The 57,671-nt window shown below is 56.0% G+C and carries 43 protein-coding genes and 1 tRNA gene (2 of these 44 only partly in view); 24 read left to right on the forward strand and 20 right to left on the reverse strand.

Features of this window, described 5'->3' with window-relative positions; genetic code table 11:
• The 3 genes from ABD851_RS00645 to ABD851_RS00655 form a co-directional block, all read left to right on the forward strand.
• Positions 1 to 1,199, forward strand: the end of a protein-coding gene (locus ABD851_RS00645; protein ID WP_344973702.1) for an outer membrane beta-barrel protein. The gene continues 1,531 nt to the left of window position 1, outside the view; 1,199 of the gene's 2,730 nt are visible here — the last part of the coding sequence; the start codon falls outside the window, past its left edge; it ends in the stop codon at positions 1,197 to 1,199.
• 101 nt (positions 1,200 to 1,300) lie between these two features.
• Positions 1,301 to 3,124 (forward strand): translational GTPase TypA, encoded by a 1,824-nt coding sequence (gene typA, locus ABD851_RS00650; RefSeq protein WP_425549942.1) that lies wholly within the window; start codon positions 1,301 to 1,303, stop codon positions 3,122 to 3,124.
• Positions 3,125 to 3,143: 19 nt separating this feature from the next.
• Positions 3,144 to 5,132 (forward strand): S9 family peptidase, encoded by a 1,989-nt coding sequence (locus ABD851_RS00655; RefSeq protein WP_344973704.1) that lies wholly within the window; start codon positions 3,144 to 3,146, stop codon positions 5,130 to 5,132.
• Positions 5,133 to 5,253: 121 nt separating this feature from the next.
• Here ABD851_RS00655 and ABD851_RS00660 read toward each other — a convergent pair whose 3' ends face one another.
• Complete coding sequence (locus tag ABD851_RS00660) at positions 5,254 to 6,018, reverse strand: outer membrane beta-barrel protein (protein ID WP_344973707.1); 765 nt, start codon at positions 6,016 to 6,018, stop codon at positions 5,254 to 5,256.
• 130 nt (positions 6,019 to 6,148) lie between these two features.
• Positions 6,149 to 7,219, reverse strand: coding sequence for an aldose epimerase family protein (locus ABD851_RS00665; protein WP_344973709.1), 1,071 nt, complete (start codon positions 7,217 to 7,219; stop codon positions 6,149 to 6,151).
• Between the two features lie 139 nt (positions 7,220 to 7,358).
• Between ABD851_RS00665 and polA the strand changes: the two genes are divergently transcribed.
• Positions 7,359 to 10,187: a DNA polymerase I gene (polA, locus tag ABD851_RS00670; RefSeq protein ID WP_344973712.1), complete on the forward strand. Its 2,829-nt coding sequence runs from the start codon at positions 7,359 to 7,361 to the stop codon at positions 10,185 to 10,187.
• A 51-nt stretch (positions 10,188 to 10,238) separates the two neighbouring features.
• Positions 10,239 to 10,775 (forward strand): GNAT family N-acetyltransferase, encoded by a 537-nt coding sequence (locus ABD851_RS00675; RefSeq protein ID WP_344973715.1) that lies wholly within the window; start codon positions 10,239 to 10,241, stop codon positions 10,773 to 10,775.
• Between the two features lie 21 nt (positions 10,776 to 10,796).
• Here ABD851_RS00675 and ABD851_RS00680 read toward each other — a convergent pair whose 3' ends face one another.
• The 5 genes from ABD851_RS00680 to ABD851_RS00700 form a co-directional block, all read right to left on the reverse strand.
• Positions 10,797 to 12,233: an ATP-binding protein gene (locus tag ABD851_RS00680; protein WP_344973717.1), complete on the reverse strand. Its 1,437-nt coding sequence runs from the start codon at positions 12,231 to 12,233 to the stop codon at positions 10,797 to 10,799.
• Between the two features lie 127 nt (positions 12,234 to 12,360).
• Positions 12,361 to 12,981 (reverse strand): L-threonylcarbamoyladenylate synthase, encoded by a 621-nt coding sequence (locus tag ABD851_RS00685; RefSeq protein WP_344973720.1) that lies wholly within the window; start codon positions 12,979 to 12,981, stop codon positions 12,361 to 12,363.
• 82 nt (positions 12,982 to 13,063) lie between these two features.
• Positions 13,064 to 13,588, reverse strand: coding sequence for an AAA family ATPase (locus ABD851_RS00690; protein ID WP_344973723.1), 525 nt, complete (start codon positions 13,586 to 13,588; stop codon positions 13,064 to 13,066).
• On the reverse strand, positions 13,582 to 14,211 hold the full coding sequence (pnuC, locus tag ABD851_RS00695) for a nicotinamide riboside transporter PnuC (protein WP_344973726.1): 630 nt from the start codon (positions 14,209 to 14,211) through the stop codon (positions 13,582 to 13,584). Before pnuC ends, ABD851_RS00690 begins: the two co-directional genes overlap by 7 nt.
• 79 nt (positions 14,212 to 14,290) lie before the next feature.
• Positions 14,291 to 14,884 carry a NifU family protein gene (locus ABD851_RS00700; RefSeq protein WP_344973729.1) on the reverse strand — a complete coding sequence of 198 codons (594 nt, stop codon included), beginning with the start codon at positions 14,882 to 14,884 and terminating at the stop codon, positions 14,291 to 14,293.
• A gap of 168 nt (positions 14,885 to 15,052) precedes the next feature.
• Here ABD851_RS00700 and ABD851_RS00705 point away from each other — a divergent pair, with 168 nt between their 5' ends.
• Positions 15,053 to 15,514 (forward strand): methylglyoxal synthase, encoded by a 462-nt coding sequence (locus ABD851_RS00705; RefSeq protein ID WP_344973731.1) that lies wholly within the window; start codon positions 15,053 to 15,055, stop codon positions 15,512 to 15,514.
• A gap of 115 nt (positions 15,515 to 15,629) precedes the next feature.
• Here the strand turns inward: ABD851_RS00705 and ABD851_RS00710 are convergent, their stop codons facing one another.
• Complete coding sequence (locus ABD851_RS00710) at positions 15,630 to 16,382, reverse strand: hypothetical protein (protein ID WP_344973734.1); 753 nt, start codon at positions 16,380 to 16,382, stop codon at positions 15,630 to 15,632.
• Between the two features lie 82 nt (positions 16,383 to 16,464).
• On the opposite strand from ABD851_RS00710, the gene ABD851_RS00715 reads away from it, so the two are divergent.
• The 4 genes from ABD851_RS00715 to corA all read left to right on the forward strand — a co-directional run bounded on the left by ABD851_RS00715 (position 16,465) and on the right by corA (position 24,560).
• Positions 16,465 to 16,992, forward strand: a complete 528-nt coding sequence (locus ABD851_RS00715) for a ferritin (RefSeq protein WP_344973736.1) — start codon at positions 16,465 to 16,467, stop codon at positions 16,990 to 16,992.
• Positions 16,993 to 17,284: 292 nt separating this feature from the next.
• On the forward strand, positions 17,285 to 21,817 hold the full coding sequence (gltB, locus tag ABD851_RS00720) for a glutamate synthase large subunit (RefSeq protein ID WP_344973739.1): 4,533 nt from the start codon (positions 17,285 to 17,287) through the stop codon (positions 21,815 to 21,817).
• A gap of 45 nt (positions 21,818 to 21,862) precedes the next feature.
• Entirely contained in the window at positions 21,863 to 23,335 is a 1,473-nt protein-coding gene (locus ABD851_RS00725; RefSeq protein ID WP_344973742.1) for a glutamate synthase subunit beta, read from the forward strand.
• Between the two features lie 130 nt (positions 23,336 to 23,465).
• Complete coding sequence (gene corA, locus ABD851_RS00730; protein WP_344973746.1) at positions 23,466 to 24,560, forward strand: magnesium/cobalt transporter CorA; 1,095 nt, start codon at positions 23,466 to 23,468, stop codon at positions 24,558 to 24,560.
• A gap of 99 nt (positions 24,561 to 24,659) precedes the next feature.
• On the opposite strand, the gene ABD851_RS00735 is transcribed toward corA, so the two are convergent.
• From ABD851_RS00735 to ABD851_RS00765, 7 genes are all read right to left on the reverse strand, one after another.
• On the reverse strand, positions 24,660 to 26,144 hold the full coding sequence (locus ABD851_RS00735; protein ID WP_344973749.1) for a Gfo/Idh/MocA family protein: 1,485 nt from the start codon (positions 26,142 to 26,144) through the stop codon (positions 24,660 to 24,662).
• A gap of 82 nt (positions 26,145 to 26,226) precedes the next feature.
• Entirely contained in the window at positions 26,227 to 27,690 is a 1,464-nt protein-coding gene (locus ABD851_RS00740) for a Gfo/Idh/MocA family protein (protein ID WP_344973752.1), read from the reverse strand.
• Between the two features lie 59 nt (positions 27,691 to 27,749).
• The gene (locus ABD851_RS00745) at positions 27,750 to 28,469 is read right to left on the reverse strand and encodes a gluconate 2-dehydrogenase subunit 3 family protein (RefSeq protein ID WP_344973755.1); all 720 of its coding nucleotides are present in this window, start codon (positions 28,467 to 28,469) and stop codon (positions 27,750 to 27,752) included.
• Positions 28,470 to 28,506: 37 nt separating this feature from the next.
• Complete coding sequence (locus ABD851_RS00750; protein ID WP_344973758.1) at positions 28,507 to 30,246, reverse strand: GMC family oxidoreductase; 1,740 nt, start codon at positions 30,244 to 30,246, stop codon at positions 28,507 to 28,509.
• 100 nt (positions 30,247 to 30,346) lie between these two features.
• Positions 30,347 to 31,375: a hypothetical protein gene (locus ABD851_RS00755; protein ID WP_344973761.1), complete on the reverse strand. Its 1,029-nt coding sequence runs from the start codon at positions 31,373 to 31,375 to the stop codon at positions 30,347 to 30,349.
• Between the two features lie 41 nt (positions 31,376 to 31,416).
• Complete coding sequence (gene dnaN, locus ABD851_RS00760) at positions 31,417 to 32,532, reverse strand: DNA polymerase III subunit beta (RefSeq protein ID WP_344973764.1); 1,116 nt, start codon at positions 32,530 to 32,532, stop codon at positions 31,417 to 31,419.
• 124 nt (positions 32,533 to 32,656) lie between these two features.
• Complete coding sequence (locus tag ABD851_RS00765; RefSeq protein WP_344973767.1) at positions 32,657 to 33,223, reverse strand: hypothetical protein; 567 nt, start codon at positions 33,221 to 33,223, stop codon at positions 32,657 to 32,659.
• Between the two features lie 210 nt (positions 33,224 to 33,433).
• On the opposite strand from ABD851_RS00765, the gene ypfJ reads away from it, so the two are divergent.
• From ypfJ to ABD851_RS00790, 5 genes are all read left to right on the forward strand, one after another.
• On the forward strand, positions 33,434 to 34,279 hold the full coding sequence (ypfJ, locus tag ABD851_RS00770) for a KPN_02809 family neutral zinc metallopeptidase (protein WP_344973770.1): 846 nt from the start codon (positions 33,434 to 33,436) through the stop codon (positions 34,277 to 34,279).
• A 750-nt stretch (positions 34,280 to 35,029) separates the two neighbouring features.
• A complete protein-coding gene (locus ABD851_RS00775; protein WP_344973773.1) occupies positions 35,030 to 38,260 on the forward strand; it encodes a SusC/RagA family TonB-linked outer membrane protein in 3,231 nt (1,076 codons plus the stop codon).
• Positions 38,261 to 38,307: 47 nt separating this feature from the next.
• Complete coding sequence (locus ABD851_RS00780; protein WP_344973776.1) at positions 38,308 to 40,209, forward strand: RagB/SusD family nutrient uptake outer membrane protein; 1,902 nt, start codon at positions 38,308 to 38,310, stop codon at positions 40,207 to 40,209.
• Between the two features lie 81 nt (positions 40,210 to 40,290).
• A complete protein-coding gene (locus ABD851_RS00785) occupies positions 40,291 to 41,493 on the forward strand; it encodes a DUF5000 domain-containing lipoprotein (protein WP_344973779.1) in 1,203 nt (400 codons plus the stop codon).
• A gap of 11 nt (positions 41,494 to 41,504) precedes the next feature.
• Positions 41,505 to 42,623, forward strand: a complete 1,119-nt coding sequence (locus ABD851_RS00790) for a DUF4998 domain-containing protein (protein WP_344973782.1) — start codon at positions 41,505 to 41,507, stop codon at positions 42,621 to 42,623.
• A gap of 10 nt (positions 42,624 to 42,633) precedes the next feature.
• On the opposite strand, the gene ABD851_RS00795 is transcribed toward ABD851_RS00790, so the two are convergent.
• Positions 42,634 to 43,389: an SDR family oxidoreductase gene (locus ABD851_RS00795; RefSeq protein ID WP_344973785.1), complete on the reverse strand. Its 756-nt coding sequence runs from the start codon at positions 43,387 to 43,389 to the stop codon at positions 42,634 to 42,636.
• A gap of 246 nt (positions 43,390 to 43,635) precedes the next feature.
• Between ABD851_RS00795 and ABD851_RS00800 the strand changes: the two genes are divergently transcribed.
• Genes ABD851_RS00800 through ABD851_RS00815 form a run of 4 tightly spaced genes read left to right on the forward strand, consistent with a single transcriptional unit; the run spans position 43,636 to position 47,826 of the window.
• Positions 43,636 to 44,460, forward strand: a complete 825-nt coding sequence (locus tag ABD851_RS00800) for an OmpA family protein (protein WP_344973788.1) — start codon at positions 43,636 to 43,638, stop codon at positions 44,458 to 44,460.
• Between the two features lie 30 nt (positions 44,461 to 44,490).
• Positions 44,491 to 46,536 carry a T9SS type B sorting domain-containing protein gene (locus ABD851_RS00805; protein WP_344973791.1) on the forward strand — a complete coding sequence of 682 codons (2,046 nt, stop codon included), beginning with the start codon at positions 44,491 to 44,493 and terminating at the stop codon, positions 46,534 to 46,536.
• Between the two features lie 33 nt (positions 46,537 to 46,569).
• Positions 46,570 to 47,484: a transglutaminase-like domain-containing protein gene (locus ABD851_RS00810; RefSeq protein ID WP_344973794.1), complete on the forward strand. Its 915-nt coding sequence runs from the start codon at positions 46,570 to 46,572 to the stop codon at positions 47,482 to 47,484.
• A 39-nt stretch (positions 47,485 to 47,523) separates the two neighbouring features.
• Positions 47,524 to 47,826 (forward strand): YbaB/EbfC family nucleoid-associated protein, encoded by a 303-nt coding sequence (locus ABD851_RS00815; protein ID WP_344973797.1) that lies wholly within the window; start codon positions 47,524 to 47,526, stop codon positions 47,824 to 47,826.
• 90 nt (positions 47,827 to 47,916) lie between these two features.
• Here the strand turns inward: ABD851_RS00815 and ABD851_RS00820 are convergent, their stop codons facing one another.
• The gene (locus tag ABD851_RS00820; RefSeq protein ID WP_344973800.1) at positions 47,917 to 49,218 is read right to left on the reverse strand and encodes a PQQ-dependent sugar dehydrogenase; all 1,302 of its coding nucleotides are present in this window, start codon (positions 49,216 to 49,218) and stop codon (positions 47,917 to 47,919) included.
• 105 nt (positions 49,219 to 49,323) lie between these two features.
• On the opposite strand from ABD851_RS00820, the gene hflX reads away from it, so the two are divergent.
• From hflX to ABD851_RS00840, 4 genes are all read left to right on the forward strand, one after another.
• Positions 49,324 to 50,538 carry a GTPase HflX gene (gene hflX / locus ABD851_RS00825; RefSeq protein WP_344973803.1) on the forward strand — a complete coding sequence of 405 codons (1,215 nt, stop codon included), beginning with the start codon at positions 49,324 to 49,326 and terminating at the stop codon, positions 50,536 to 50,538.
• Positions 50,538 to 50,897, forward strand: coding sequence for a Rieske (2Fe-2S) protein (locus ABD851_RS00830; protein ID WP_344973806.1), 360 nt, complete (start codon positions 50,538 to 50,540; stop codon positions 50,895 to 50,897). Before hflX ends, ABD851_RS00830 begins: the two co-directional genes overlap by 1 nt.
• Before the next feature lie 115 nt (positions 50,898 to 51,012).
• Positions 51,013 to 51,086, forward strand: a tRNA-Asn gene (locus ABD851_RS00835).
• A 286-nt stretch (positions 51,087 to 51,372) separates the two neighbouring features.
• Positions 51,373 to 51,870, forward strand: a complete 498-nt coding sequence (locus tag ABD851_RS00840; protein WP_344973808.1) for a VOC family protein — start codon at positions 51,373 to 51,375, stop codon at positions 51,868 to 51,870.
• Positions 51,871 to 52,076: 206 nt separating this feature from the next.
• Here ABD851_RS00840 and ABD851_RS00845 read toward each other — a convergent pair whose 3' ends face one another.
• Positions 52,077 to 54,128, reverse strand: a complete 2,052-nt coding sequence (locus tag ABD851_RS00845) for a DUF2961 domain-containing protein (RefSeq protein ID WP_344973811.1) — start codon at positions 54,126 to 54,128, stop codon at positions 52,077 to 52,079.
• Between the two features lie 229 nt (positions 54,129 to 54,357).
• Between ABD851_RS00845 and gdhA the strand changes: the two genes are divergently transcribed.
• Positions 54,358 to 55,698: an NADP-specific glutamate dehydrogenase gene (gene gdhA, locus ABD851_RS00850; RefSeq protein WP_344973816.1), complete on the forward strand. Its 1,341-nt coding sequence runs from the start codon at positions 54,358 to 54,360 to the stop codon at positions 55,696 to 55,698.
• A gap of 258 nt (positions 55,699 to 55,956) precedes the next feature.
• Here gdhA and ABD851_RS00855 read toward each other — a convergent pair whose 3' ends face one another.
• Positions 55,957 to 56,310: a response regulator gene (locus ABD851_RS00855; protein ID WP_344973820.1), complete on the reverse strand. Its 354-nt coding sequence runs from the start codon at positions 56,308 to 56,310 to the stop codon at positions 55,957 to 55,959.
• Between the two features lie 249 nt (positions 56,311 to 56,559).
• Positions 56,560 to 57,671, reverse strand: the 3' portion of a protein-coding gene (locus ABD851_RS00860; RefSeq protein WP_344973823.1) for a sensor histidine kinase. The gene runs 562 nt beyond the window's last position; only the last 1,112 of its 1,674 coding nucleotides appear in the window; its start codon lies off the right edge, out of view; it ends in the stop codon at positions 56,560 to 56,562.

The following is a 57,671-nucleotide window of genomic DNA, read 5'->3' on the forward strand; positions in this document are numbered from 1 at the left end:
TCAACCCCGGCACCAAGCGATACGACGACTATGACTCGCTCTACAGCAATGCTTTCCGGAACAGCTTCATCCGTAACCGCGGAAGTCTCAACTTTATCGCCAACAAGGAAAAATACGACTATACCGTCGGCCTGAGCCTGCAGGACAACCGCCTCTCCAACGACTGGCTGATGTCTGACAGCACCCTCACCCAGCATACGCTGAATCTTTATCCCCTGTTCAACTTCCACTATAACTTTTCCAGGACCCGCCGGCTGCGGCTGGAATACAGGGGGAACACCCGTCCGCCGAGCATATCGGAGCTCCAGCCGGTGCCGGACAACAGCAACTCGCTTCGTATCCGGTTGGGGAATCCCGACCTCAAAACGGCCTTTACCAATAATGTCCGCCTCAGCTATAACAGCTTCAGCCCGCAAACCTATCGCAACCTGCAGGCTTCGCTGAATTTTACTACCGTCTCCAACCAGATCGTCAGCTCCAGCTATTACGACGAGCAGCGCCGGCAATATATCCAGCCGGTGAACGTCAACGGCACCTACAACCTGAACGGGGATGTCTCTTTTTCACTGCCGTGGGAGAAGATCGGCCTCAAGATCGATCCGGCCACCACCATACGCTATACGCACGACGTGGGTTTTGTGAACCGGGAGAAAAACCTCAGCCGGAACCTTTCGCTGGGTCAGCGGCTGCGGCTCACCTATGACATCGACGAGCTGCTCGACCTTAACGTAAACGGGCGTATTAATTATAACAAAGCGACCTACTCGCTGCTGCCGGACCGCAACCAATCGTTTTTTAACTATGGTCTTTCCTTCGACTTTGAGCTCCGCCTGCCGGCCGGATTCCTCGTCGGCAGCGATGTCCGTTACTCCGCCAATTCCGGTCTCGCCGCCGGATACAACCGCACCACCACCCTCCTCAACGCTTATATCGCCAAGCAGTGCTTTAAAAAGAAGCAGGGCACCTTCCGGCTGCAGGGCTTTGACCTGCTCAATCAGCGGCGGGATATCCGCCGCCGCCTCGGCGCCACTTATATTGAAGATTCGGAAAGCATGGGGCTGGCCCGCTATTTTATGCTCTCCTTTACGTACAACTTCAACCGTTTCGGCGGCCGCCGCGGCATGGGCGGCCGGGGTGGAGGGTTCCGGGGAAACAATGGGTTCCGCCATGAGGGCGGAGGCGGCTTCCGGGGCCGGTAAGGAGGCTGCCCGGTTCTTGCCGGGAATTTCGTACCTTTGCGCGCCCGTAAGGCTGCAGAACGGCCTGCCGGGAAAATCAGGAACATAAAAAAACCCCGACGGTGAACAAAGCAATGAATATCCGTAATATAGCCATTATCGCGCACGTAGACCACGGTAAGACTACGCTGGTGGACCGCATCCTGCACACCACCAAGGTGTTCCGGGACAACCAGGACACCGGCGACCTGATCATGGACAATAATGACCTGGAACGCGAGCGCGGGATCACTATCTTTAGTAAAAACGCCGCCGTTACCTATGAAGGGGTAAAAATAAATGTGATCGATACCCCGGGCCACTCCGATTTCGGCGGAGAGGTAGAGCGGGTGCTCAAGATGGCCGATGGCGTGATCCTGCTGGTGGACGCCTTTGAAGGCCCCATGCCCCAGACCCGCTTCGTGCTGCAGAAAGCGCTGCAGCTGAACCTGCACCCCATCGTGGTGATCAACAAGGTGGACAAGCCCAACTGCCGTCCCGAAGAGGTGCACGATGCCGTATTCGAGCTGTTCTTTAACCTGGACGCCACCGAGGAGCAGCTGAACTTCCCTACCTTTTACGGCAGCGGAAAGAACGGCTGGTTCAATGACAGCCTCACCCCGACAGACAATATCCTGCCGCTCATGGACGGCATCCTGAAATATGTTCCCGAGCCCCAGGTGGAGGAAGGAACCCTGCAGATGCAGATCACCTCGCTGGACTATTCTTCCTTCCTCGGCCGTATCGCCGTAGGGAAGGTGACCCGCGGCACCATCCGCGAAAACCAGCCCATCGCCCTGGTGCAGCGTGATGGCAGCATCCGGAAATCGCGGGTGAAGGAGCTGTATGTCTTTGAAGGCATGGGCAAGAAAAAGGTAGCCGAAGTGCTGGCCGGCGATCTCTGCGCGGTGGTCGGGTTGGAAGACTTCAACATCGGCGATACCATCGCCGACGCGGAGAACCCCGAAGGGCTGCCGGTGATCAGCGTGGACGAGCCGACCATGAGCATGCTGTTCAGCATCAACAACTCACCCTTCTTTGGCAAGGATGGCAAGTTCGTCACCTCCCGCCACCTGCGCGACCGCCTGATGAAGGAAACCGAGAAAAACCTGGCCCTCCGGGTGGAAGAGACCGACAGCGCAGACAGCTTCCTCGTCTACGGCCGCGGCATCCTGCACCTCGGGGTGCTGGTGGAGACCATGCGCCGCGAAGGTTTTGAAATGACCATCGGACAGCCGCAGGTGCTGGTAAAGCAGATCGACGGTAAGAAGTGCGAGCCTTACGAAACCCTGGTGGTGGATGTCCCCAGCGATTACAGCGGAAAGGTGATCGACCTCGTTACCCAGCGCAAAGGAGAGATGCAGGTGATGGAAAGCAAGGGCGAGATACACCACCTCGAATTTGATATTCCCTCCCGGGGTCTTATCGGGCTCCGCTCGCAGATGCTGACCAATACCGCCGGCGAGGCCGTGATGGCCCACCGTTTCCGGGAGTATAAGCCCTGGAAGGGCGTTATCCCGGGCCGCATCAACGGGGTGCTGATCTCCAAGAACCAGTCGCCCACCACGGCCTATTCCATCGACAAGCTGCAGGACCGGGGTGCCTTCTTTGTGGATCCCGGAGAAGAGGTTTATATCGGTCAGATCATTGCCGAACATATCAAACCCGGCGATCTGGTGGTAAACGCCACGGAAGGTAAAAAGCTGACCAACATGCGGGCCAGCGGCAGCGACGACTCGGTGCGCATCGTCCCCAAGATACAGATGACCCTCGAAGAATGCATGGAATACATCCAGCAGGATGAATGCATAGAGGTAACCCCCCGGCACATACGCCTCCGCAAAATATACCTGAACGAGGAAGACAGGAGAAAATACCAGAAGATGCAGAAGGTAGAAGGGGCGTAGGCTCTTAAATACCCGAAGAATGCAAAAACGGTTTTTTTCGTTTTGCGCAACGTTGTTTCTTTGCGGAACCATGTACGCCCAAAACAAAATGACCCCGGAGCAGCTCTGGCAGCTGGGCCGGGTGGATGCAGAAATCCTCACGCCCGAAGGCCAGGTCGTTTACGGGGTAACCCGCTACGACGCCACGCAGAACACCTCCTCCCGGAATCTTTACAGCATGGCCCTCTCCGGGGGCCTGCCCCGGCAGCTCACTACCGGCGGGGGCGCCAACGTACAGGCGCTGCCCGGCGGCCGCCTCGGCTTCGAGCAGGACGGGCAGTGGTGGGAAATGAATGCCGATGGCAGCGGCGCCCGCCAGCAGACCCATGAGCAGGCGCTCATGAGCGGCATCCGGATGTCGCCGGACGGGAAGCATATCCTGTTTACCCGCAGGGTGAAAGCCGAAAAGGTCAGCGGGGCCGATTTCTACCCCGACCTCCCCAAATCACGTGTGCAGATCTATACCGATCTGATGTACCGCCACTGGGATACCTGGAGCGACGGCACCGTGTCCCATCTTTTTTATGCCGCCTATGCCGACGGCAAGGTCAGCGACACCCTCGACCTCATGGAAGGAGAGCCGTGGAGCGTGGCGGATTACCGCTGGTCGCCGGACGGCGGCGCGGTGGTGTATGTAGCCAAAAAGAAAAAGGGCAAAGCCGCCGCGCTGAGCACCAATACCGATATCTACCGCTATAACCCCGTTACCGGAACCACAGAGAACCTCAGTGAAAAGATAAAAGGCGGAGACGGACAGCCGGCCTTCAGCCCCGACGGTCGTATGCTGGCCTGGACGAGCATGAAAACCGACGGGTATGAGTCCGATAAGAACGACCTGGTGGTGATGGATATGAAAAGCCGGGCCCTGCGCAATCTTACGGCTGCCTGGGACGGCACCGTGAGCAGCTTCCGCTGGAGCGAGGACGGGAAATCGCTTTTCTTCACCGCGCCGGTGGACGGTACCATGCAGCTTTTGCGGACGGGACTGCAGGGCGGGATCACCCCGGTGGCCAGCGGGGATTTCGACATCAACGGTATCCTGGGGCAGCAGGGCGATACCCTGGTGCTGAAAAGAGAAGACTTCAACCATGCCGCAGAGCTGTATGTCTTCAGCCTGAAGCATAAGCAGATGAGGCCGCTGACCACGGTAAACCGGGAGGTATACGAAAAGCTGCCGCCCAGCCGCACCGAAAAGCGGAGGGTAAAGACCAGCGACGGCAAGGAGGAGCTGGTATGGGTGATCTATCCTCCCGGTTTTGACGCCACGCGGAAATACCCTGCCCTGCTTTATTGCCAGGGCGGCCCGCAGGTGGCGCTGACCCAGTTTTACTCCTATCGCTGGAACCTGCAGCTCATGGCGGCGCAGGGCTATATCGTGATCGCCCCCAATCGCCGCGGCATGCCCGGCTACGGGGTGAAATGGAATGAAGCCATCAGCAAGGACTGGGGCGGACAGCCTATCCGGGATTATATTTCCGCGGTGGACGATTTGGCGCGGGAGCCCTATGTGGATAAAGACCGCATCGCCTGTGTAGGCGCCAGCTACGGGGGATATTCCACTTACCTGCTGGCGGGGCTGCATCCGGAGCGCTTCAGGACGTTTATCGCCCACGACGGCCTCTTTGACCTGAAAAGCTGGTACGGCACGACCGAAGAGATGTGGTTTGCCAATTATGATATCGGCGGCCCTTACTGGGAGAAAGACAACAAGGCGGCCCGGCGGAGCTACCAGCGCTACAGCCCCAGCGATTATGTTACAAAATGGAAAAAGCCGATCCTCATCATACAGGGCGGCATCGACTTCCGGGTGCCGGTGGAGCAGGGCTTACAGGCCTTCCAGGCCGCCCAGCTGCAGGGCATAAAAAGCAAGCTGCTTTATTTTCCCGAGGAAAACCATTGGGTGCTACATGCGCAGAATGCCCTGGTGTGGCAGCACGAATTTTTTAAATGGCTGGAGGAAACGCTTTAGGATCTGCTGCCCGGAGATATTCCGGATGCGCCTGGACGATACGGGAACGGGTTAATACCCGCTCGCCGGCACTGCTGAGGCCGGTATTGAGCATAAGGCAGGATAAAGCGCAGGGAAGGGCTCAGAGCCCGCTGATGCTTAACCCGATGGAGTAGGGATTGAGCGTGGGTCCCGCGCCCTGCTTCAGCAGCGAAGTAAAGGTGTACGACCCGTACAGGCCGAAATTACCCCAACCGATCCGCGCAGTAGCGGCAGCGCGCCAGCTGTTGAAGAACCGTTTGTCGTTGACCTTCACCACAGACTTGTCTCCGTTGCCGATGATCTTGCCGCGGGTATGCGCATTGGCGAGGGCGCCCAGCTTTGCGCCTATGGCGACTTTGAATCCCCGGTTGGCATTGTCCGGGAACTGCCGGTAACGGATCTCGATGGGGATTTCCAGAAAGGCGGTCCCCAGCTTGTAACGCTTATAGGAAGAGTCGGTAGGGAAATTGAGCGTCGGGGTCAGCTTGTTGAGATCGGCGCGCTGATCCTTGAAAAAAATATTGCTGGTGCTTACGCCCAGCCCCGCGGCGGCGCTCAGGTGCGAGCCCTTTTGCAGCGGAAAATCGTACATCATGGCAATGTTGAACCCTCTCGAAAAGCCCCCGGTACGGATGCTGTCCGGCGTACCCGACCAGCCGTCATAGGTGACCTGGATCATGAGAAAGTCGTGCGCATAGCGTCCGACAGAAGGTCGCATATGGGAAGAAGAGGTACGGGCGGGACTTGGTTCGTCCTGGGCGCGGGCGCAGAGACCGGCGGATAAAAACAGGGCCGCGAAAACCAGGAATTTAAACCCAAAACCGTGCTGCCGGTGAACCGGTGTACTGGAATAAGAATACGTCATCAGTATGAAATAATGTTTCTGTGGCTGTCCGCGGTCGCGCGTAAAAGGCCGAAGGTACACAATGGCGCAAATTTACGGGAAATGTGCACACAGACAACGTGTTAAATATTTCCTAAAAACCGTTGCGGCATTACCGCACGGAAAAACGGTAAACTGTGGTGCTGCGCCATTCCCTGCCCGGCGCCAGCACCGTGGACGGAAATTCCGGCCGGTTGGGCGAATCGGGGAAGTGCTGGGTTTCCAGGGCCAGTCCCGCATGAGGGCCGTACGACTCTCCCCGTTTGCCCCGCAGCGAGCCGTCCAGGAAGTTACCGGCGTATAGCTGTATACCGGGCTCGGTGGTGAATACTTCCAGCTGCCGCCCGCTGTGGGGATCATATACGGCCGCCGCCAGGCGGCTCAGGTCGCCCGGCACGTTGAGCGCCCAGCAATGGTCATAGCCATGGCCGAGACCGAGTTGCTCATCGGGCTCCAGCATCTGTGCGCCCAGCATGGCCGGCTGCCGCAGGTCCATGGGCGTACCGGCAACGGAGCGTATTTCCCCGGTGGGGATCTGGTCCGGCCGGATCGGCAGAAAACGGTCCGCGTCCACGGTCAGCATTTCATGCAGCACCGTATCCTCCCCGCCCGACAGGTTGAAATAAGCGTGGTTGGTGAGGTTAATGACGGTTTTTTGATCGGTGACGGCCCGGTAATCGATACGGAGGGCATTTTCATTGTTTAAGGTATAGGTCACCGTTACCTCCAGGTTGCCGGGATAGCCTTCCTCGCCGTCGGGGCTCAGATAGGAAAGCTCCAGCACCGCCTCGCGGTCGCTTTCCCGGGTAACGGCCTTCCATATTTTTTTGTCAAAGCCCACCTTTCCGCCGTGCAGGGCATTTCCCCCGTTGTTGATATACAGCGGATAGACCTTGCCGTCCAAGCTGAACTGTCCACCTGCGATGCGGTTGGCAAACCGCCCCACGATAGCCCCGAAATAGGGCCCGCCTTCGAGGTAGGCCTCCGTAAGATAGCCGTCCAGCTCCGGGAATCCCAGCACGACATCGGCCCAGCCACCGCTGCGGTCCGGGGCGGTGAGCGACTGTACGATGCCGCCGTAATCCAGGATACCGGCCTTCATGCCGTTTTTGTTCTCAAGCGTATACCGGGTTACCGGGGCTCCGGAACCCGTTTGTCCAAATGGTTGTTGGTCGATCTGCATACCTGTTTTTAGCAATGTTCGGAATCACAACAGCGGGCTGCGCCCCTGTCACCATGCAAGCCGGGCCGCCCGGAAATACGGAACGGGACCGCTTGAGCCCCTAAAGATACACATCGCCATTTATACTTACTTTTACAGCATGAGCAAAAAACTCTTTTTACTGGATGCCATGGCCCTGATCTACCGGGCTTATTATGCGCTGATCCGCAGTCCCCGCATTACCAGCACGGGCCGGAATACCAATGCCCAGTTCGGGTTCACCAATGCCCTGATAGAATTGCTGAACAAAGAGCAGCCTACCCATATCGCCGTAGCTTTCGACACCCATGCCCCGACCGAGCGGCATTCCGATTTTGCCGATTACAAAGCCAACCGGGAAGATACGCCCGAGGATATCCTGAGCGCCCTGCCGGATATCAAACGCATTATCGCCGGATTTTGTATTCCGGTGCTCGAATCCGACGGGTACGAGGCCGACGATATCATCGGTACGCTGGCGCTGGAGGCTGCCGAGCAGGGATATGAGGTATACATGGTTACCCCGGACAAGGATTACGGGCAGCTGGTAAGCGACCGCGTTTTTATTTATAAACCGGCCTACCAGGGCGGCAAGGTGGAGATCATGGGCCCGAAGGAGGTCTGCGAAAAATGGAACATCGGCCGCGTATCGCAGGTCGTGGACATCCTGGGGCTGATGGGAGATGCCGTGGACAACATCCCCGGTATTGCCGGGGTGGGCGAAAAAACGGCCGCCAAGCTGCTGCAGGAGTACGATACCCTCGAGAATGTGCTGGCCAATGCCGCGGTGATCAAAGGAAAGCTCGGGGAAAAGATACGGGCCGGCGCGGAGGATGCCCTGCTTTCCAAAAAGCTGGCCACCATCATCACCAATGTTCCGGTAAAGTTCCACGAAGAGGATTTCCGCAAATGCGAACCCGACCGTGCCCTGCTGAGCGAGGTGTTCACGGAACTTGAGTTCCGCACCCTCGGGAAGCGGGTACTGGGCGAAGATATTCTCCCGGCCCCGGCCCCTGCTGCGCCTGAGCCGGGCCGGCAGACCGATCTCTTCGAAGCGGTAACGGTGGTGACGGTAACGAAGACAACGGTGGAAACCGGGCCGGATGAGCCGGGATCGCAGGCCCTGCCTTTACGGGACATCGGCAATACCCCGCACACCTATCACCTGACGGATACGGCCGAAAGCCGCGCCGCGCTGATCGAGGCGCTGCTGCAGCAGAAGGCCTGCTGCTTCGATACGGAAACCACCGGCACCAATGCCAACCAGGTGGAGATCGTGGGCATGAGCTTTGCCTTTGCGCCGGGCACGGCGTATTACGTGCCGCTTCCCTCCGGACAGGAAGAGGCGCGGGAGATACTGGAAACCTTCCGCCCCGTATTTGAAAAGGAGGACCTCCTGTTTATCGGGCAGAACATCAAGTACGACCTGCTGGTGATCCGCTGGTACGGCCTGGATATCCGCGGCCCCCTGTTCGATACCATGCTGGCCCATTACCTTATCGAGCCGGAGGGCCGGCGGGGAATGGACGTGCTGGCCGCCCAGTATCTGGGCTATGCCCCGGTGTCCATAGAAACCCTTATCGGGAAAAAAGGAAAGCAGCAGGGCAATATGCGGGATGTGCCCCTGGAGCAGATCAAGGAATATGCAGCCGAAGATGCCGACATCACCCTGCAGCTGAAAGCGCAGTTCGAGCCGCTGCTGAAGGAAAAGGCGGTGGAAAAGGTTTTTTACGAGGTGGAGACCCCGCTGGTAAAAGTGCTGGCGGACATGGAATACGAGGGCGTGGCCATGGACGTCCGCGCGCTGGAAGAGTTTTCCCGGAAGCTGGAAACGGAGATCGCGGAGACGGAGGCCAGCGTTTACCGGCAGGCCGGCACCCGTTTTAACCTCTCCTCGCCGCGGCAGCTGGGCGTCGTGCTGTTTGAGCACCTGCAGCTGGAGCCCAGCGCGAAAAAAACGCGCACCGGCCAGTATGCCACCGGCGAGGATGTGCTGCTGAAGCTGTCCCACAAGCACGGTATTGTTGCCGATATCCTGACTTACCGGGAGCTCACCAAGCTAAAGTCCACTTACGTAGATGCGCTGCCCCAGATGATCAACCCGCGCACGGGCCGGGTACATACCTCGTTCAACCAGGCGGTGGCCGTTACCGGGCGGCTCAGCTCCAACAACCCCAACCTCCAGAATATACCCATCCGCACCGAGCGGGGCAGGGAGGTCCGGAAGGCCTTTGTGCCGCGGAGCGACGATTTTGTGCTGCTGTCGGCCGACTATTCGCAGATCGAGCTGCGGATCATTGCGGCCATCAGCGGGGATGCGGAGATGACAACGGCCTTTAAGCAAAAAACCGATATCCATGCCGCCACCGCGGCCCGGGTGTATGGTATTGCGCCGGAGGACGTAACCCGCGAGATGCGGAGCAATGCCAAAGCGGTGAACTTCGGCATCATCTACGGCGTGAGCGCATTCGGGCTGGCGGAAAACCTGGGCATATCGCGGGGAGAAGCCCGGACGCTGATCGACAATTATTTTTTACAGTATCCCGGTATCAAAACGTATATGGAAGACCGTGTCCGCTTTGCAAAAGAGCACGGCTATGCGGAAACCCTCATGGGGCGAAAGCGCTGGCTCCGGGATATCAACTCCACCAATGCCGTGGTGAGGGGATTTGCCGAACGCAATGCCATCAATATGCCTATCCAGGGCACGGCGGCGGATATGATCAAGCTGGCGATGATCCGTATCGCCCGGGAAATGAAAAAGGCGGGTCTTCGTTCGCGGATGGTGCTGCAGGTGCACGATGAGCTGGTATTTGATACGCACCGCGACGAGGTGCAGGTGCTGGAGGCCATCGTGCGGGAAGGCATGATACAGGCCCTGCCCCTCCCGCTGGGCGTGCCGGTTGAGGTGGAAGTGGGCACGGGAGGCAACTGGCTGGAGGCGCACTAAGGGATGAGAAAAGGGGTTGTATAATTAAAGTGCGTTTATTATTTTTCGGTTATGATTGTGACGCCCCGTTTGTTTTTATACGCATGTGAGCTAAAACATTATGAAGCCGTTCTGCAGGGCGGGGACGCGCTGTCCCGGTTGCTGAACACCGAGGTGCCCGAAAAATGGACGGAGACGCCGGAGCTGGTGCTGGTGGCTTTTGATAAAATGAAGTCGGACCCTTCCCTGCTGGGTTGGTTTTTTTATTTTATCGTGCACCAGCGGGATAACCGGCTTATCGGTACCGGCGGTTTCAAAGGCAAGCCTTCTGCCTCCGGAGCGGTGGAGATCGGCTACGAGATCGTTCCCGATTACCGGGACCAGGGCTATGCCACCGAAACGGCCTCTGCCCTGATCGACTTTGCCTTTTCCCACTCCGAGATCCGCAAGGTGGTAGGCCATACCCTTTCCGAGTTCGATGCTGCGGTGCGGGTGCTGCAAAAGGCCGGGCTGCAGTTTGTAAAAACCGAGGGAAGCGGCGACCTGTGCCGCTGGGAGATCACGCGGGCCGCCTATACCGGCGGGCGCACGGCCCCGGGCCGGAAATAGGACCGGCAGGAGAACAGTTGTTTAGCCGTTCTCATTTTGTGCTATCAACGTATTGGCCCCTACAGTATAAGCATAAGCTGCAGCAGGAATAAAATTAAGTTTCACATCATCGTAAACCTTTGTTTCCTGTACAGAGATCGTTGTAACAAGTGCCTCCTGTAAATGATTTTCTTTACAGAATTTTAATAAACTTTTTAATTCTTTCGGTTTTTCCACATATCGGTTGGTCCACTTTATTTCTAAAGCCCATACAGGCTGAAGATTTTTGTTGCTGATGCCGACCATATCCACCTCACCTTTACTCCACCTGGCATACCAGGGCCTGAAATTACTCCGGTGCAACCATTGAGCATAGATAGCTGTCTCTGCTAACGCCCCCATTGCATCGTCGCTGGACTGGATAGGAGAAAACAAAGCAGAACGAAGGGACGGATTTGTCAGGTAAATTTTAAAAAAGTTGTCTCGTTGAAAACGCCTCCCGGCCTGGTCAACTCGTCTTACAATTTTGATCAGAAAGGCAGCTTCCAGATATTCCAGATATTTTTTTATGACTTTTTTGGGCGTTCCGGATTGAATGCTCAGCGTTTCAATAGAAAACTCATTAGCTGAATTATACGCTATCGTAGTAAATAAAGAATTTAGTTCTTGTACATCGCTGATGCCATATATGCCCGGCAGATCCCGCAATAGTACTTTGTCTACTACGTCGTTTCTAATGAATCGTTCCGGGTTGTTTCTGACCGATTCCGAAAAAATGGCTTCAGGATAGCCACCAAAGTTAATGTAGTCGGTAAATAATTTGTTGAAATGGACTATATCCGGAGCCTGATAAAAAGTGGCATGATAAAGGCCAAAAGGAAATTTGGTTTCCTGGGTCAGGCTGCCCAGTTTCTGCATATTAATGAATTCATAGAAAGTAAGGGGGGGAAGCATAAAGTCGGTAAAACGCCCGGCCCCACTTTCCTGACTTTTATATTTTAAGGCGGCGGCGGCAGACCCGGATGCAATAAATCGTACCCCCCGATAACTTTCCACTAAAGATTTTAAATGAACATCCCAGTCTTTTAAATATTGGATTTCGTCAAATATCACATACCATCCGGTTGTTTTTTCCTTTTCTCCCAAAGCTTCCCGGCCATATTGAAACAATAGTTCTAATCCGAGATTATTGTAAATGGGATTTTCAACAGTAATAAACAAAATACGACGCGGACTGACATCCTGATTCAGTAACGTTTGAATAAGATGATGGAGCATTACTGTTTTTCCAATCCTTCGGGGACCCATCAGTACAACGGCCCGTTGAACAGATAAATCGGTACAAAGGGAGGAGAACTGTTCAAAATAAGCTCTGCGGGGCATATCCTGAAAAAAGGCATCAATGGAATTGCTGGTCCACCATGGATTTTCGAAGCGAATACGCTCAAGTATCTGAGAAATAGCAATACTTTTAAGCATAAAAAGGGCTTATTTTCCACAAAAATAACAAATAAGGGTAAAAAAAGGACCTTATTTCAACAAAAAGTGGAAAATAAGAGCATTTCCGGGGCAGGAAGAACTTACAGACCAACAGATTTAAAGCCGCTTATGCAAAGGCGCCCGGCAGCTGTCCCGCTCCTTCCCGGAGCACGGTCGCGCCGCCGTCTGTGCAATCCACTACCGTGGAGGGCACTGTGCCGCCGACGCCCCCGTCGACCACGATATCCACCAGATGCCCGAACTTTTCATGGATGATCTCCGGATCGGTGTAATCCTCCACATGAGGGTCTTCCGGCAGCGACGTGCTCATGATGGGATTGCCCAGCTCCCTGACGATGCTGCGGCAGATCAGGTTGTCCGGCACCCGGATGCCCACCGTGTTTTTCCGGGTTTTCAGCATTTTGGGGACCTGCTTGCTGGCCGGCAGGATGAAAGTAAATGGGCCCGGCAGCGCGCTTTTCAGCAGCCGGAAAAGGGGGGTGTCCACGCTTTTGGCAAAGTCCGCCAGATGGCTCAGATCGTGGCAGACAAAGGAAAACTGCGCCTTGGCGGGGTCGATATGCTTGATGCGGCAGATCCGCTCGACGGATTCGTGCTGAAAGATATCGCAACCGAGACCGTACACGGTATCGGTGGGATAGATGATGATGCCGCCGTCTCTCAGGCAGGAAACGATCTGCTGCAGGGGACGGGGATTCGGATTTTCGGGGTGCAGACGTAGTAACATACATTAAAGTTAAACATTTTCCGGCCTCAGGCAACAGCTCCGGTGCGATGCCGGATGTCTTAACAGGCGGCCGGCCGCAATGTTATCCCCGCAACCGTTCTACGGCTTTCAGGGCTTGTCTTACCCGCTGCCGGTGACTGCCCCGGATCCCGGCCCAGGGCGTCCCGCTGTTGATAACGATATCCCGGTAAACATGATGAAAATACCGGCGCATCTCCGGCTCCGGATGCTCGCGCTGGGGATCGTCCTGCCAGGGGATGTCGATATCGGTGAGCAGATAAAGGTCGTATTTCCTTTCGGCGATGCGGCGGAGGATACGGTAATCGCATTGGCCGTAGGCATGTTCGCTCCAGACTTTGATCACATAGAGGTCGGTATCGCAAAAAAGGAGTCCCCCTCCGGCCCGGGCGGCAGCTTCATCTTCTGTCTGCAGCTGTCCGGCCGCGATCTGCAGGAGATCCTCTTCTCCGTAAGGGCGCTGCAGGCGGTCGAGGTAGCCGCGGGCATATTCCGGCACCCAGGGTGTTTGGTAATGCTGCGCCAGCGCTTCGCTCAGCGTGCTTTTCCCGGTGGATTCCGGTCCGATGATGACCACCTTCTTTAACATACCGCCGCCATTTGTTTTTCCCGGATCTTTTTCCAGGCCAGGAATCCCAGCCAGGCGATCACGACATAAAAGATATTGAGCGCACAGAAGAGCATCAGCTTTTTGATAAAAAAGAGCGGGATGGCCACGGCGTCGGCGATCAGCAGGGCCAGCCAGTTCTCGATCTTGCGGCGCGCCAGCAGCCACATACCGCTGCAGCCCATGGCGGAGCAGAAGGAGTCCAGTCCCGGTACGTTGTTGATCTTATAGGTGCTGAGCCACCAGTAAAGAACGGCCCAGAGCACGGCAAAGATGAGCCCGGCCGTGAGCAGCTCCTTCCGCGAGCACCAGCTGACCGGCGTTTCATGCTGCTGCCGGTCTTTGCGCGTCCACACATACCAGCCGTAAACGCTCATGACCAGGTAATACAGGCTGAGTCCGATATCGGGGTACAGCCGGTACTCCTCCTGCACAAAGATGGAGATGCTGATCAGGATACCGGCTATGCCGGTGGGATAGACCCATACGCTGTTGGCCTTGGAGGCAAATACGCTCACGATCGCAAAAAATACCGCCAGCCCTTCCGCCCAGCTCATATTCTCTATACCCTGAAGCACGCCCTCGTATACATCGTATATGCTCATCCGTTAGCCATTATGGAAAAAACAAACCCCGCAGACCGTCTGGGCTGCGGGGCATAAAGATAATCAACGCTGCGGGCTTTTATTCCGCTTCGGCTACGACTTCCCTTACTTCGGGGATCATGCGTTTCATCATGCCTTCTATACCGGCCTTCAGGGTAATCATGGAGGAAGGGCATCCGGAGCAGGATCCCTGCAGCATGAGGGTGAGCTTTCCGTGATCGTATTGTTTGAATTGGATGGCGCCGCCGTCCATTTCCACGGCCGGCTTTACATAGCTTTCCAGCAACTCCTTGATCCTTTTCACCACATCGCTGTCGTCCTCGAGGGCCTGGTTGTTCTCCGTGACCCGGGCGGCCAGCTCCTCTTCCTTGATCACGGGCCGGCCATCTTCCAGATATTCCTTCAGAAAGGCTTTTATGCTGGGGGTAACGTCGCTCCAGTCCGTTTCTGCGGTCTTGGTGAGGGTGACAAAGTTGCTGGCGATAAACACCCCCCGGATAAAGGGGAAGCTGAACAGCTCGGTCGCCAGCGGGGAAGGCCGTGCGCTGGCTTCGTCGGGGAAGTCGGCGCTTTTGCCGGGGAACAAAAGCTTGTTGGCGACAAACTTCATCGTCTCCGGGTTGGGCGTCATTTCCGTATAAATGCTGATAATGGGATTGCCGGTCTTGATCATGTTCGAAAAATTTACGATACAAAAGTACGAAAAATATCACCGAAGAAACGCTGCGGAAAGGAAAAAGGCATCACTTCTTTTGATGGACCCATAAGGCCGGACTATGGGGATTTTTTACCGGCAGATTACCGCCGTAGATGTATATTCGTGACCTGGAACCTTACGCCTATGAAGCAGACCCGCAAGATGGACGCCCGCAAGCGCATAGCGCTGATCGCCCATGACAATAAAAAAGAAGAACTGCTTGAATGGTCGTCCTATAACAAGGATGCGCTGGCCAGCCATATCCTCCTGGCGACCGGTACCACCGGCAAGCTGATCGAAGATACGCTGTCCCTGCCTGTGCACCGCATGCAGAGCGGTCCCCTCGGGGGCGACCTCCAGATCGGGGCCATGATCGCCAGCGGGACGGTGGATATCGTCATTTTTTTCTGGGACCCCATGGAGTCGCAGCCGCATGACCCGGACATTAAGGCCTTGCTGCGGATCGCCGCCGTATGGAATGTGCCCATGGCCTGCGACCGGGCTACCGCCGATTTCCTGATGAGCTCCCCCCTGATGGAGCAGGATTATGAAGCCCAGCTGCCGGACTATACCCAGTATCTGAAGCGAAAGGTGGGCGCGCGCTGAAAACCGCCTCCGGCTATGCCTGCGTTTGGTGGCCGTGTGCAGCGCCGGCGGGCGGCTGAACCTTCCCGCGCCGCTTTTCCCGGACCTCAAACAAGCGGGGCAACGGGCGACCGGCTCAGGGCTGCTTTACCGCCGTATAAAAGGGAATGTAGGTATCCGTTACCTTTTTGCCGGGCAGATGGATATCCGCACCCGTACAGCGGCCTTCGCCCGTGTCCGGCCCTCCCGCGGGCGCCAGCTCAAAAGTGATCCCGGCAGCGACATCGTCGAGTAGGGAAATGATGCTCCCGTCGGGTTTTTTAAACCGGCCCAAAGATGTGGCATGCGGATGTTGCCGGCGGATGTCCGCGGCGGCGCTGTTTTCCGAAAGACCCGTGGCGGTGCGGAACGGCACCCCGCTCACCCGGACCAGTTGTATGCTCTTCCGCATGTCGATGTCGGGGTCGCAAACGGAATAGATGTCCAGCTCTTTCCCCTGTGCGGCAACCGTATCCCCCCAGTACCACATGGCCCAGCTTTTACACATGGCGGCATCGCCGCTGTCGGCAGGACCGAGCAGGTCGAAGATGCGGGATTTTTCCACCTCTGCCTTCAGGAGCACCTTCCCGGCGGCTTTGCCGGGAACGAGCAGCAGGGTGTCCCCGCCGGCGATCTTTTGCAGCTGGGTATCGGGCGGAGCGGCAGGCTGGGCCGGGGCGGCAGAAGCCGGGACCGTATCCGCGGTCTCCTGCGCCCCCGGGGCGGCAGGGTGACAGGCGGCCAGTATCCAGAGCGCGAGGATAAGCAAAAGGGCCGCCGGGGTACGGCGGGGCGGAAGGATGGTCAGTATCGCCGGCGGGAGGAGCCGGAAGCGGGGTTTTATTCGCATAAGATCGGTTTATTGTTTAAATTTACAATAAACAGGCCATCTGCCTGTCATCTTTGATTATTCCATTATAAAAAGTAATGATATGCCCAGACGCCTGATACCCGAAAAGACCGAAGCCCTGCTGAACAAGCAGATGACCTATGAGGCCAATGCGGCCCAGTTTTACCTGGCCCTGGGTTCCTGGGCAGATGCGCAGGGGTTTGCGGGGATCGCCAACTTCCTCTATCAGCATGTGCACGAGGAGCGGAATCACATGATGAAGCTGGTAAAATTCATCAACCAGCGCGGGGGTCACTGTAAGGTGGAAGCGCTTGCCGTTCCTCCCGACGACCCGGACAGCCTGCACACCCTTTTTGAAATGGTGCTGGACCAGGAGAAAAGGAACTCCGCCGCTATTAACAATATTGTCGATATCTGCCTTCAGGAAAAAGACTACCCCACGTTTAATTTCATGCAGTGGTATGTGAAGGAGCAGATCGAGGAAGAAGCATTGGCCACCCAGCTGCTCGACAAGATGAAGGTGATCGGGGAAGACAAGGGCAACAAAGGCGGGCTGTACGATTTCGATCAGGATATCGCCAAGATGCACGGAGACGCCGATGTGGCCTGAGCGGCGCCGGCCTGAGACCCTATATATCCGTTACCCGCAACTTATGGGTGTCCCCGTCTGTTTTTAGAAAAAGGGGCGCCAGCTCCTTTCTTTACTAAAGGATTACAAGCCGGTCTGCATTTTATAAAAATAATCGGGGTAAAGATTTGATTTCCTCTAAAGGTTGCAATGCTCCGATAGATTTTTGTGAAAGTTACAGCATTTTGTTGTATTTTTGCGGGTTTCCCGGCGGATTTTCGTCTGCCCCTCAGACGATGTGAGTATTGGTTTTTGATCGTTAAAATTGTGGCTTATGACAAAGAAGACTACCGGCCTGTATGCCCCGGAGTTTGAGCACGATGCCTGCGGTATCGGCTTTGTGGCGCATATCAAAGGTTGTAAGAGTCATCAGATTGTGCTGGATGCCCTTACGGTGCTGGAAAATATGGAGCACCGCGGAGCATGCGGGTGTGAGAACAATACCGGCGACGGCGCCGGCATCCTGGTGCAGATGCCGCACGAATTTCTCTATGAAGAATGTCTGAAGCTGGGCTTCCGCCTGCCGGCATTCGGCCGGTACGGCGTTGGTGTGGTGTTCTTCCCTTCCGAAGCGCGTTACCGCGAAGCCTGCCGCGATATCATACACCGCGCGGCCGAAAAGCTGGGCATCGATATCCTGGGCTTCCGCCCGGTACCGGTGGACAACAGCGCCATCGGCGATACGGCAAAAAGCGTGGAGCCGGGGATGGAGCAGGTGTTTTTTGCCTGCCCCGACGACATTACCGATCCCGAATCCTTCGAAAGGAAGCTGTTTGTGCTGCGCAGCTATGCCACCAGGACGGTGCGCAACACCCTGTCCAAAGGCACCGACCTCTTTTATTTTGCTTCCCTGTCATATAAAACGGTGGTTTACAAAGGGCAGCTGACCTCCACGCAGGTCCGCTCCTACTTCCCCGACCTGACAGACCGGAGGATGGTCTCCGCTTTCGGGCTGGTGCATTCGCGTTTTGCCACCAATACCTTCCCCTCCTGGAAGCTGGCCCAGCCCTTCCGGTTTATCGCCCACAACGGGGAGATCAACACCCTTAAGGGCAACCTGAACTGGCTGCGGTCCGGCGAAATGAGCTTTGTGTCCCGCTATTTCTCCCCCGAAGAGATGGGGATGCTGCTGCCTCTTGTAGAGGAAGAGCAGAGCGACAGCGCCTGTCTGGACAACGTGATCGAGCTGCTGGCCCTCACCGGCCGCTCCCTGCCGCATGTGATGATGATGCTCATCCCGGAAGCCTGGGATGGCAACGATCTCATGGATCCGGTAAAAAGGGCTTTTTACGAATACCATGCCTCCATCATGGAGCCCTGGGACGGTCCCGCTTCCATCTCGTTCACCGACGGAAAGATCATCGGCGCCACCCTCGACCGGAACGGGCTGCGTCCCTCCCGCTTCGTGGTGACCAGCGACGACCGGGTCATCATGGCCTCCGAAGCCGGCGTGCTGCCGCTGAATCAGGCTACCGTCCTGGAAAAAGGGCGGCTTCAGCCGGGCAAGATGTTCGTCGTGGATATGGAACAGGGCCGCATCATCAGCGACGAGGAGCTCAAGCAGACCATCTGCAGCCAGCAGCCCTATGATGAGTGGCTGAACAAATACAAGATACGCATCGAGGAGCTGCCCGAGCCCCGCGTCCGCTTTACCCACCTCGAGGAAGACGCCGTCTTCAAATACCAGAAGGCCTTTGGCTATACCAAGGAAGACCTCGAGACCATCATCAAGCCCATGGCCATGGGCGGAAAAGAGCCGATCGGCTCCATGGGTACGGATATTCCCCTGGCGGTGCTCAGCAACCAGCCCCAGCACCTCAGCAGCTATTTCAAGCAGCTCTTTGCCCAGGTGACCAACCCGCCCATCGATCCCATCCGGGAACGTATGGTGATGAGCCTGGCCTCCTTTGTGGGAAATAACGGCAACCTGCTGGACCAGGATCCCCTGCACTGCCATACCATTGCCCTGCCGCATCCCGTGCTGACCAACTACGAGCTCGAGAAGCTCCGCAGCATCGATACCGGTATCTTCCAGGCCAAGACCCTGCAGATCTACTTCCGGGCGGACGGCAAGCCGGGCTCGCTGCAGAAAGGGCTGGAGCGAATCTGCCGCTATGCTGCAGATGCCGCGCGCGACGGTTTCGAGGTGCTCGTGCTTTCCGATCGGGCCATCGACTCGGAACACGCCCCGATCCCCTCCCTGCTGGCCACTTCGGCAATCCATCATCACCTCATCCGCAAGGGTCTCCGCAACTCGGTAGGCCTGGTCGTGGAAGCCGGCGATGTATGGGAGGTACATCATTTTGCCTGCCTGATCGGGTTTGGCGCCACCGCCATCAACCCATACCTGGCCCTGTCTTCTATACGCGACATGAAGCTGTCCGGCAAGATCACCTCCCCGCTGGAGGTGGATGCGCTGAAGAAAAATTATGTAAAAGCGGTCAACGCCGGTCTGCTGAAGGTGTTCTCCAAGATGGGCATCTCTACCCTGCAGTCCTACCAGGGCGCGCAGATCTTCGAGATCCTGGGACTCAACAGGGCGGTGGTAGACCAGTACTTTACGGGCGCCATCTCCCGCATCGAAGGGATGGGCCTGGACGAGATCGCCCGCGAGATCGTGGTGCGACACCGTCTGGCGTTCCCGGAAAAAGCCGTACCGGTACAGCAGCTGCCCGCCGGCGGGGTATACCAGTGGAAGCGGAAAGGGGAAACCCACCTGTTCAACCCGACCACTGTTCACCTGCTGCAGTACGCCACCCGGATGGGCGACTATAACATCTATAAAAAATACGCCAAGGCGATCAACGAGCAGGGCGAAAAAGCCTGCACGCTGCGGAGCCTGTTCCGTTTTGATCCGAAGCGCCAGCCCGTGCCGCTTTCGGAGGTGGAGCCGGCGGAAAATATCTACAAGCGCTTTGCCACCGGGGCCATGTCGTTCGGCTCCATCTCGCACGAGGCCCACAGCACGCTGGCCATCGCGATGAACCGCCTGGGCGGGAAAAGCAATACCGGCGAGGGCGGCGAGGACGAGATCCGGTATGAGCCGCTGCCCAACGGCGATTCCATGCGCTCCGCCATCAAGCAGGTGGCTTCGGCCCGCTTCGGGGTCACCAGCCGCTACCTGAGCGAAGCCGATGAGCTGCAGATCAAGATGGCGCAGGGCGCCAAGCCCGGGGAAGGCGGACAGCTGCCCGGCCACAAGGTGGACGACTGGATCGCGAGGGTGCGGCATTCCACGCCCGGCGTAGGGCTGATCTCCCCGCCTCCGCATCACGATATTTATTCCATAGAAGACCTGGCCCAGCTGATCTATGACCTGAAAAACGCCAACCGGCGGGCCCGCATTAGCGTGAAGCTGGTCTCCAAAGCCGGGGTGGGCACCATCGCCGCCGGCGTGGCCAAGGCCAAGTCCGACGTTATCCTCATCTCCGGTTACGACGGGGGCACCGGCGCTTCGCCGGTGAGCTCTATCCGGCATGCCGGTCTGCCCTGGGAGCTGGGGCTTTCCGAAACCCACCAGACCCTGGTGAAGAACAAGCTGCGGAGCCGGGTGACCCTCCAGACGGACGGACAGCTGAAGACCGGAAGGGATATCGCCATCGCCACCCTGCTCGGGGCCGAAGAATGGGGCGTGGCCACCGCCGCCCTGATCGTGGAAGGTTGTATCATGATGCGCAAGTGCCACCTGAACACCTGCCCCGTAGGCGTGGCTACCCAGGATACCGAGCTCCGGAAGCGCTTCACCGGCGATCCGGACCATGTGGTCAACCTGTTCCGCTTCCTCGTGCAGGAGCTGCGGGAGATCATGGCCGCGCTGGGCTTCCGGACGGTGAATGAGATGGTCGGTCAGGCCGACTGTCTGGCCGTACGGGAGGACATCCGCAACTGGAAATACGAGAAGCTGGATCTCTCCGGCGTTTTATACAAAGAGCCCGCCGCCCCCGAAGTAGGGCTGTACAAGCAGGAAGAACAGGATCACGGGCTGGACGGAGTGCTGGACTGGCAGCTGCTGGAAGCGGCCGCCCCGGCCCTCGAGCGGCAGGAAAAGGTGCAGGCGGAGTTTTCCATCCGCAATACCGACCGTACGGCGGGCACTATCCTGTCCAACGAAATCACCCGGCGTTATCTTTCTGCGGGACTGGCCGATGATACTGTACATTTTAAATTCCGGGGCAGCGCAGGACAGAGCTTCGGCGCCTTCACCACCCGGGGCATGACCCTCGAGCTGGAAGGCGAGGCCAACGACTATTTTGGCAAAGGCCTGTCCGGTTCGCGCCTGGTCCTTTACCCGGACCGCGATGCCAGCTTTACTCCCGAAGAAAACATCATTGTCGGCAACGTAGCCTTTTACGGGGCCACCTCCGGACAATCGTTTATCCGCGGCCGTGCCGGGGAACGGTTTTGTGTGCGCAACTCGGGCGCGCAGGCGGTGGTAGAAGGCGTAGGCGACCACGGTTGCGAATATATGACGGGCGGCCGTGTAGTGGTGTTGGGGGAAACGGGGCGCAACTTTGCCGCCGGCATGAGCGGCGGGATCGCCTATATCTATGATGTGAAGGGTGTTTTTGCGCAATATTGCAACACGGAAATGGTCGATCTTGATCCTGTGGCCGAAGAAGATGCAGCGGAGCTACATCAGCTCATAAGCCAGCATTACCAGTACACGCAAAGCGCCGTTGCCGGATTTGTGCTGCAGGATTGGGATAACCAGCTGCCGCACTTTATAAAAGTATTCCCGCAGGAATACAAACGCGCCCTGAAGAACGCTTCGGCGGGTGTGCTGAAAGGCGCGCTGAAAGGAAAGTGAGCGGAGTCCGCTTTTATTTGTAGAATCTGGAAAACCAAGGTGATTATGGGAAAAGAAACCGGTTTTATGGAATATACGCGGGAGCTTCCTGAAAAAGAGGATTCCCGCAGCAGGGTAAAGCATTACGAGGAATTTGTACACCGCTACACGCCCGAGGCGCTGAACGAGCAGTCTGCCCGCTGTATGAACTGCGGCATTCCCTTTTGTCACAGCGGATGTCCTCTTGGCAATGTGATCCCCGATTTTAACGACGCGGTATATAACAAACAGTGGGAAGAAGCCTATCAGATCCTTTCTTCCACCAATAACTTCCCCGAGTTTACCGGCCGCATCTGTCCCGCGCCCTGCGAGTCGGCCTGTGTGCTGGGCATCAACCAGCCGCCGGTGACCATCGAGGAGATCGAAAAACACATCATCGAGATCGCCTTTGAGAAAAAGCTGGTTCGCCCCCGCACCCCACTGGTCCGTACGGGTAAAAAAGTGGCCGTGGTGGGTTCGGGCCCCGCGGGCCTCGCCGTCGCTGCCCAGCTGAACTATGCCGGCCACGCGGTCACGGTTTTTGAGCGCGACGATGCGCCCGGAGGGCTGCTGCGCTATGGCATCCCCGATTTCAAGCTGGAGAAATGGGTCGTGGACCGGCGGATAAAGCTGATGGAAGAGGAGGGCGTTACCTTCCGCTGCAATACCGAAGTAGGCGTCGACCTGCAGGTGCAGGACCTGCAGCACGGATTCCATGCCGTGGTGCTGGCCGGAGGCTCTACCATACCGCGGGACCTCCCGGTGACGGGCCGTGAGCTGAACGGCATTCACTTTGCCATGAGCTTCCTGAAACAACAGAACAAACGTAACGGCAACCGCGCCGTGGGCGGCGACGATATCCTGGCCGCCGGCAAAAATGTAGTCGTGATCGGCGGTGGAGACACCGGCTCCGACTGCGTCGGCACCTCCAACCGGCAGGGCGCCCGCAGCGTCACCCAGTTTGAGCTGCTGCCCCAGCCTCCGAAAGACCGTACCCCCTATATGCCCTGGCCTACCTATCCCATGCTGCTGAAGACCACTTCTTCCCACGAAGAAGGGGCCGACCGCGAATGGGCGGTGAGCACCAAGGCCTTTATCGGGGATGAAAACGGTAACCTGAAGGCGCTGCAGATCGTTACGCTGGAATGGCAGCAGGGCACCGACGGACGCCCCTCCAAGTTTACCGAAGTGCCGGGCTCCGAACGGGAGATCCCCTGCGAGCTGGCGCTGCTGGCCATGGGCTTTGTGCATCCCCAGCACGAAGGGCTGCTGGATGATCTGAATGTGGAGCTGGACGACCGCGGGAATGTAAAGGCCACCGAAAAAGATTACCAGACCAGCGCCGCCCGGGTTTTTGCCGCCGGCGATATGCGCCGCGGGCAGTCCCTGGTGGTGTGGGCCATCTCCGAAGGACGGGAATGCGCCCGCAAGGTGGATGAGTTCCTGACAGGATCTTCGCGCCTGGAAAGCAAAGACCAGTCGCTGATGCAGCTGGCCTGAAAAAACGGTCATCTATACCGCCGCAACAGATAGCCCTTCCGTTATGGAAGGGCATTTTTTTGTCCTGCGCAGAACGGTGAGCCGGCCGGGTTGCGCTAAAAAGTGTATTTTCGGTAAAACCCGTGCGCTCATGCCTTTTCGCCATCTGCCCAAAACCCTGGTCCAGCAGCTCAATCCGCTTCATCCGCGCAAGCGGCCGGTAATGCCCTACAACCCGGTAACGGGGTCGACCCAACGAAAAGAAGCGGAAAAGGTGCATCTGCGGGTATTTAACTATACTCCTTCCGGCTGCAGCGAAACCGTTTTGCAGGACGTGTCGGAGGTGGTGCCTTTTACAGAAAAGGCCTCCGTAAGCTGGGTTTGCGTCAACGGTATACGCCGGAAAGAGGTGGAAGCGCTTTGCGCACGCTATAATGTGGACCCGCTGATCAAAGACGATATTCTCAGCATGGGCCAGCGGGCCAAGATGGACGAGATCGGGGATATCCTGTACTGCCTGCTGCCCGCTATTTATTTCCGGAACAATGCGGTAGACATCGAACAGGTGAGCCTGGTGCTGGGGCGTAATTTCCTGCTTTCCTTCGGCGAGCAGGCCCCCCAGGATCTCTTTGAGAGCCTGCGTGAACGGCTCCGGCAGGACAATACCCGTCTCCGCTCCGCCGGCGCGGACTACCTGCTGTACTCGCTGCTGGACACCATCGTGGATAACTATTTCCTGGCCATGGAAAAGCTGGGAGAGGTTATCGAGGATATGGAAGACCTGATCCCCCGCCGCCCCACCAACCGGATCCTCGTGCAGGTCAACCGGATGCGGAAGGAGGTCACCATGATCCGCAGGGCCATGAGCCCCGTGCGGGAGCTGGTGAACGGTGTGCTGAAAAGCGAGAGCCCGCTCATCCAGAAAAAGACGGGCAAATATTTTAAAGATGTTTACGACCATATCATCCAGGCCAACGATACGGTGGAAAGCTACCGGGATATGGTGATGAACCTGCAGGATCAGTACCTCAACAATATGAACCTGCGGATGAACGAGGTAATGAAAGTACTGGCGGTGGTGACCACGCTGATGGCGCCCATGACGGTCATCGCCGGCATTTACGGGATGAATTTCGATCACATGCCGGAGCTGCACACGCGCTACGGCTATTTTATCACCCTGGGCGTAATGGGATTTATCCTGATGGTGATGATCTGGATCTTCAAACGGCGGGGCTGGTTTTAGCTAACGGATACCCCCATACACCGTTGCGGCAAGCTGCGCGGTGCCATCCTGGGGCCTCCGTTCTGGTACACCCGTCCCGGAAATACGCCCCGGGAGGTTTCAGCTGTTCCATTCCCCGCGATAAGTCCTTTTTACATACCGGTTGGCGGCGTCAAAATTGGTGATGCGCATGGCCTCGCCGTCCCACAACAGTTTTTTCCTGCCCGGGAATATCGTACCGGTGGATTTTATACCGCCCTCGCTTTCGATGGTGCCTTCTTCGTGATACATATAGCTGCGGATGGCGAGGTTGCCCATGAGCACCATCTCGGTCAGCGGACCGGCCTGGGAGAAGGGGGAGCTGACTGCCTTGGGGTCGCCCTTTTTGCAGGCCTCCACCCATTGGGTCTCATGGCCGTCGGCCCCGCGGGGCACCAGCGGCCGGGTGGGGGACGGAAGGTCCGCTTCTTTCATTCGTCGTGTAGGCAGCAACGTGGGCTTCATCCCCCACATGCCGGTCATGATCTTTCCCTTGCTGCCTTCGAAGATGACGCCGCCGTCCCAGTCGCCCATCTGCTCGTCCGGCAGCAGCTCATCGGGGCGTCGCGGCAGGATGCCGCCATCGTACCAGATCACCTCCACCGCGGGCAGGTTTATTTTCCAGCCGGCCGGCGCCTTTCTTTCCGGGAACTGCAGGTAGATCACCGAGGAGGGCGGACAGCTGTCCATATGATAATCTTCCTGGAAGAAATCGCTGTATACCGACCCCACGCTGCATTGCACTTCCGTGGGGTACTGCAGCTGCAGGGCGCGGAAGGGCACATCCATGATATGGCAGGCCATGTCGCCGAGGGCGCCGGTGCCATAGTCCCACCAGCCCCGCCAGTTGAAGGGGAGGTAGGCGGAATTATAGTCGCGCTGCGGTGCGGTGCCGAGCCAGAGGTTCCAGTCGAGTTCCGGAGGAACGGCCTGTTTCTCCTTGGGCGTAGGCAGACCCTGGGGCCATACGGGGCGGTTGGTCCAGCAGTGCACGCGGTGCACCGGCCCGATAAGGCCGGCCTGTACCCAGGCTTCCACATTGCGGGTATCGTCCCCGCTGCTGCCCTGGTTGCCCATCTGGGTGACCAGCTTTGGATACCGGGCGGCGGCCCGGGTCAGCTCACGGGCTTCGTAGATGTCGTGGGTCAGCGGCTTCTGGGTATAGACATGCTTGCCGGACTGCATGGCCGCCAGGGTGGCCACAGTATGGGTATGGTCCGGTGTGGCAATGATCACGGCATCGATATTCCGGTGCTCCTTTTCGAGCATCACGCGGAAATCCTTGTAGCGCGGCGCTTTGGGGAATTTTTTAAACATGGCGGCGGCCTGCCGGTCGTCCACATCGCAAAGCGCGGCAATGTTTTCTGCGCCGTTGTTCCAGGCTTTTTGGATATTGTCTTTTCCCTTGCCCCCGCTGCCGATGGCGGCGATGTTCAGCTTGTCGCTGGGGGCGGTGTAGCCGCGGCCGAGGACGTGGCGTGGCACGATGTAAAAACCGGCCGCAGCAAGGGAGGCGTTCCGGATAAATGTTCTTCTGGGAAGCGTTTGCGGATCAGGAGGAGTCATGGTAAGACGTTTTGGCACGCAAAAGATAATAAAAAAAGGTGAAGGGATATCCTTCACCTTTTTTGTTTTTGGCCGGGAGCGATCAGAACTTCAGTTCTGGCCAGCCCTGGCGGTAGGTGCGTTTCACATACTCGTTGGCCGGATCGAAGTTGGTCACCTTCATGTCGTCGCCGTTCCATTGCAGGGTGATACCGCGTCCGGGATAACTGGTCTTGTCTCCTTTCTTTTCCTGGTAGTTGAAGCTGCGGATGGCGAGGTTGCCCATGAGAATGCTTTCGGTCAGCGGTACGGCATATCCGATAAAGGGAGAGTCCACCATCTTGCTGCCTTTTTCGTAGCCGGCGATACAGGCGTCCACCCACTGTTTGTAATGGCCTTCCGCTCCGCCCGGTACACGGGGGTATTTCTTGGGTACGTTGGCCTTCTTGGAGGTCGGCAGCAGCGTCTGGTCCTGTCCGTATACGCCGCACATCATCTTTCCTTTGGTGCCTTCGAAGATCACGCCGTTGCCCTTATCGCCTTTGCCGCCCATGATCTCATTGGGGCCCAGCTCTTCAGGACGCTCGGGCTGTATGCCGCCGTCCATCCAGTTGAGCTTGATGGTATTGCCGTTCTTGCCCTTGTATTTGAAATGGATGGAAGAGGCTACGGGGCCGCTGTCCGGCAGGTAGGCCTGGCTGAAGTTGCCGTCGTAGACGGTGGCTACGCTGCACTGTACCTCGTAGGGGAAGCCCAGCTCCAGCACCTTGAATACGGGGCCTACGATATGGCAGGCCATGTCGCCAAGGGCGCCGGTGCCATAGTCCCACCAGCCGCGCCAGTTGAACGGCACCACGTTGTCTTCATATTCTTTCTGGGGAGCGGTGCCCAGCCAGAGGTCCCAGTTGAGTCCCTCGGGGACAGACGGGTTCTTGTTGGGCCATTTGATGCCCTGGGGCCATACGGGACGGTTGGTCCAGCAGTGTACGGTATGCACTTCCCCGATGAGGCCGGCTTCGTACCACTCTTTCAGATCGCGCACCCCGTCGTTGGAGGAGCCCTGGTCGCCCATCTGGGTCACTACCTTGTAGCGTTTGGCGGCGTCGCCCAGCATGCGGGATTCCCAGATATCGTGGGTGAGGGGCTTCTGTACGTATACGTGCTTACCCAGCTGCATGGCGTGGAAGGCCACGATAGCATGGTTATGATCGGGTATGCCCACGGAGAGGGCGTCGAAGTTCTTGCTTTCCTTCTCCAGCAGCTCGCGCCAGTCGTGATAATATTTTGCTTTGGGAAAAAGCTTCCGGTTCCCGGCGGCCTGTCTGTCGTCCACATCGCAGAGAAAGGCGATCTCGGCGTTCCCGCTCTTGGCAAAATGACGCTGATCGTCGCCACCCTTTCCTCCCGCACCTACACCGGCGATGAGCAGCTTGTCGCTGGGAGCGATATATCCTCTGCCACCCAGGACGTGACGGGGCACAATGTAAAAACCTGCCGCAGCCAATCCGGCGTTGCGGATAAATTTACGGCGGGAGTCCCCGGTAGATTGGTTTTTGTTTTCTTCCATGTTATGAATTTTAGGACGTTGAAATTAAAAAGAGGGTTTTGCGGAGTGATGGCGAAGGCTCAGCTGTCAAAGGTGAAGAGCTTGTCATGGTCTTCCGCCTTTACGCATACCTCCAGCATTTTTTCATCATAAGCATAGCCGTACTGCTTGAGCACGTCTGCCGGTACGCCGTCCCATACATTGGGGGTATTGCCGGCATAGCCGAGGTCGGCGATGCCGATCTTGCTGCTGAAGAAGCCGGTGGCCGTAAGATTACGCATGAGGTTGAAAAAGTTGACGCCGGCCTGCATTTCGGGCTTTGCCTTTTTGGGCCAGGCGATCTCGTCCACCATTTCCATCTGCTGCTCCTTGCTGCAGCCTGAAAAGCCTTTGCCGTAACGCTTCAGGCATTGCATATCCAGCCAGCGGAGACCGCCGCGCATGGGTGTCTGGTGCGAGGGCATATCCTTGACGATAAACTCGATGAAGTCGGGAACGCCGGCGTCGGTAGCGCTGCCGGACTTGTCATCCTTCGGGATGATGATGTCTGCGAGTACGGCGATGGTTTTCATCTCGCCGTCGGTGAAGAACTTCTCCTCCATCATCCCCTGGTCGCGCTTGATCTCTTCGGGCTGCCGCCCCGAGTTTTCTTCCCAGTCTTTATGATTGCCGGCCCATTTGCTGCTGTCGGCCGTGGTTACCATTTTCCCCTTTTCCTGCCCGGTGTTGCAGGCTTCCAGCACGGCGCCGGCGGATACGGAACCGATCAGCAGTGCTTTTAAGGAATCTCTTCTGTTCATCTTGCAAAAACGATTTATGAATGCGGTGAAAAAAAGCTTAGATGTTTCCTTTTTTTAACTGGTCGATCATGTTCTCCGAAGCCCTCCAGGAAAGCGCCAGGATGGTCCAGGTAGGATTTTTGTCGGCCTGTGATACAAAGGGTCCGCCGTCCACCACAAAGAGGTTTTTACAATCATGCGCCTGGTTGAACTTGTTCACCGCGGACCTTTTGGGATCGTCGCCCATGCGCACGGTGCCCACTTCGTGGATGATACGTCCCGGGGCCTCGAGGCCGTACTTGCTTTCGGGGCCGGGCTTTGTGCCGGTGGGGATGCCGCCCATGGCATGGATGATCTCCTCAAAGGTATCCTGCATATGCTTGGCCTGCTTGATCTCATGATCGCTCCAGGTATAATTAAAGCGGAGAACGGGGATGCCGTATTTATCCACCACGTTGGGGTCGATCTCGCAATAGTTATCTTCGCGGGCGATGCACTCGCCGCGGCCGGCCATGCCGAAACCGGCGCCGTAGAAATAACGGTAGTCGTCTTTGAGAGACGCCCCGTAGCCGCCGGCTTCCTTTTTCTTTCCGTCGCGGGCGGGGAAGCGTCCGTTCATGTTTTCCATGCCGAAGCCGAAGCCGTAACCCGGCATGCCCATGCCGCCTCCGTATTCGATATGATAGCCGCGGGGGAAGTCCAGCTTTTTGTTGTCCAGCCACCAGGGGGTATAGAGGTGCATACCGCCTACGCCGTCTTCGTTATAACGCTTGCGGCCGAAGAGCTGGGGCAGTATGGCGCCGCGGGATGCCCCGGTGGAGTCGTGCAGGTATTTGCCCACCACGTTGCTGGAGTTGGCCAGTCCGTTGGGATGCTGGGCCGATTTGGAGTTGAGCAGCAGCCGGGCCGATTCGCAGGCGCTGGCCGCCAGCACTACCGTTTTGGCGCGCACTTCATATTCCTGCATATCGTCTTTGTGCACATAGGAAACGCCGGTTGCCTGTCCGTTCCGGTCGGTAAGCACTTCGCGGGCCATGGCATTGGTGAAGACGTCCACGTTGCCGGTTTTGAGCGCGGGTTTTACCAGTACCGAAGAGGAAGAAAAATCCGCATAGATCTGACAGCTGCGGTTGCATTGCGAGCAATAGAAGCAGGACTTGCGGTCGTTGATAGGACGGGTCAGCATGGACAGGCGGCTGTGGATCACCTTTACCCCTACCTTCTCAGCGCCTCTTTTCATCATCAACTCATGCAGGCGCGGTTTGGGCGGAGGCAGGAAATGGCCGTCCGGCTCGTTTTCGATTCCTTCGCGCGTGCCGAATACGCCGATGAGCTTGTCTACCTTATCATAATAAGGCGCTACATCCTCATAGCCGATGGGCCAGTTTTCGCCCAGTCCGTCCACATCTTTATGCTTGAAATCGCGGGGACCGAAACGGAGCGAGATACGGCCCCAGTGGTTGGTTCGTCCGCCGATCATGCGCGATCGGAACCAGTCGAATTCGGTACCATTTTTGTGCGTATAGGGTTCGCCGTCGATCTGCCAGCCGCCCCAGGCTGCATCGAAGTCGCCGAAGGGTCTTGTGGTGCCGGCGCCGCGACGGGGAGATTCATAAGGCCACTTTAGCTGGGTGCGTATCTTGGGATCCGCCGGGTCAAACATGGGACCTGCTTCCAGTAAGGCAATCTTAAGCCCCGCCTTCGACAGTATGTAAGCGGCCATGCCTCCTCCGGCACCGGAGCCTACGATACAGACGTCGTATACTTTGGGGGACTTTTTAATCTGAAATTCCGCCATAATATTTTAACCTGTTTAATGGATGTTGTATAAGAACAGCGCCCAATTTAAACATTTTGTTTAAACTATGTGGAAAAAACTGACCGCCCGCCTAAAAAATTTACCTCCGCCCCATTTTTTTCTCGATGGTTTTCCCGATCCACCAGAGGGAGGCCGCCAGTACCGCAAAAAAGATACCCTTGTGGGTATGATCCCAGAAGTATTCGAAATAGCGGGTATAGAGGTTTAGGAGCATAAACACGATGCCGGTATCGCGCAGCAGCTGGTCATGCCGGCGGATGCCCAGCCAGATCACCCCGACGATCAGTAGGGTAAACAGGATGTCCCAATAAATAAAGCGGGACTGATGCAGGGCCTGCCATGCTTCCCAGGTGGCCGTATTGCCAAAGATCGAGATCAGCCACGCCGCCAGCAGCAGGAGGAGCCAGCTGCCGTACCAGGACAGCGCCTGCGTATACTCCAGGGAACGGTAGCGCCGGGTAACACCGGTGGCCAGCAGCAGCAGGGCGCTCAGCAGAAAAAGCCGGCAGGGCAGGTTCAGACCGGTCTGGGGGCCGAACAGAAAGGAGGCTTCCTTGAGGATGCCGGTGACGAGCGCCAGCAGGGCTACAGCCCAGAGCAGCAGCGAACGCTGCCAGCGTGAAATAGCGCCAAAGATGAGAGCGGCAAAGAGAAAAAACAACCCCTCCTGCCCGTGCAGGTAATCCAGGCTTTTTCCCAGATAGACGATGCTTACGCTGATGGTCAGAAAGGGGAGCAGCCAGAAAGCTTCCCCGCTGAAGGACCGGGATGCTCCCGTACCGGTCTGCGGATGTTTCCGGTAATGCCGTATGCAAAGCAGGGCGGACAGGGCTGCAAAAAGGGCGGCGATGCTGCCGTCGGCCAGGGCAAATCTTTTACGGAGCACCTCGATCCACTTTTCATCCAGCACCAGGGCGCCGAAAGCCATGAGGGCGCAGGATACAGCGGCGATAAAAAAGTACAGGGTGATCAGCCGCCAGTTGGTGCCTTTTATCCGGATGGATTGCCTGAGGGCCGCCGCCTGTTCCGCACTGATCTGCTGCTGTTCCTGCCAGGACGCTATGGCCTGAAGCAACAGCCGGGCTTCTTTTTTATCTACTTCCGGCATAGGATAAAGCGGCGGCAATGACCCCTCCGGTCACTGCCGGTTTAATTGTTCAGCAACAGCGGCATCACGAGCATCAGCAGCTCCTCGTTCTCTTCTTTTTCCACCGGCTTTATGATGCCGGCTTTGGTGGGTGTGGAAAGCTCCATCACCACCTCCTCGCCCTCGGCGGCGTTCATCATCTCGATCAGGAAACGCGCGTTGAAGGCGATCTGCATGTCTTCGCCGGTATACTGGCAACGCATCCGCTCTGCTCCTTCGAAAGAGAAATCCACGTCCTGCGCGCTCAGCTGCAGCTCGCTGCCGGTAATAGACAGGGCGACCTGGTTGGTGCTTTTGTTGGAAAAAACGCTTACCCGGCGCAGGGCATTCTGAAAGTCCTGCTTGTTCAGCGTCAGCTGGTAGGGGTTATCGGCCGGGATCACCACCTTATAGTCGGGGAAGCGTGCGTCGATCAGGCGGCAGATCAGCTGGGTATGGCTGTGGGTCACAAAAAGGTGATTGGCGCTGTACGACAGCTGCAGCTCGCTTTCATCGTCGGGCAAGGCGCCTTTTAAAAGGTTCAGCGGCTTTCTGGGCACGATAAAGCTGTCCGCCTTCGGGCACTTTACATCCTTGCGGGTGTATTTGACCAGGCGGTGGGCGTCGGTGGAGACAAAGGTCAGCTGCTTGCCGAGCTCGAAGCATACCCCCGTCATGGCCGGCCGCAGATCGTCGTTGCTCACGGCGGGCAGCGTTTTCTGAATGGCCGTCACAAGGGCGTCGGCGCTGAGGGTAAACGAGGTAGCCTCGTCAGCCACGGGTTCTTTGGGGAAGTTGGAAGGGTCTTCACCCATCACCTTGTATTTTCCGTTGTCCGAGGTGATGTCCACGGCAAAGGAGTCCTTATTGATATTAAAGGTAAGCGGCTGGTCGGGATTGTTTTTGAGATAGTCCAGCAGAATGCGCGCCGGTATGCAGATCCGGCCGTTTTCTTTGGCTTCTACCTCTACCGAAACCTTCATCACCGTTTCCAGATCGGTGGCCGTGATCGTCAGCACCTGCTTGTCGATCTGGAAAAGAAAATCCTCCAGTATCGGCAATACGGTATTGGCGCTGATTACGCCGCTGATATGCTGGAGCTGCCTGAGCAAGGTAGAAGAAGAAACGATAAACTTCATAAATACAGGTAGTTTAATACGGCCCTTTCCGGCGGACGGGCGATGGAAACAAAGATAGCCATATTTACCTTTTGTCAAAATGCCGGTGCTCCATACTTTTCCACAATGTACCGCCGTCCCGCGGCTATATCACGTTGAACATCCGCATGATATAGGAGAACTGGTAGAGGATGAGCAGCAGCACCAGTATGCCATGGAACCGCTTGCTGGAGCTGGCCATCGCCACGAGGCACAGCGCCACATGCACCACGCTTTTGATCGGGTACTCCGGGCCCAGGCTCTGCAGGTGCGCGCTTCCCTTGAGCAGGGTGTCCACGATGTCCAGCACGAAGGTGAGGGCCAGCCCGCCGAAGAACCATTTCTTACGCGAGTAGAAATAGTCCTCGAACCCGTTGTAGTCCTTGATATCATCAGGGAACAGCAGCGCAGCCAGGCCGAAATAGGTCAGCACAAAACAGATCACGAAGAAATACTTCAGAAAAGTCCAGCGGGAAACATCCATCAGCCGGTGCTCCCACCACCAGAAGTGGATCAGTGTCAGAAAGATGTAGAACCCCCATAACAGGTGCACCCAGTAGGCGCGCTGCCGCCCGGGGTGCTGGATCAGCTTGGCCGCCCCGCGCAGCAGGGTAGCCAGACCAAGGCTCAGGATCATGCCGATCACGACCCGGACATGAGAGAATGTTTCCATCGGTAAAAAGGTTTTCATTTCCGGAGGAAAGCCAAGACGGATTCCGGAAGATTAATATTACAAAAAAAAGTACAGCTGGAAAAACCGGTCGCATGCCGGAGCTGCGGTTCCGGAATGTTGCGGACGAAAATGTTACGGATGAAGGAAATCCCGGCGTGGATTTATTTCCTTATCTTAGGAGGATATTCTACCACTATAATAGCTGCGTATATGCGTTGGAAAGGAAGACGCCAAAGCGACAACGTGGAGGACCGTCGCGGTATCGGCGGCCGGGGCCTCGCGGCCGGCGGCGGCATCGGCATGGTTGTGCTCATCGTGATCGCCCTGCTGATGGGAAAAAACCCCTTGCAGCTGCTGCAACAGATGGACGCCGGCACGGCGCAGCCGGCAGCCACGACCCGGCCGGCCGGGGAGGACGAAGCGGCGGCCTTTGTACGGGTGGTGCTGGCCGACACGGAAGACGTATGGGACAGCCTGTTTCGTCAGATGCACCGTACCTATACCGATCCCGTACTCGTGATGTTCACCGGGTATACGGAATCCGGTTGTGGCAATGCCAACGCAGCGACCGGGCCCTTTTACTGTCCCCAGGACCAGAAAGTGTATATCGATCTTTCCTTTTACCAGGAGCTGAAGGAACGCTTCCGGGTGCAGGGGGACTTTGCCATGGCGTATGTGATCGCTCATGAGGTGGGGCACCATGTCCAGCGCCTGCTGGGCATCGAGCAGCAGATGCGGCAGCAGCAGGAAGGCGCGGATGAGCGCACCGTCAACGCGCTGTCGGTAAAGCTGGAGCTGCAGGCCGATTTCCTGGCGGGCGTATGGGCGCATTACGACCAGAAGATGAAGGATGTTGTGGAGGAAGGCGATATCGAAGAAGCCCTGGATGCGGCCAATGCCATCGGGGACGACAAGCTCCAGATGCAGTCCCAGGGCTATGTGGTTCCCGACGCCTTCACGCACGGCACTTCCGCCCAGCGGATGTACTGGTTCAAAAAAGGATTTGAGACCGGGGATATCCGCCAGGGCAACACCTTTGCGGAAACCGGTATGTAAGTCGCACCCCGCGGGCCAACAGCATTTCACCGGGCCCGGTGCCATAGCACGGCCGCCGGGGATGGGGAGAGCGGCGTCAGGATGGGCATGGATCCAGAAATAAAAAGAAGACTAAATATAGATTTAAAAACAGACAAAAAAAGTTGTTCTGTTAAGAAATTGTTGTATTTTGTTTCTCCATTTAGTCCGGCGCCATCGCTAAAACGATTGGGCCGCGCCGCCGGAAATAGCAGCGGTAAAGATCATTCAGCGTGAATCCCCAGGATAACAAGGTTTGAAAAAAAAGTGAGCGAATTATCCGGGAACATCTATGCAAACGGTTGCACGTGCAATCGTTTGCGGAGCCGGGGCCCGGCGGATGCCGGACGCTGTATCGGAATGCAGTATTATAATTAGGATAGAACAATAATAATGATAAAAAACCTGAACCATCTGACGATAAAGATCTGCGACGTCAGCGATAATCAGTGATACCGGGAGCATGCGGAGCGTGTGTCCGGGCTGTAAAGCCGGACATGGCGGCTCACTCCCGACGGCCGATCGATATGCAACAACTGTACTCCATCCACAGCGCTGCCGGATCAACCCTCCTTCCCCTCCCGGGGCGGGAACATCCCTGCTTTTTTCTGTATTCGCTTTGTATTGCTGCCGGTCCCGCCCGGCTGCGCGAAAATCTTATCGCCGGGAACGTCCGCCTTAACGGACTCCCCCGGCTTCTGACCTTCTTTTCTGGACCATTTAATCAGCTGTATGAAAATTAATTACGCTAACCATTTTACGAACACGCCTGCCCAAAGCATTCTCGTTGTCTTGACGGGGCTACTGCTTTTTCTCCTAACTTACCGGCAGGCGGACGCTGCGGTAACGCTTCGGGCGGCCCGGACGCCTGCGCCGCTGCATCTTCCGGACAAGCGCATCAGCGGACAGGTTACCGACAGCAGCGGAGCGCCCATGCCCGGGGTAACCGTGTCCCTGAAAAACAAGCCGACCGTCGGTACCACCACCGACCTGAACGGCAACTTCGTTTTGGAAGTGCCGGACAACGGTATCCTCATCTTCAGCATGGTCGGCTTCGACAAGCAGGAGGTGCCGGTAGCCGGTAAGGAAGTGATCAACATCAAACTGCAGCCCGCCGCCAACACCCTCGGCGAAACGGTAGTCGTGGCTTTTGGTAAACAAAAGAAAGCCGACGTCGTCGGCGCCGTGACCACCATCGACCCGGCGGAGCTGAAGGTGCCGGCGAGCAATCTCACCACTGCCCTGGCGGGCCGCCTGGCCGGCGTGATCGCCTATCAGCGCAGCGGGGAACCGGGACAGGACAATGCCGAATTCTTTATCCGCGGCGTTACCACCTTCGGGTATAAAAAAGACCCGCTGATCCTGATCGACGGCATCGAGATGAGCACCACCGACCTGGCCCGGCTGCAGCCGGACGATATCGCCAGCTTCTCCATCATGAAAGACGCCACCGCTACCTCGCTGTACGGCAGCCGCGCCGCCAACGGCGTGATCCTGATCAATACCAAGGAGGGGAAGGAAGGAAAGGCATCCATTTCGCTGCGGCTGGAAAATTCCGTATCCATGCCGACGCGCAACGTGGAGCTGGCCGACCCCGTCACCTATATGAAGCTGAACAACGAAGCCGTGCTGACCCGCGACCCGCTGGGTATACTGCCGTACTCGGATCAGAAGATCGACAACACCATTGCCGGTGTCAATCCGTATGTTTATCCGGCCACAGACTGGCGGAAAGCCCTTTTCAAGGACTATACCATGAACCAGCGGGCCAACCTGAACGTAAGCGGGGGCGGCCAGGTGGCGCGGTATTATATCGCCGGATCCTTCAACCAGGACCATGGCGTGCTGCGGGTAGACCCCCGGAATAATTTCAACAGCAACATCGATCTGAAAAGCTATACCCTGCGTTCGAATGTGAACGTGAACCTGACCAAGTATACCGAAGTGATCGTTCGTCTGAGCGGTAGCTTCGACGATTATACCGGTCCCATCAACGAAGGCGCCGATCTCTACAAAAAGGTGATGCGGACCAACCCGGTCTATTTTCCGCCCTCCTATCCCATCGATGCAGATCATGAATATGTAAAGCATATCATGTTCGGCAACTATGACGACGGCAGCGGAGCCTATCTGCTGAATCCCTATGCGGAAATGATCCGCGGGTATAAGAACTATGCCCGGTCCATGATGAGCGCACAGTTCGAAGCCAAGCAGGACCTCTCGTTCCTGACCGAGGGGCTGCATGTACGCGCCCTGCTCAACGTTACCCGCAACACCTTCTTCGATGTGCGGCGGGCCTACCAGCCTTTCTGGTACCAGCCCGGCTCCTACGATAAGCTGAGCAACACCTACAAGCTGGACCTCCTGAATGAGGAGACCGGAACGGAATACCTCGACTACAATCCCGGCGACCGCACCGTAAATTCGAAGTTCTACATGGAGGCCGCCATGGATTATAACCGCACCTTCAAGGACAAGCATACGTTGAGCGGCCTTTTTGTATTCATGGTGCGCAATGAGCTGACGGGAGAAGTGACCGACCTGCAGAGCTCGCTGCCCTTCCGCAACGTAGGGCTGGCCGGCCGCGCCACCTATTCCTACGAAAGCAAGTATTACGCGGAGCTCAACTTCGGCTACAACGGCTCGGAACGTTTTTATAAGACCCATCGCTACGGGTTTTTTCCCTCCATCGGGGGCGCCTGGACGATCTCGAACGAAAAGTTCTGGGAGCCGCTGAAGCATAAGATCACCAACCTGAAGATCCGGGCCACCTACGGGCTCACCGGGAACGACGCCATCGGCGATCCGAAAGACCGCTTCCTGTATCTCTCCAATGTGAACATGAACGACGATGCCCGGCATGCGGTGTTCGGACGGGATAATGCATACAACCGGAATGGCATCTCGCTGTCCCGCTATGCGGACCCCAACATTACCTGGGAGCGCGCGGCAAAGACCAACCTTGGTCTTGAAGTGGGCATCGCCGACCGCTGGGATCTTCAGGCCGATTTTTATAAGGAAAAACGTACCAACATCCTGATGACGCGTACCGCCACGCCGGCCACCATGGGCCTCTCGGCACAGCCCAAAGCCAATGTCGGCGAAGCGGAAGGAAAAGGGGTGGATCTGTCGCTGGACTATAACCAATCCTTTGGCGGCAGCTTCTGGATACAGGCGCGGGCCAACTTCACCTATGCCGCCAGCAAGTTCCTGGTCTACGAGGAACCTTCTTATGACGAGGCCCCCTGGCTGCGGCATGTCAACTATTCGATCAACCAGCAGTGGGGATATATCGCCGAGCGGCTGTTTGTCGACGATGAGGAGGCGCTGAAATCCCCCCGGCAGTTCGGGGAATACGGCGGCGGCGATATCAAGTACTACGATGTGAACGGCGACGGGGAGATCACGATCCTGGACCGGGTGCCCATCGGCTTCCCCACCACTCCGGAGATCACCTACGGATTCGGATTTTCGGTAGGGTACAAGGACTTCGATTTCTCCGCTTTTTTCCAGGGCAGCGGGCGCGAAGCCTTCTGGATCGATCCGGAGGCCACGGCCCCGTTTGTTCCCTATCTGTATGACAATGAAGTCTTACCCGGCAAGCCGGAAAACCAGCTGCTGAAGGCCTATGCGGACGATCACTGGTCTGAGGACAACCGGAACGCCTACGCCCTCTGGCCCAGGCTGAGCGTCACCAACGTGGGTAACGAGAACAACTTTGAAAAAAGCACCTGGTTCATGCGCAACGGCGCTTTCCTTCGGCTGAAACAGGTGGAGATCGGCTATAACCTGCCCATGAATACGGCAAAGCGCTGGTTTATGAAGAACTTCCGGGTGTATGTCAACGGCACTAACCTGCTTTGCTTCAGCAACTTCAAGCTCTGGGATGTGGAAATGGCCGGTAACGGTCTCGGCTATCCGGTGCAGCGGGTTTTCAATGTAGGCATTACCGCATCTTTTTAACGACCGAAGCAGCGATCTGATCGTACTCTTTCACAACGATGAATATCATGAAAAAAAGTATACAGTTATTATCCGCCCTTCTGGTACTCTGCGGGCTCGGCGCCTGTAACAAGTACCTGGATATCATCCCGGATAACATTGCCACCATCGACTATGCCTTCCGGCTGCGCAGCACGGCGGAACGCTACCTGTTCACCTGCTATTCTTACCTGCCCGCGCTAGGCGCCTTCGAGACCAACCCCGCGAATGCCGCCGGGGATGAATTCTGGCTGGTGCCCACCAGCGGGTCCAACGCGTGGAAAATTGCAAGGGGCAACCAGAACAAGGCAAGCTCCTATATGAATTACTGGCAGGGGAATAACGGCGGGAAAGACCTTTACCAGGCCATCCGCGAATGCAATATTTTCCTGGATAATGTGGAGATCGTCCCCGATATGCAGGAAGATGAAAAGGCCCGCTGGACCGCCGAAGCCAAATTCCTGAAAGCCTATTTTCATTTCTGGCTCTTCCGGATGTACGGCCCCATTGCCCTGATCAAGGAAAACATTCCCGTGGATGCGGGCGCCGATAAGGTCTATCCCGTACGTTCCCCGGTAGATACCTGCGTGAACTACATGGTGCAGCTGCTCGATGAAGCGCTGCCCGACCTCCCGGATAAGATCGAGAACGAAGTGTCTGAGCTGGGCCGTGTCACCAAAGCCATCGACCTTTCGCTGAAAGCCCAGATCCTGGTGACCGCCGCCAGCCCGCTGTTCAACGGTAACCCGGATTATACCGGCTACAAGGACCCGGAGGGCAACCTGCTCTTCAGCGCGGCCGCCGATCCGGGGAAATGGGAAAGAGCCGCCGCAGCCTGTAAGGCCGCCGTGGAATACTGCGAAGCCCAGGGCTACCACCTTTACCGGTTTGACCCGGCGTTTTTCCAGCATACCATATCCGATACCACGCGGATAAAGATGAACATCCGCAACGCCATCTGCGAAAAATGGAACCCCGAGGTCATCTGGGGAAACACCAACAGTCTGGCGGGCTCTATCCAGGCTCAGGCCACACCCCGCGGACTGGATCCGACAAAAACCGCCAACGGCGGCACGCAGGGAAATATAGCGCCGCCCCTGAAGATCGCGGAGATGTTTTACAGCAACCACGGCGTGCCCATCACCGAAGACAAGACCTGGAGCTATGCCGACCGTTTCAAATTGAGGAAGGTGACGGCAGAGTATAAATATAACCTCGAAGAAGGATATACCACCGCCTCGCTGAACTTTGACCGCGAGCCCCGGTATTATGCCGATCTGGGTTTTGACGGCAGCATCTGGTACGGACAGGGCCGTTTTGACGATGACGACAACCTCTTTTTCGTTTCGAGCAAAAAAGGACAACCGGCCACGGCGCAGAACCAGGGCTCTTATTCGGTGACCGGCTACTGGCCCAAGAAGCTGGTGAACTTCAACAACGTCATCGGCGACGGTAGTACCTATACGATACAGACCTATCCCTGGCCGATGATGCGGCTGGCCGACCTGTACCTGCTGTATGCCGAAGCGCAGAACGAAGTAAACGGCCCCGGACAGGAAGTATACCGGTATGTGGATTCCATAAGGGCGCGGGCCGGTTTGGAATCCGTGGTGTCCTCCTGGCAGAACTATTCGCGGAACCCCACCAAGTATACGACCAAGGACGGTATGCGGGAGATCATCCACCGGGAACGGCTGATTGAAATGGCCTTTGAAGGTTCGCGGTACTGGGATCTGCTGCGGTGGAAAGAAGCGACAGCGGAGCTGAATAAACCGATCACCGGCTGGGACCTCGATCAGGAAGATGCCGCCGCCTACTACCGGGAACGCGTACTCTTTAACCAGAGCTTCTCCACCCGTAATTATCTGTGGCCGCTTCCCGAAAGCGAGCTGCTCAGCAACAAACGGATGAACCAGAATCCCGGGTGGTAAAAACGGCTGTACAGTGCGGCCTCCCGGAAAAGAGCAGGAGGCCCGCACGACTTGTTATCCTAACCAGTAATTCAAACGAACATGTATAAATATCTTTTACCGGCCTGTCTTCTGCTGCTTGCCGCCTGCGGAAAGAAAGATGAGAAGCTGCCTTTCAACAAAGACGATCACGCTCCCGCGCCGGTGACCAATGTCCGCGTGGAAGCCCTGCCCGGCGGCGCCCGCATCACCTATGACCGGCCCAATGACGAAAACCTGCTCTATGTAAAGGCGGAATACGCGATCCGCGACGACCTGCAAAGAGAGGTAAAGGCTTCGTATTATAAAAACAACCTGATCATCGACGGCCTGCCGGATACCAGCGTCTATGAGATAAGGCTCTATACGGTAAGCCGCGGAGAACATGCTTCCGACCCCGTGATCGTATCCGTGCGGCCCAAGACGCCGCCCGTTATAAAAGTATACAAGACCCTGCGCATGGAGGGCACTTACGGGGGAATACGGGTCTATTTTGAGAACGAATCGGAAGCGGATGTGGTGCTCACCGTGCTGGCCGCGGATTCGATAGGGGATCTGGTACCTGCGGAAACCTATTATACCAAAAGACCGGAAGGGACCTTTGCGGCGCGCGGCTTCAATACCGACAAAAGAAAGTTCGCGGTCTTTGTGCGCGATCGCTGGGACAATCACTCCGATACCCTTTATGCCGATCTTGCCCCGCTGCCCGAAAAGATGCTGGACAAGACGAAGTTCAAGGAAGTGCACCTCGATAAGGATACTTATGCTCAGCATGCGGGCGGCAAATTCACCGCCCTCTGGGACAACAGCTGGAACAACGGAAGCTTCTTTCACACGCCGCCGGGAAGCGGCCTTCCCCAGTGGTTCACCTTCGATCTCGGCGCCAAATACGACCTGAGCCGGTTCAAGTTCTACCATCGCCGCGGAGCCGGACAGGGCGCAACCGACGGGGCGTATACCGGAGCAGATCCCATGGTCTTTGAGATATGGGGCAGCAACGATCCGAACCCCGACGGCACCTGGGACAGCTGGATAAAGCTGGGCGAGTTCCATTCCGTAAAGCCCTCGGGCAGCCCCGAAGGAACGGTCACCAACGAGGATTTCCAGTTTGCCGTGGTCGACGGAGAGGATTTTGATTTTCCGCCCAACACCCCTCCGGTAAGGTATCTGCGCTGGAAAACCCTCAAGGTATGGGGCGCGCTGGACCATCACTACATCTCCGAGCTTACCTTCTGGGGAGATGACGACATTACCAACAACCCATAAACCGCCACACTATGCAACAATATCGTTTAAGAAACATCGGTTGGAAAACAGGCATAACCCTGCTCCTCGCCGGCTTTGCCGCCTGCAGTAAGATGGATACCCCTTATAAGGATTTTATAAAAGGCTCCGTCATTTACATCGGCTCCGCCGATTCCGTGAAGGTGCATCCGGGGAAGAACCGTATCCAATTGTCATGGTTGCTTTCCGATCCCATGGCCACCCATGCCAAAGTATACTGGAACAACCGCAGCGATTCGCTGGAGGTGCCGCTGAAAAGTACCGGCGGTATCGACTCGGTGAATGTCATGCTCAAAGACCTGCCGGAAGGCGCTTATTCCTTTGATATTTATACCTATGACGATAAAGGACATTCATCCGTTAGGGTGAGCGCCGTCGGATATTCCTATGGCGATAACTATATCGGCTCGCTGCTGCCCCGGCCCGTTACCAGCGCAATGTACGAGGCCGGCGATGTAAACATCCTCTGGGGAGGCGCCGATGAAACGGTGGTAAGGAATGAGTTTAGCTACACCGATACCCTGGGTGTGGCCCATCAGGTTTATATCTATCCCGACTCCGCCCATACCCTGCTGAAGGGATATGATTTCGAAGCGCAGCGTACCCTCCAGTACAAGACATTATACCTGCCTGATCCCATGTCGATCGATACCTTTTATACGCCCGGCGAAACGATGGAGGTAACCACCATGGTGGAATATGATAAGTCTGCCTGGACCGCCGAAGCTGTGGACTACGACGTTCCTTCCGGACGGGTGCCGCAGAATACGCTGGATAATAATCCGAAGACGGTATGGCATATGGATAAGACCCACTCCTATCCGCATCATATTACCGTGGATATGAAGACCGTGAACGAGATAAACGGATTGAGCTATATGCAACGCGCGCCGCTGGACGGAGCCGCCAAACAGGTAGAAATAGAGATAAGCACCGATAACGCTTCCTGGGAATCGCTGGGCGTCTTTACCCTGGAGAACAGCGCGGACAAAAAGTTCCTCGAACTGGCCAACGCGGTATCCTGCCGGTATTTCCGGATCACGTTTAACTCAGATTACAAAAACGGGCAGTTCACCGCGATCGCCGAGCTGGGCGCATATAAAAGAGAGTAGCGGGCGGGGCTCAGAGCCCGCCCAGCTGTCCCCCGTCTGCCGGCAGGTTGACGCCGTTGATAAAGGAAGCGGCCGGCGTGCAGAGAAAAGCTACGACGGCCCCGAACTCGCGGGGCTGTCCCAAACGGCCGGCCGGTATCCGGCTGATGGCTTCTTGCATGCGCTCCGCCGAGTAAAGCTCCTTTAGCCGCTCCGTATCATGGCTGCCGGGCAGGACATTGTTGACCGTAATACCGTACGGCCCCAGCTCGGTGGCGAGCGACTTGCCCCAGTTGGCCACCGCTGCACGCACGACGTTGGAAATGCCCAGCCCGGCGATAGGGGCTTTGGTAGAAGTAGAGGTGATGTTGACGATACGTCCGTAAGCGGCCGCTTTCATGGCCGGCACCGCCGCTTGGACAAAAGCCTGAAAGTTGACCAGCTGCATTTCAAAAAAATCGCGGTATTGCTCAGGTGCGGCCGCAAAAGCAGCACCGGGCGGAGGCCCCCCGGTGTTGTTGATGAGGATATGCAGGGGCCGCTCTGCGGCCAGCTGTGCAAAGGCCTTCCGGCAGGCATCACCTTCCGAAAAATCCATCCGCAGGTAACCATGCCGCTGCCCGGCCCCGGTATCCAGCTGCCCCAGCGCAGCTTTCAGCGCGTCTTCGTTCCTTCCGCAGAGGGTTACGGCGGCGCCGAGCAGGGACAGCTCAATGGCCGTAGCCAGCCCGAGACCGCTGCTGCTCCCCCCTACCCACGCATTTTTATTTTTCAGATCAAGATCCATAATGGATGTGTTTGAATGAACATGTCTGTGCAATATACGGCTTATTGCCGCAACGGCTGCTTCCCCGGCTTCGTGTAAAATTGGCATCTGTTTTGCCGAAAAACGCGTACTTTGCCGCATACTAATCCGCCATACGCGGATCACACAGAGCAGGTTAATGCGCGGGATTTATCCCGCTCCTCATGATAATCATAAGTCCTGATGCCGCCCCGGTGTCATCGGGCATTAAAAATAAAAATGTAACCGATGAAATATTATCTCGGCATATTGGGGCTGGCCGCCGTTTTGCTTTCTTCCTGCGTGGCCAACCGGAAATATGTGGACGCAAAGATCCGCCTGAGCGAACTGCGGGGCGACAGCATACGGCTGGCCCGTTCGCTCGCCGACTGTATGGACAAGGCACAGTCCTTACAGGCCGACCTGGGTGATCTGCAGGGTAAGATGAACCTTTCCCAGTCCGAGCTGGCCAAACAACGCAATCAGCTCAGCAGTTCTCAGAAGATGATCGCCGACCAGGAATCCCAGCTGAAGGCCCTGCAGTCCGTCCTGCGGCAGCAAAAGGAAGTTACCGACCGCCTGAGAAAGACGATCGCCGACGCCCTGATGAAATTCAAATCCGATGAGCTGACCGTTTCCATGAAGAACGGAAAGGTCTACGTATCCATGCAGGAAAAGCTGCTGTTCAAATCCGGTAGCGCCACGGTGGATCCCAAGGGAAAAGAAGCGCTGGCGACCGTGGCGCAGGTGCTGAATGCCAACCCGAATATCAATGTGGACATCGAAGGACATACGGACTCCATTCCCATCCGGGGCCGGTTTGAGGACAACTGGGCGCTGAGCCTGGCGCGGGCAGCTTCCATCGTTCGCATACTTACCAATGATTACCAGGTGGACCCGGTCCGCGTGATCGCTTCCGGACACAGCCAGTTCGATCCCGTGGAAACCAATTCCACGCCGGAAGGCAGGGCGCGTAACCGCCGCACCGAGATCATCCTCGCTCCCAATCTGGATGAGCTTTATCAGCTGATCAACCAGCAGCAGGCATCCGACACCGGGGCGGCCGGTATCTGACGCATCCTGTTGCTGCCAATTTTTATCACTATGGGCGGTTTTCTGCGGAAAGGCTTATTCCTTTCAGGAGCAGGGCTGTTGCTGGTCCTGACCCTGCGGGGGCAGCAATGCACCAACATCGGGCAGACGCCGGGATCGGCCTTCCCGGTATGCGGTACCAAGGCCTTTGTGCAGAAAAGCGTACCGCCCTGCGGGGGGCGCGATATACCGGTTCCGGGTTGCTCACGGCAGGGAGCGGACTACCGCGATCTGAACCCCTACTGGTATAAGTTCACCTGCTACAAGGCCGGCCAGCTGCAGCTGACCATCCACCCCAAGGCCAGCGCCACCGACGATTATGACTGGCAGGTATTCGACATTACCGGGCGTAATCCGGAAGACGTATATACCGACCCTTCCCTGGTAGTGGTGGGCAACTGGTCCCAATACCCCGGAGAAACGGGCGCTTCCCTGAGATTTGGCAGCGCCTACATGGAGTGCGCGGGTGAGCATCCGCAGTTCAGCAAGGCGCCTGAGCTGGAGCAGGGGCATACCTACCTGCTGCTGGTCAGCCATTATTCGGGCAGCACACAAAGCGGCTATACGCTGGATTTCATAGGCACCACCGCTGATATCAACGACCCCACCACACCCGCGCTGGGCGATGCGGAGATAAGCTCCTGCGACGGCACAAAGATCACCGTGCAGCTGACCAAAGCGGTAGCCTGCGAGAGTCTCGCCCCCGACGGAAGCGATTTTACGATCAACGGCACCCTGGCAAAGATCAAGGCAGCAGCGGGCAATAACTGCGGCAACGGGTTCGATCTTACCGCAGTGACGCTTACCCTGGACCGGGCGCTGGAAGAAGGCAGCTACACCCTCTCGGTAAAAAAAGGGAGCGACGGCAACACGCTGCTCGACAATTGCGGCAATGCGGTAAAGACGGGAGAGAACACTGCACCTTTTTCTTTCCGGAAGGCGCAGCCCACGCCCATGGGTAAGCCCGGTCCGATCGGCTGCGCCCCGCAGGAACTGCGGCTGACCTTTGCCAAGGGCATCCGCTGCAGCTCCATAGCGGCCAATGGGAGCGACTTCACCGTCAGCGGCGGCGCCCAGCCGGTGACCGTTTCGGGCGCCGCGGGCCTGGATTGCAAGGAGGGTGTCAGCAAAACGGTCGTCGTCAAGCTGAGCAGCCCGATCGTACATGCCGGCACCTATACCGTTACCCTGAAAAGAGGCAGCGACGGCAATACGGTCATCGACGAATGCGGGGAGCAGACCCCGGAGGACAGCCGCTCCTTTACCGCCGCCGATACCGTTTCCGCCGTGTTTACCGTAACGCCGGAACCGGATTGTAATATCACCACCATACGGCTGCACCACCCCGGCGGCAACCAGGTCGACAGCTGGAACTGGACCCTGGGCGATGGCACCCGGAGCACCCGGCAGGATGTCGTGTATACCGATACCACCTTTGATACCCAGCATATACGGCTACAGGTATCCAACGGCGTCTGCAGCGATGTGAGTGATCAGTACGTGCCCATGAATACCGATTACCTGATCCGGGCGGCTTTTGAGGCGCCGGATATCCTATGTCCCGAAGACAAGGCCGCTTTCAAGAATAACAGCATCGGGAATATCAATTCCTGGGCCTGGGACTTCGGCGACGGCGCAAGAAGTGCACTGCGCAGCCCCGAGGACCAGCAATACCCCGTTCCGGTGGTGAAGGAACAACCCTATACCGTTACCCTGCATGTGGAGAACAACCTGGGCTGCTCCGCCGAGGCGCGCCAGACGATCCGCGTGCTGAACAACTGCTATATCGCCGTGCCTTCGGCCTTTACCCCCAACGGCGATGGGATGAACGACTATCTTTATCCCCTGAACGCTTACAAGGCGGATAACCTCGAATTCCGGGTATACAACCGCTACGGGGAGCTGGTTTTTGAGACAAAAGACTGGACCCGTAAATGGGACGGCCGGGTGAAGGGAGTGCCCCAGGGCACCGGCGCCTATGTGTGGATGCTGCAGTTTATCAACCGCGATACCGGGGAGAAGGTTTTCCAGAAAGGGAGCACCCTGCTGATCCGCTAACCCGATTTGCACATTTTTTGTTTATCTTTTGACATGAGTGATAAATTCGGCGCATCCCGGTACAGCAGGACCCAGAATATTTTGTTGTATGTGATCGGCATCCTGACCCTGATACCGCTGGCGCCCTATATAAACCGGTTTGTTCCTACCATGCAGGTGGGTGGCTGGAACCTGGATCTGGCGGTATCGCTGGCGCTGGCCTTTCTTTTTATCTGGCTGCTGTTCTGGGTTTTCCGGCCCCTGATCATCCCCGCCTTCGTGGTGCTTTGCAGCCTGTTGGTCTACAATGCCATTATCGGTAATTATTCCTTTGTGAACGTGGCGCAGGATTACCAGGGCATGGTGCAGCGCAACTGGATCACCCGCGATGAAAAACAGACCGACCTGCTGAGCCTGGCGCCCCACGCCGCGGAGAGCGCGCAGGGCAAGCTTTATGACCAGCTGCGCACAAGGGCGGAATACAAGGATTCGGTGGTGCGCAACTTTGCCGTAAAGCATTCCCTGGACTATTTTGATGAAAGCGTGCCAAAATACGGGCAGAAGGCCCGGCTGCTGTCGCTTTTCCGGTATATCAACGAAAATTTTAAATATGTGTCCGACGCCCGCCGTGATGAATATTTCGCCACCCCCCGGGAGACGATCCTCAACGGCCTGGGCGGCGACTGTGACGATCATTCCCTGCTGATGGCCTCCTGCCTGCGCGCCATCGGCGGCGTCACCCGCATCGTGGTGGTGCGCGGACATGCTTACCCGGAGCTGTATTGCGGGGATAAAAAGGACTTTGAGGACATGAAGTCGGCGATCATCCACCTGTTCCCTGACCCGCCTGTTCCCGCCATCAACTACCACGAGAACAACGGGGAATACTGGATCAATCTTGACTATACCGCCCATTATCCCGGCGGTCCCTATATGAACGACGAGGTGAAGGCGGTGATCGATATTTGATAATCTATCCTATTTTTGCCCGGTAAAAAAGTAAGACACATGTTTAACCTTTTAGGCAAGCTGCAGGAAGCCAAGCAGCAGATGGAAGACGTCAAAAAGCGTATGGAAGGGGTGGAAATTTCCGGTGCGGCCGGCGACGGCGCCGTAAAGGTAACGGTGACGGGTGCACGCCAGGTGACAAACCTGGACATCGCCGGACATCTTCTGGAGCCCGGAAAAAAAGAAGAGCTGGAAGACCTGCTGCTGACGGCCCTCAACCGCGCCCTGAAAGAAGCGGAGGAAGCCTGGGAAAAGGAGATGAAGGGCGTGGCCGGCGGCCTGTTGGGCGGCGGGTTGTTTTAAGGCCGCTTTTTGAGGCTGCAGGCAGCCCTTCACCTTTTCTGCAGCTGCAACATTATTGCAAACAGCTGGCAATTCCCGGAGCGCTGCGCTTTACTGAGCCGCTGTATACACGATCCGCCAGATCCTTCCTTTGGAATCATCCGATACATACAGCGACCCGTCGGGTCCCTGGGCCAGCCCGCAGGGGCGGTGAGCCGCATCACCCGGGTTCTTTAAGGTTTCCACGCCGGTAAAACCGTCGGCAAATACCGTATGGTCGCCCGAGGGCTTTTGGCCGCTGAACGGCACAAATACGACATTATAGCCCCGCTGGGGCAGCGGAGCCCGGTTCCAGGAGCCGTGGAAGGCGATGAAAGCGCCGTTCCGGTACTTTTCGGGAAATTGGGTGCCGGTGTAGAACATCACGGCATTGGGCGCCCAGTGGCCGGGGAAGGCCATGATGGGTTGTTCGTATTTATCGTCGGGCGCCGACTTCTTGCCGTCTCCCCCGTATTCCGGGCAAACCATGAATTTCTTTTGCTGCCAGTCGTAGTACACATAAGGCCAGCCGTAGTTGCCCTGGTCCTTCAGCTGTACAAATTCTTCCGCCGGCAGCTCGGCGCTCTGCTCTTCGGTGTAGTACTGCGGGAAAAGCTGGGCCAGCTGGTCGCGCCCGTGCATGGCGGCATACAGCTCGTGGGCGTTGGTATTATAGGTGAGCGCTACGCAGTTGCGGAGGCCGGTGGAGTAGCGATAGCCTCCGTTTTCCTGGGTTTGACCCGGCTGGTCGGCCTTGAAGCGCCAGATGCCCGCGTGCTGCTCCAGGATCGGGCAGGGCTGCATGCCGGGGGAGCCTTTGGTCCGGTCGTCTTCCTGGCAGGCGTTTGATGGGGCGCCGACATTGACATACAGATTGCCCTTATCATCAAAGGCGATGGATTTGGCCTCGTGCTCATGTTGTACCGGCAGCGATGCGATCAGCTCCGCCCTGGGGTCGGGCAGCAGGGAATCCGGCTGCAGCTTATAACGGACCACCGCGGTATCGGTGCCGAAGTAGAGGTACCCGTTGTGGATGCCGATGCCTGTGCCGTGGCTTTCGCCGAAATACCGCACTACGTCGGCCTTTCCGTCCCCATCGGTATCGCGCAGGGCAGCGATGCCGCCGCCGTGGTTGGGGCTGTTCAGGGCTATATAGACGTCCCCGTTATCCCGGACGACGAGATGGCGGGCCTTTCCGATATTGTCGGCTACGACAATGGCCTTAAAGCCTTCGGGCAGCGTAATACCGCCATTGGTAGAGTCGAATTGCAGGCTGGCGGAATTTTTTTCCTGCTTGTCGCCGGCGGGATTACAGGCCGTCAGCCCGGTAACCGCCAGCAGAATGAAGGCGGCGGAATAACGTATAAGGTTCATGGCAGAAAGCTTTCGTATGCTACGTCGAAAATAACGAAATAAGAGGAGGCGGGAAAAAAAGATTGACGGGTGGCGGCCGGCCCCCTGCCGCTAAAATTGGTATCTTTGTCCTCTAATCCGGAAGTAGTATTGATTGAAAAGAAGAAAATAAGAGAAGGGCGGGAACATGCCGTGCTGGTGGGCCTGATCACGCCGGAGCAGACCGAGGCCCAGGTACAGGAATACCTCGATGAGCTGGCCTTCCTGGCGGAAACGGCGGGGGCCGTGGCCGTGAAGCGGTACATCCAGAAGCTGAGCCATCCGGACAGCCGCACGTTTATCGGCAAGGGCAAGCTGGAGGAGATAAAGACATTCATCACCGGGCGCGATGTTTCCATCGTCATCTTCGACGATGAGCTCAGCGGCTCCCAGATCTCCAATATCGAAAAGGTGCTGGGCATAAAAACGATCGACCGCAGCGACCTTATCCTCGACATCTTTGCCCGCCGGGCAAAAACCGCCCAGGCCCGAACCCAGGTGGAGCTGGCCCAGTACCAGTACCTGCTGCCGCGGCTGAAGGGCATGTGGAAGCACCTGGAGCGCCAGGGCGGCGGCATCGGCACCCGCGGACCGGGGGAAACGGAGATAGAAACCGACCGCCGTATCGTCAACACCAAGATCAGCCTGCTGCGGAAGCGGCTGGAAGAGATCGAAAAGCAGGCCTACACCCAGCGGAAGGACCGGGGCGAGTTCATCCGGGTGGCCCTTGTCGGCTATACCAATGTGGGCAAGTCCACGCTGATGAACCTGCTGAGCAAGAGCGAGGTCTTTGCCGAGAACAAGCTCTTCGCCACGCTGGACACCACTACCCGCAAGGTGGTCTTTAACAATACGCCCTTTCTGCTGAGCGACACGGTGGGCTTTATCCGCAAGCTGCCCCACCACCTGGTGGAAAGCTTCAAATCCACCCTCGACGAGGTACGCGAAAGCGATATCCTGCTGCATGTGGTGGACATCTCCCATCCGCGGCACGAGGAGCAGATATCCGTGGTAAATCGCATCCTGCACGAGCTGGGCGCGGCCGACAAGCCGGTGATCCTGGTCTTCAACAAGATGGACCTGTACGAGCAGCAAACCTTCGATCCCTGGCTGAGCGAGGAGGTCCGGGAGGACCTGCTGGGGCAGCTGAAGACCGAGTGGGCCAACCGCACCGGCGGGGACTGCGTCTTCATCGCCGCTGCGGAAAAGCGGAACGTGGCCGCCCTCCGCGAGCTGGTGCTGGGGAAGGTGGTAGCCCTTTACCGGGAGCGATTCCCCTACAAGACGGAGCATTTTTATTGATGGCTTCTGATCCCTATACCTGGACCCGTATTGCCCCTGCCGGCGCGCCGCTGGCGGAGGAAGGGCAGGTGCTGGAAGTTGCGCTGCCCTCCCGCCGCATCTGCCTGGCCCGTTGGGAGGGCCGGCTCTATGCCTTTGCCCACAAATGTCCGCATGCCGGCGGCTTTTTCTCCGAAGGGCGGCTGGACGCCCGGGGAAACGTGATCTGCCCGGTCCACCGCTATGCCTACAACATCCGCAACGGCTACAACAGCAGCGGGGAGGGCTATCACCTGGTGACCTACCCGGTAGAGCAGCGCGAAGACGGCGTGTACGTGGGCTTCCGTCGTTCCGGGTTCCTGAATATTTTCAAGGGATAGGGCAATATTTTGCCGGATGGAAAAAAACCTTATTTTTGCAATCCGTTTTTAGCGGAGGCCGCCGGCTGGCGCACCGCAGAAAACCGGCCGCCGCTGCGGAAAAGCGGAAAGAAATTCCTCCTTAGCTCAGTTGGTTAGAGCATCTGACTGTTAATCAGAGGGTCGCTGGTTCAAGTCCAGCAGGGGGAGCGTAGAACAGATAAAGGTTTCAGCCGAATTAGCTGAAACCTATTTTTTTGCCTTCCGAGACAATTCCGACAATTTCCTTATAGATATTTCAGTTTTGCCAAAAATGCTGTGTTATTTACCATCTATAACCCTGTACTTTTTGGTGACCGAGCATGTCAGTCGTACAGCGTAGAATAATACAATTTTCTTACATTTATAGTGCTCCTACCTTATGGAAGTCTGACGAGAGACTTCATGGATTCGCTTTTGGAAAAACAATTGGCGACCTAAACGGTTAAAAAGCGTAATGGACGACAAGGCAGACGTTAACAAACGACATAACAAAAACGATATGACAAAAAGTAAATTGCTTGAAATGAACAATGTTGGTATCGTTGTAGAAAACCTTAACAACGCAATATCATTTTTCACGGAAATAGGACTGAAACTTGAAGGACGAACAATGGTTGAGGGCGAATGGTCGGGACGAGTAACGGGGCTTAAAAATCAATCCGTAGAAGTTGCGATGATGGTTACACCTGACGGTCACAGCCGGCTTGAACTTTCAAGGTTTATAACCCCGACAACCATTTCTGACCACAGGACAGCGCCTGTTAATTCTTTAGGATACCTGAGAGTTATGTTCAAAGTTGACAATATTGACGAGTTGGTATCCAGACTTACCAAACAAGGCGCTGAACTTATTGATGAAGTGGTTAACTATCAAAACGTATACCGACTATGTTACATTCGCGGGGTTGAAGGGTTACTGATCGGACTTGCAGAACAAATAAATAACAAATAAGAAACAACGAACCGCTAACAGGCAGTTTTGCGTCAGACGGGCTGACGTTCAAGCGTAAAAGTTCCTGCGGACTTTCCCGCCCGGGCGCCAAGTACAAAACCGTTAGCGGTCATGCTGTAGTGATGGCGACCTTGCCGAAGCAATAAAGAAGCTCAAATCCAGCCCATACTTATCACCCGGTTTAAGACTATCCAGTACGGGTGTACTCAGTCTGCATAGTTATAGGCGAGCACCCTGTAATTAAAATCATTAAAAGCATTTTTGTTTTTAATGACAAGTTTTATTTGCAGGGAATTCTGGTTACGGGTTAATGATTCAGGAATGTCAAACTCCGAATCAAACCAGCGTAACGTCTTATTGGTCTGGGGGTCGACCCAGTTGCCGGCAAACTTTCCGTTAACGTATACAGCAGCAGACTGAGGTCCGCTTCCCTGGTCGGTGCGTCGACGTAATCGTATGCCTGCGTTTTCTTTCGGAATGGAGACCGTGAACGTAGTTTCACCGGCCCGGTGATAAAAACCCGAGGCAGTTATATTGGTATATAAGTAATTGCCTTCGTAATTTGCCGTTAGTTTCTCTTTCTTTAACGTTCCGCTCGATTGATAAGCGTGAGCGCTGAGGCTTGCAGGGCTACCTACATCCATAAAATCAACCTCGTGTAAAACCGGGGTGTTCTTTATATACAAATAAGCAAGGCTTGCATATTCAGATTGTATATTGCTTTCCGCCCCATGCTGGATAAAAGCATCCATAGAAGAGTAAAACGGAATGGGCATTTCAAGATGAAACCGGTAATAAGTAGCCGGCACCAAATAATCTTTATTAAATACTTTTAAATAAGCATTCGGGTCTCCTCCGCTTAACAGCCTTACATCATTTACACAACCGGCAAATGGCGTATTGTACCGGATGTTCGGCCAGAAACACCCCAAATAATAATCTTCAGTTCCGGTTCCGTTTATTTGAGGGGTTTCATTGCCGTCAATGTAAAAATGTTCATTTCCTTCGCAATAATGTTCCAGCCTGCAAGATTGTACAACTCCCAGAAACCAACCGGCTCCTTTATAATTGCAAAACGCCCAATCCCGGCCATATTCTGTCATGCCTTTGTGATAAAAAGTTGTAAAATATCCGGTTTGTGCCTCCGGATATTCCGTTGTGCTTGTAATTACAGTAGCCGTGATATCATTAAAATCCTTGGAAGATTTATTGGCCAGCATGATATGCGCATTTCTCCAGAAAGGCATAGGAAGGCGGCAGATCATCCTCATACGCCCATTTGATATCAACCGGACCTCTATAGGCAGGGAATAAACCTGACTAACAAAATTTGGGGAGCAAAAAAACATCCCTACCGGAGACATGACATTCAACAAGCGGTTATCCCTGCTTTTTTCGAAAACCGGGGTTCCCGTATTGTTTTTGGCTTCAGATTCATTATCCCATATCATTTGTATATAAACATTTTTCAGAAAATCTGTTGAAGTGTCTGTTTCAATGTTTAAATACCTAACAGCGCCTTTTCCTGAATAATTTAGAACATCAGCGCTTTTATGTGCTTCAAGTGATAGCCTTTTTGTGTGTGTTTGTTCGCCGGTTTGGGCAGATGTTGCAAAGGGCAGCGGTTTACCCGAGTGGGATAAAACAGTAAGAAGATAATTGCGTTGTGCATTTTTTACGGAATCGCTCCAACGGATTGAATACGGTATTTTTTTGTACAGAATATGATAAAAGGACGGTTTTCCTGTAACACTTATTTTTAAAGAATGGTTGAAATATATCGGAGCAAAGCTGTTTCCTGCATATGCTTGTTCAATATAATATCCTTTGCGGTCGAAGGAGACCAATGGTGCAGGGAAGTTCTTATTTTCTCCTTTATAAAAACCAATTGCGTTAGTTGTATAACGCGGCTCTTCTTCTCCATCGAAGTAAAACTTGAAAACAGAAGAGCTGTCAAACATGGTTCCCCACATATTTGTTACACATCCCGGACCTTGCGCATCGAATATAACCGCATCGCCATGAGCGTCCCTGTATAAAAAACGCCCATAATCAGCGTTATGTTGCTGCTCACTATGGCTTGAGAATTGCCCTGCAGTTATTTGTTTTTGGGGAAGAATCGGCAACATATTCAATGTATGCTGCACAGCATCTCCGGATATTATTTGTCCATGGGTTGCCGTGAGTATAATGAATATAGCGCCGAATGTAAGCATCAATCGCTTCACATTGCGGTCCTGATGTATGGGGTTTTTCATAACGCTGCGGGTTGGTCACAAATATAATAAAAGATGCTACCTGGCTGTTTTGCATAACGCCCCTGTCTGTCGGTTGCTTTGTTTACCCTATCTATGCTTTTCTATTTGCACCCGAAATTGCGTGACGAATGCATTCAGCAATAGAGTGCAAACCCAATTTTACCCGAAGAATAATGAATATTTATGTAATTTTCTGCGCTTAACCCAACGCATTCATCATTAAAGGCATATGAACGAATCGATCAGGCATTTTATCAACAACTTGAAAGTAAGGAATCCGGGAGAGCCGGAATTTTTGCAGGCCGTTACAGAAGTGGCAACATCCATTATCCCCTATATTGAATCGGAGCCCCGGTACAGGAACAGTAGGATCCTGGAACGGATTGTTGAGCCCGAGCGGGTCGTCATGTTCAGGGTACCGTGGCTCGATGATAAAGGCGAAATACAGGTAAACCGGGGATTTCGGGTGCAGATGAACAGCGCCATCGGGCCTTATAAAGGGGGACTGCGATTTCACCCGTCGGTAAACCTGGGCGTATTAAAGTTCCTGGCGTTTGAGCAAATATTCAAAAATAGTCTTACAGGGCTCCCTATGGGCGCAGGAAAGGGAGGGTCCGACTTTGATCCCAAAGGAAAATCAGACAATGAGGTCATGAAATTCTGCCAGAGCTTTATGACGGAGTTATACCGGCATGTAGGGGCCGATACGGATATTCCCGCGGGTGATATCGGAGTAGGCGGCCGGGAGATCGGCTATCTGTTCGGCCAGTACAAACGCATCACCGGCGCTTTTAACGGCGTGCTTACCGGGAAGGGCAACGAATGGGGCGGTAGCCTTATCCGGCCGGAAGCTACCGGTTACGGACTGGTTTATTTCGTAGAAGAAATGTTGAGGACACGGGAAGAGTCATTACTGGGCAAGAAAGTAACCATTTCCGGATCGGGGAATGTGGCGCAGTTTGCTGCAGAAAAATGCATCGAAAAAGGCGCAAAAGTGCTCACGATCTCCGATTCCGAAGGCTTTATCTATGATCCGGCGGGCATCGACAAGGAAAAGCTCGAGTACATTAAAGATTTAAAAAACAATACACGCGGACGCATAAAAAAATATGCCGCCAAATATCATTGCGAATATTTTCCCGGGGAACGGCCGTGGAAGATCAAATGCGATATTGCCTTGCCCAATGCCACCCAGAATGAACTGGATGTCAATGATGCCCGGGCGCTGGTAAAGGGAGGATGCAGTTGTGTGGCGGAAGGAGCGAATATGCCCTGCACGCCTGAAGCTGTGGCCGTTTTCAACAAAGCGCAGGTCTTTTATGCGCCGGGCAAGGCCGCCAATGCAGGCGGTGTGGCGGTTTCCGGTCTTGAGATGTCGCAAAACTCGCAACGGTATTCCTGGACCCGTACGAAAGTAGACAACAAATTAAAAGAGATCATGCATGAAATTCATGCATGTTGTTTGAAGTACGGCAGAATGGCCGACGGTCATGTCAACTATGAACAGGGCGCCAATATCAGCGGCTTTGTAAAAGTTGCCGACGCCATGCTTGCTCAGGGAGTGGTGTAGCCGTAACGTATCCGGCATGTATATCTTATTGCCGCTGCCGGACAAACCAAATTTTGATTGCCCGCTGCTATAAAGCAGCTTTCCCGTTATCTCCTGTCAGCCTGCCGGATCTCCTTCAGCAAACCGTACAGGTCGGATACCAACCAGCGCTCTGCTAATTTTAAGTTTTCTACCCTGTAATGGCTACACCTCTGAGCGTGATGGCCTGACCGCCGGGGATGTCAATTCCAGGGAAGGCCTTCCGGTAGGTGACCACGCTCAGACAAACCGGCCTACCAGCTCCCACAGGTCCCTGATGTTAAATGGTTTGGAAAGGTAACCGTCTGCTCCGCAGGATGTGGCCATGCCGGGCAGATCGGTATTCGCGGAAACGAGTACAACGGGCAGGTGCCGGGTTGAAGGATCCGCTTTAAGCTGCTGACAGAAATGGCCGCCGCTGCCGTCTGCCAGCCGGTTGTCCAGCAGGATCAGATCGGGGCAAAGGATATGGAGTTCCCGTAGTGGTTTGCTGTCTCTCCCCGTAATAACCGAATAGCCCTCTCCTTCAAGAACATAACGCATCAGATCCAATATATCTTTGTTATCGTCGATGACCAGTATACGTTTGCCCATTTTCATTATTGTAGAGGATAGGATACCGCTAAACCTTCTTCTCCTGCTTCCGGGCCATCCGCAGGGGGACCCTTCCGTTCACCGTCCCTGTCACTGCATTTGGCAGGTTATCCGGGCCGCCGCGCGGAAGCATTCGATCAATTCCGGATGGTCTGATTATCTTCGACAAGGTAAATCTTTTTCATGGATTCGTTCGGCTCATGCCGGGTGTCAGGAAGCCGGATCGGTCCGGATCATGATGATAGGCAATCAGGGATGTTCCGCTTCCCGTCCGCTGTTTTTTAAAGGCAGTAAAAACCGGAACTCGGACCCCTTTCCCGGCGCGCTGCTGATGCTGATGCGACCGTTATGACGCTCGAGGATGTCGCGCGTCAGATAAAGTCCCAGGCCGAGACCGGAGATGTTGGCACTGTTTTTCACCCGGTAAAAACGATTGAAGATCCGCTCCTGCTCCTCCGGAGAAAGTCCTATCCCTTCGTCCCTGATCTTCACCTCTGCGGCGGAGGCCGAGCTGCCGCAGGAAACATGCACGACATCGGCATCGGGAGAATATTTGACCGCGTTGGAAAGCAAGTTCACAATTACCTGCTCCATGCGTTGCCGGTCGGCATCCACCCAAAGGGCGTGCCCCGCATCCCGGAACGCGATCCTGTGTGTCGGATGGGTCTGACCGAAGGTTTCGGTAACTTCAGACAGCAGCTCCCGCAGGTCAAAGGTCTCCCGCTCGAGCTGCAGTTTCCCTGCTTCTATTTTGGCAATGTCAAAGAAGTCTGAGACGAGGCTGTTCAGCTTTTCTACCTGCCGCAGCGTCTTCTCAATAAAGCGTAGATGCTCCGGTGTATTTTCGCTTTGTTGCAGTATTTGCAGGTAACCTTTAATGGTTGTCAGGGGTGTTTTCAGCTCATGGCTGGCCAGGGCAATGAACTCGTCCTTTTTCGCATTCAGCGACTTCACCTCTTCGAACAGCCTTGAATTGTCGAGCGCCACGGCGGTCTGGGAAGCGATGCTCGCGACCATCTCCTCGTGCTCTTCTGTAAAGACGCCGGGGTCGCGGTGACCGAAGAACAAACCTCCTATCACCGTATCGGAGGAAGAGATGACGGGCACCGCAAGGTAGCTGGCCCCGGCCGGATGATCCTGCGGCAAACCGTAATGCGGGATGCCGGTTGGCGGATCGTTACGGATATCCTCCTTCCGGAGGGCTTTTCCTTTCATGAAGTCGGGTCCGAAAGCATCCATGTCGTCCGGTACATCCAATTTCCCAAAGGCTTCCGGAGCGGTTCCCGACAGTGCAAACAGCGTAGCGCCTCCGCGCCGTTCGTCGTGGATATGATAGAAGAAAGCGGCATATTCGGCCTCGG

The organism is Compostibacter hankyongensis, from assembly GCF_039541075.1.
Lineage (GTDB): Bacteria > Bacteroidota > Bacteroidia > Chitinophagales > Chitinophagaceae > Compostibacter > Compostibacter hankyongensis.

Coding starts and splice junctions, on each gene's coding strand:
- ABD851_RS00655 (WP_344973704.1), top strand. CDS start 3,144: ATGCAAAAACGGTTTTTTTCGTTTTGCGCAACGTTGTTTCTTTGCGGA.
- ABD851_RS00660 (WP_344973707.1), bottom strand. CDS start 6,018: ATGACGTATTCTTATTCCAGTACACCGGTTCACCGGCAGCACGGTTTT.
- ABD851_RS00665 (WP_344973709.1), bottom strand. CDS start 7,219: ATGCAGATCGACCAACAACCATTTGGACAAACGGGTTCCGGAGCCCCG.
- polA (WP_344973712.1), top strand. CDS start 7,359: ATGAGCAAAAAACTCTTTTTACTGGATGCCATGGCCCTGATCTACCGG.
- ABD851_RS00675 (WP_344973715.1), top strand. CDS start 10,239: ATGATTGTGACGCCCCGTTTGTTTTTATACGCATGTGAGCTAAAACAT.
- ABD851_RS00680 (WP_344973717.1), bottom strand. CDS start 12,233: ATGCTTAAAAGTATTGCTATTTCTCAGATACTTGAGCGTATTCGCTTC.
- ABD851_RS00685 (WP_344973720.1), bottom strand. CDS start 12,981: ATGTTACTACGTCTGCACCCCGAAAATCCGAATCCCCGTCCCCTGCAG.
- ABD851_RS00690 (WP_344973723.1), bottom strand. CDS start 13,588: ATGTTAAAGAAGGTGGTCATCATCGGACCGGAATCCACCGGGAAAAGC.
- pnuC (WP_344973726.1), bottom strand. CDS start 14,211: ATGAGCATATACGATGTATACGAGGGCGTGCTTCAGGGTATAGAGAAT.
- ABD851_RS00700 (WP_344973729.1), bottom strand. CDS start 14,884: ATGATCAAGACCGGCAATCCCATTATCAGCATTTATACGGAAATGACG.
- ABD851_RS00705 (WP_344973731.1), top strand. CDS start 15,053: ATGAAGCAGACCCGCAAGATGGACGCCCGCAAGCGCATAGCGCTGATC.
- ABD851_RS00710 (WP_344973734.1), bottom strand. CDS start 16,382: ATGCGAATAAAACCCCGCTTCCGGCTCCTCCCGCCGGCGATACTGACC.
- ABD851_RS00715 (WP_344973736.1), top strand. CDS start 16,465: ATGCCCAGACGCCTGATACCCGAAAAGACCGAAGCCCTGCTGAACAAG.
- gltB (WP_344973739.1), top strand. CDS start 17,285: ATGACAAAGAAGACTACCGGCCTGTATGCCCCGGAGTTTGAGCACGAT.
- ABD851_RS00725 (WP_344973742.1), top strand. CDS start 21,863: ATGGGAAAAGAAACCGGTTTTATGGAATATACGCGGGAGCTTCCTGAA.
- corA (WP_344973746.1), top strand. CDS start 23,466: ATGCCTTTTCGCCATCTGCCCAAAACCCTGGTCCAGCAGCTCAATCCG.
- ABD851_RS00735 (WP_344973749.1), bottom strand. CDS start 26,144: ATGACTCCTCCTGATCCGCAAACGCTTCCCAGAAGAACATTTATCCGG.
- ABD851_RS00740 (WP_344973752.1), bottom strand. CDS start 27,690: ATGGAAGAAAACAAAAACCAATCTACCGGGGACTCCCGCCGTAAATTT.
- ABD851_RS00745 (WP_344973755.1), bottom strand. CDS start 28,469: ATGAACAGAAGAGATTCCTTAAAAGCACTGCTGATCGGTTCCGTATCC.
- ABD851_RS00750 (WP_344973758.1), bottom strand. CDS start 30,246: ATGGCGGAATTTCAGATTAAAAAGTCCCCCAAAGTATACGACGTCTGT.
- ABD851_RS00755 (WP_344973761.1), bottom strand. CDS start 31,375: ATGCCGGAAGTAGATAAAAAAGAAGCCCGGCTGTTGCTTCAGGCCATA.
- dnaN (WP_344973764.1), bottom strand. CDS start 32,532: ATGAAGTTTATCGTTTCTTCTTCTACCTTGCTCAGGCAGCTCCAGCAT.
- ABD851_RS00765 (WP_344973767.1), bottom strand. CDS start 33,223: ATGGAAACATTCTCTCATGTCCGGGTCGTGATCGGCATGATCCTGAGC.
- ypfJ (WP_344973770.1), top strand. CDS start 33,434: ATGCGTTGGAAAGGAAGACGCCAAAGCGACAACGTGGAGGACCGTCGC.
- ABD851_RS00775 (WP_344973773.1), top strand. CDS start 35,030: ATGAAAATTAATTACGCTAACCATTTTACGAACACGCCTGCCCAAAGC.
- ABD851_RS00780 (WP_344973776.1), top strand. CDS start 38,308: ATGAAAAAAAGTATACAGTTATTATCCGCCCTTCTGGTACTCTGCGGG.
- ABD851_RS00785 (WP_344973779.1), top strand. CDS start 40,291: ATGTATAAATATCTTTTACCGGCCTGTCTTCTGCTGCTTGCCGCCTGC.
- ABD851_RS00790 (WP_344973782.1), top strand. CDS start 41,505: ATGCAACAATATCGTTTAAGAAACATCGGTTGGAAAACAGGCATAACC.
- ABD851_RS00795 (WP_344973785.1), bottom strand. CDS start 43,389: ATGGATCTTGATCTGAAAAATAAAAATGCGTGGGTAGGGGGGAGCAGC.
- ABD851_RS00800 (WP_344973788.1), top strand. CDS start 43,636: ATGAAATATTATCTCGGCATATTGGGGCTGGCCGCCGTTTTGCTTTCT.
- ABD851_RS00805 (WP_344973791.1), top strand. CDS start 44,491: ATGGGCGGTTTTCTGCGGAAAGGCTTATTCCTTTCAGGAGCAGGGCTG.
- ABD851_RS00810 (WP_344973794.1), top strand. CDS start 46,570: ATGAGTGATAAATTCGGCGCATCCCGGTACAGCAGGACCCAGAATATT.
- ABD851_RS00815 (WP_344973797.1), top strand. CDS start 47,524: ATGTTTAACCTTTTAGGCAAGCTGCAGGAAGCCAAGCAGCAGATGGAA.
- ABD851_RS00820 (WP_344973800.1), bottom strand. CDS start 49,218: ATGAACCTTATACGTTATTCCGCCGCCTTCATTCTGCTGGCGGTTACC.
- ABD851_RS00830 (WP_344973806.1), top strand. CDS start 50,538: ATGGCTTCTGATCCCTATACCTGGACCCGTATTGCCCCTGCCGGCGCG.
- ABD851_RS00840 (WP_344973808.1), top strand. CDS start 51,373: ATGGACGACAAGGCAGACGTTAACAAACGACATAACAAAAACGATATG.
- ABD851_RS00845 (WP_344973811.1), bottom strand. CDS start 54,128: ATGAAAAACCCCATACATCAGGACCGCAATGTGAAGCGATTGATGCTT.
- gdhA (WP_344973816.1), top strand. CDS start 54,358: ATGAACGAATCGATCAGGCATTTTATCAACAACTTGAAAGTAAGGAAT.
- ABD851_RS00855 (WP_344973820.1), bottom strand. CDS start 56,310: ATGGGCAAACGTATACTGGTCATCGACGATAACAAAGATATATTGGAT.